The sequence below is a fragment of the Mesorhizobium sp. M0207 genome, assembly GCF_040321995.1.
In the GTDB taxonomy this organism is placed as follows: Bacteria; Pseudomonadota; Alphaproteobacteria; order Rhizobiales; family Rhizobiaceae; genus Mesorhizobium.
Map to the genome: position 1 here is coordinate 1 of NZ_JAMYSQ010000034.1, position 55648 is coordinate 55648.

The 55648-nt window shown below is 62.8% G+C and carries 62 protein-coding genes (1 of these 62 cut by a window edge); 48 read left to right on the forward strand and 14 right to left on the reverse strand.

Going from position 1 to position 55648, the window contains the following annotated elements:
* Positions 1-219: 219 nt before the first annotated feature.
* The 3 genes from NKJ15_RS29415 to NKJ15_RS29425 all read right to left on the reverse strand — a co-directional run bounded on the left by NKJ15_RS29415 (position 220) and on the right by NKJ15_RS29425 (position 1326).
* Positions 220-537 carry a YMGG-like glycine zipper-containing protein gene (locus NKJ15_RS29415; RefSeq protein WP_352453776.1) on the reverse strand — a complete coding sequence of 106 codons (318 nt, stop codon included), beginning with the start codon at positions 535-537 and terminating at the stop codon, positions 220-222.
* A gap of 194 nt (positions 538-731) precedes the next feature.
* Positions 732-1133, reverse strand: coding sequence for a type II toxin-antitoxin system HicB family antitoxin (locus tag NKJ15_RS29420; RefSeq protein WP_352541138.1), 402 nt, complete (start codon positions 1131-1133; stop codon positions 732-734).
* Between the two features lie 4 nt (positions 1134-1137).
* Positions 1138-1326 (reverse strand): type II toxin-antitoxin system HicA family toxin, encoded by a 189-nt coding sequence (locus tag NKJ15_RS29425; RefSeq protein ID WP_352685231.1) that lies wholly within the window; start codon positions 1324-1326, stop codon positions 1138-1140.
* A 120-nt stretch (positions 1327-1446) separates the two neighbouring features.
* On the opposite strand from NKJ15_RS29425, the gene NKJ15_RS29430 reads away from it, so the two are divergent.
* The 14 genes from NKJ15_RS29430 (at position 1447) to NKJ15_RS29495 (ending at position 17400) form a co-directional block, all read left to right on the forward strand.
* Entirely contained in the window at positions 1447-2019 is a 573-nt protein-coding gene (locus NKJ15_RS29430; protein ID WP_352685218.1) for a hypothetical protein, read from the forward strand.
* Positions 2020-2227: 208 nt separating this feature from the next.
* Positions 2228-3136 (forward strand): hypothetical protein, encoded by a 909-nt coding sequence (locus NKJ15_RS29435; RefSeq protein WP_352472070.1) that lies wholly within the window; start codon positions 2228-2230, stop codon positions 3134-3136.
* 23 nt (positions 3137-3159) lie between these two features.
* Positions 3160-4149 carry a Coat protein gene (locus NKJ15_RS29440; protein WP_352755556.1) on the forward strand — a complete coding sequence of 330 codons (990 nt, stop codon included), beginning with the start codon at positions 3160-3162 and terminating at the stop codon, positions 4147-4149.
* Positions 4150-4358: 209 nt separating this feature from the next.
* On the forward strand, positions 4359-4604 hold the full coding sequence (locus tag NKJ15_RS29445; RefSeq protein WP_352472067.1) for a hypothetical protein: 246 nt from the start codon (positions 4359-4361) through the stop codon (positions 4602-4604).
* 284 nt (positions 4605-4888) lie between these two features.
* Complete coding sequence (locus NKJ15_RS29450; RefSeq protein WP_352819302.1) at positions 4889-5491, forward strand: phage connector family protein; 603 nt, start codon at positions 4889-4891, stop codon at positions 5489-5491.
* Complete coding sequence (locus NKJ15_RS29455; RefSeq protein ID WP_352819304.1) at positions 5488-7944, forward strand: phage tail protein; 2457 nt, start codon at positions 5488-5490, stop codon at positions 7942-7944. The genes NKJ15_RS29450 and NKJ15_RS29455 overlap by 4 nt, the downstream gene beginning before the upstream one ends.
* Positions 7945-8021: 77 nt before the next feature.
* Entirely contained in the window at positions 8022-8693 is a 672-nt protein-coding gene (locus NKJ15_RS29460) for a hypothetical protein (protein WP_352819306.1), read from the forward strand.
* 2 nt (positions 8694-8695) lie between these two features.
* On the forward strand, positions 8696-9187 hold the full coding sequence (locus tag NKJ15_RS29465) for a hypothetical protein (RefSeq protein WP_352819307.1): 492 nt from the start codon (positions 8696-8698) through the stop codon (positions 9185-9187).
* Entirely contained in the window at positions 9187-11808 is a 2622-nt protein-coding gene (locus NKJ15_RS29470) for a hypothetical protein (protein ID WP_352819309.1), read from the forward strand. The genes NKJ15_RS29465 and NKJ15_RS29470 overlap by 1 nt, the downstream gene beginning before the upstream one ends.
* 7 nt (positions 11809-11815) lie before the next feature.
* A complete protein-coding gene (locus NKJ15_RS29475) occupies positions 11816-12112 on the forward strand; it encodes a hypothetical protein (protein WP_352472061.1) in 297 nt (98 codons plus the stop codon).
* A 647-nt stretch (positions 12113-12759) separates the two neighbouring features.
* The gene (locus tag NKJ15_RS29480) at positions 12760-13134 is read left to right on the forward strand and encodes a hypothetical protein (protein WP_352770684.1); all 375 of its coding nucleotides are present in this window, start codon (positions 12760-12762) and stop codon (positions 13132-13134) included.
* A 156-nt stretch (positions 13135-13290) separates the two neighbouring features.
* Positions 13291-16173: a hypothetical protein gene (locus tag NKJ15_RS29485; RefSeq protein WP_352819311.1), complete on the forward strand. Its 2883-nt coding sequence runs from the start codon at positions 13291-13293 to the stop codon at positions 16171-16173.
* Positions 16145-16501: an SGNH/GDSL hydrolase family protein gene (locus NKJ15_RS29490; RefSeq protein WP_352819312.1), complete on the forward strand. Its 357-nt coding sequence runs from the start codon at positions 16145-16147 to the stop codon at positions 16499-16501. Before NKJ15_RS29485 ends, NKJ15_RS29490 begins: the two co-directional genes overlap by 29 nt.
* 185 nt (positions 16502-16686) lie before the next feature.
* Entirely contained in the window at positions 16687-17400 is a 714-nt protein-coding gene (locus NKJ15_RS29495; RefSeq protein WP_352819314.1) for a class I SAM-dependent methyltransferase, read from the forward strand.
* Here NKJ15_RS29495 and NKJ15_RS29500 read toward each other — a convergent pair.
* The 5 genes from NKJ15_RS29500 to NKJ15_RS29520 all read right to left on the reverse strand — a co-directional run bounded on the left by NKJ15_RS29500 (position 17389) and on the right by NKJ15_RS29520 (position 19603).
* A complete protein-coding gene (locus NKJ15_RS29500) occupies positions 17389-17940 on the reverse strand; it encodes an acyltransferase (RefSeq protein WP_352819316.1) in 552 nt (183 codons plus the stop codon). The genes NKJ15_RS29495 and NKJ15_RS29500 overlap by 12 nt on opposite strands.
* A gap of 478 nt (positions 17941-18418) precedes the next feature.
* Positions 18419-18592, reverse strand: coding sequence for a hypothetical protein (locus NKJ15_RS29505; protein ID WP_352452704.1), 174 nt, complete (start codon positions 18590-18592; stop codon positions 18419-18421).
* 166 nt (positions 18593-18758) lie between these two features.
* Positions 18759-18926, reverse strand: coding sequence for a hypothetical protein (locus tag NKJ15_RS29510; RefSeq protein ID WP_352458144.1), 168 nt, complete (start codon positions 18924-18926; stop codon positions 18759-18761).
* Between the two features lie 174 nt (positions 18927-19100).
* Positions 19101-19283, reverse strand: coding sequence for a hypothetical protein (locus tag NKJ15_RS29515; RefSeq protein ID WP_352491000.1), 183 nt, complete (start codon positions 19281-19283; stop codon positions 19101-19103).
* Between the two features lie 134 nt (positions 19284-19417).
* Positions 19418-19603, reverse strand: a complete 186-nt coding sequence (locus NKJ15_RS29520; protein WP_352474196.1) for a hypothetical protein — start codon at positions 19601-19603, stop codon at positions 19418-19420.
* Positions 19604-19755: 152 nt separating this feature from the next.
* Between NKJ15_RS29520 and NKJ15_RS29525 the strand changes: the two genes are divergently transcribed.
* From NKJ15_RS29525 to NKJ15_RS29550, 6 genes are all read left to right on the forward strand, one after another.
* On the forward strand, positions 19756-20553 hold the full coding sequence (locus NKJ15_RS29525) for an N-acetylmuramidase family protein (protein WP_352819318.1): 798 nt from the start codon (positions 19756-19758) through the stop codon (positions 20551-20553).
* A 1-nt stretch (position 20554) separates the two neighbouring features.
* Entirely contained in the window at positions 20555-20767 is a 213-nt protein-coding gene (locus NKJ15_RS29530; protein WP_352474200.1) for a hypothetical protein, read from the forward strand.
* Positions 20764-21033: a hypothetical protein gene (locus tag NKJ15_RS29535; protein ID WP_352819320.1), complete on the forward strand. Its 270-nt coding sequence runs from the start codon at positions 20764-20766 to the stop codon at positions 21031-21033. The genes NKJ15_RS29530 and NKJ15_RS29535 overlap by 4 nt, the downstream gene beginning before the upstream one ends.
* Positions 21018-21221: a hypothetical protein gene (locus NKJ15_RS29540; RefSeq protein ID WP_352491004.1), complete on the forward strand. Its 204-nt coding sequence runs from the start codon at positions 21018-21020 to the stop codon at positions 21219-21221. The genes NKJ15_RS29535 and NKJ15_RS29540 overlap by 16 nt, the downstream gene beginning before the upstream one ends.
* Positions 21221-21544, forward strand: a complete 324-nt coding sequence (locus NKJ15_RS29545; RefSeq protein WP_352819342.1) for a hypothetical protein — start codon at positions 21221-21223, stop codon at positions 21542-21544. The genes NKJ15_RS29540 and NKJ15_RS29545 overlap by 1 nt, the downstream gene beginning before the upstream one ends.
* Before the next feature lie 171 nt (positions 21545-21715).
* Positions 21716-22015, forward strand: coding sequence for a hypothetical protein (locus NKJ15_RS29550; protein WP_352474206.1), 300 nt, complete (start codon positions 21716-21718; stop codon positions 22013-22015).
* A gap of 14 nt (positions 22016-22029) precedes the next feature.
* On the opposite strand, the gene NKJ15_RS29555 is transcribed toward NKJ15_RS29550, so the two are convergent.
* On the reverse strand, positions 22030-22305 hold the full coding sequence (locus tag NKJ15_RS29555; protein ID WP_352474207.1) for a hypothetical protein: 276 nt from the start codon (positions 22303-22305) through the stop codon (positions 22030-22032).
* Positions 22306-22474: 169 nt separating this feature from the next.
* Here NKJ15_RS29555 and NKJ15_RS29560 point away from each other — a divergent pair, with 169 nt between their 5' ends.
* The 4 genes from NKJ15_RS29560 (at position 22475) to NKJ15_RS29575 (ending at position 24070) form a co-directional block, all read left to right on the forward strand.
* A complete protein-coding gene (locus NKJ15_RS29560; RefSeq protein WP_352474209.1) occupies positions 22475-22771 on the forward strand; it encodes a hypothetical protein in 297 nt (98 codons plus the stop codon).
* A gap of 343 nt (positions 22772-23114) precedes the next feature.
* A complete protein-coding gene (locus NKJ15_RS29565) occupies positions 23115-23420 on the forward strand; it encodes a DUF1236 domain-containing protein (protein ID WP_352474210.1) in 306 nt (101 codons plus the stop codon).
* A 123-nt stretch (positions 23421-23543) separates the two neighbouring features.
* On the forward strand, positions 23544-23756 hold the full coding sequence (locus NKJ15_RS29570; protein ID WP_352452715.1) for a hypothetical protein: 213 nt from the start codon (positions 23544-23546) through the stop codon (positions 23754-23756).
* Positions 23757-23842: 86 nt separating this feature from the next.
* Positions 23843-24070 (forward strand): DUF2934 domain-containing protein, encoded by a 228-nt coding sequence (locus tag NKJ15_RS29575; protein ID WP_352474214.1) that lies wholly within the window; start codon positions 23843-23845, stop codon positions 24068-24070.
* A 132-nt stretch (positions 24071-24202) separates the two neighbouring features.
* Here NKJ15_RS29575 and NKJ15_RS29580 read toward each other — a convergent pair whose 3' ends face one another.
* Positions 24203-24517, reverse strand: coding sequence for a hypothetical protein (locus tag NKJ15_RS29580; protein ID WP_352474216.1), 315 nt, complete (start codon positions 24515-24517; stop codon positions 24203-24205).
* 380 nt (positions 24518-24897) lie between these two features.
* Between NKJ15_RS29580 and NKJ15_RS29585 the strand changes: the two genes are divergently transcribed.
* On the forward strand, positions 24898-25644 hold the full coding sequence (locus NKJ15_RS29585; RefSeq protein ID WP_502906962.1) for a hypothetical protein: 747 nt from the start codon (positions 24898-24900) through the stop codon (positions 25642-25644).
* 141 nt (positions 25645-25785) lie between these two features.
* Here NKJ15_RS29585 and NKJ15_RS29590 read toward each other — a convergent pair whose 3' ends face one another.
* Entirely contained in the window at positions 25786-26118 is a 333-nt protein-coding gene (locus NKJ15_RS29590; RefSeq protein WP_352474220.1) for a hypothetical protein, read from the reverse strand.
* Positions 26119-26394: 276 nt separating this feature from the next.
* Between NKJ15_RS29590 and NKJ15_RS29595 the strand changes: the two genes are divergently transcribed.
* From NKJ15_RS29595 to NKJ15_RS29605, 3 genes are all read left to right on the forward strand, one after another.
* Positions 26395-26649, forward strand: coding sequence for a hypothetical protein (locus tag NKJ15_RS29595; protein WP_352474222.1), 255 nt, complete (start codon positions 26395-26397; stop codon positions 26647-26649).
* Between the two features lie 200 nt (positions 26650-26849).
* Positions 26850-28100 (forward strand): aconitase X, encoded by a 1251-nt coding sequence (locus NKJ15_RS29600; protein WP_352503643.1) that lies wholly within the window; start codon positions 26850-26852, stop codon positions 28098-28100.
* Positions 28097-28519, forward strand: coding sequence for an aconitase X swivel domain-containing protein (locus NKJ15_RS29605; RefSeq protein ID WP_352474226.1), 423 nt, complete (start codon positions 28097-28099; stop codon positions 28517-28519). The genes NKJ15_RS29600 and NKJ15_RS29605 overlap by 4 nt, the downstream gene beginning before the upstream one ends.
* Here the strand turns inward: NKJ15_RS29605 and NKJ15_RS29610 are convergent.
* From NKJ15_RS29610 to NKJ15_RS29620, 3 genes are all read right to left on the reverse strand, one after another.
* On the reverse strand, positions 28516-29598 hold the full coding sequence (locus tag NKJ15_RS29610) for an SIP domain-containing protein (RefSeq protein WP_352541118.1): 1083 nt from the start codon (positions 29596-29598) through the stop codon (positions 28516-28518). The genes NKJ15_RS29605 and NKJ15_RS29610 overlap by 4 nt on opposite strands.
* Before the next feature lie 2 nt (positions 29599-29600).
* A complete protein-coding gene (locus NKJ15_RS29615; protein ID WP_352819322.1) occupies positions 29601-31733 on the reverse strand; it encodes a TonB-dependent hemoglobin/transferrin/lactoferrin family receptor in 2133 nt (710 codons plus the stop codon).
* Positions 31734-31974: 241 nt separating this feature from the next.
* Entirely contained in the window at positions 31975-33006 is a 1032-nt protein-coding gene (locus NKJ15_RS29620; RefSeq protein WP_352772999.1) for a LacI family DNA-binding transcriptional regulator, read from the reverse strand.
* 373 nt (positions 33007-33379) lie between these two features.
* Between NKJ15_RS29620 and NKJ15_RS29625 the strand changes: the two genes are divergently transcribed.
* From NKJ15_RS29625 to NKJ15_RS29720, 20 genes are all read left to right on the forward strand, one after another.
* The gene (locus tag NKJ15_RS29625; RefSeq protein WP_352819324.1) at positions 33380-34993 is read left to right on the forward strand and encodes an extracellular solute-binding protein; all 1614 of its coding nucleotides are present in this window, start codon (positions 33380-33382) and stop codon (positions 34991-34993) included.
* Between the two features lie 79 nt (positions 34994-35072).
* The gene (locus NKJ15_RS29630) at positions 35073-35933 is read left to right on the forward strand and encodes a carbohydrate ABC transporter permease (protein WP_254820511.1); all 861 of its coding nucleotides are present in this window, start codon (positions 35073-35075) and stop codon (positions 35931-35933) included.
* Positions 35930-36889, forward strand: a complete 960-nt coding sequence (locus NKJ15_RS29635; RefSeq protein ID WP_352819326.1) for a carbohydrate ABC transporter permease — start codon at positions 35930-35932, stop codon at positions 36887-36889. The genes NKJ15_RS29630 and NKJ15_RS29635 overlap by 4 nt, the downstream gene beginning before the upstream one ends.
* The gene (locus NKJ15_RS29640; protein WP_352819328.1) at positions 36889-37980 is read left to right on the forward strand and encodes an ABC transporter ATP-binding protein; all 1092 of its coding nucleotides are present in this window, start codon (positions 36889-36891) and stop codon (positions 37978-37980) included. The genes NKJ15_RS29635 and NKJ15_RS29640 overlap by 1 nt, the downstream gene beginning before the upstream one ends.
* Before the next feature lie 4 nt (positions 37981-37984).
* A complete protein-coding gene (locus NKJ15_RS29645; protein WP_352819330.1) occupies positions 37985-39046 on the forward strand; it encodes an ABC transporter ATP-binding protein in 1062 nt (353 codons plus the stop codon).
* A 50-nt stretch (positions 39047-39096) separates the two neighbouring features.
* Entirely contained in the window at positions 39097-40185 is a 1089-nt protein-coding gene (locus NKJ15_RS29650) for a Gfo/Idh/MocA family protein (protein ID WP_352749199.1), read from the forward strand.
* 26 nt (positions 40186-40211) lie between these two features.
* On the forward strand, positions 40212-41126 hold the full coding sequence (locus NKJ15_RS29655; RefSeq protein ID WP_352772987.1) for a sugar phosphate isomerase/epimerase family protein: 915 nt from the start codon (positions 40212-40214) through the stop codon (positions 41124-41126).
* Between the two features lie 37 nt (positions 41127-41163).
* Complete coding sequence (locus NKJ15_RS29660) at positions 41164-42105, forward strand: sugar ABC transporter substrate-binding protein (RefSeq protein WP_023675781.1); 942 nt, start codon at positions 41164-41166, stop codon at positions 42103-42105.
* 61 nt (positions 42106-42166) lie between these two features.
* Complete coding sequence (locus NKJ15_RS29665; protein ID WP_245274659.1) at positions 42167-43171, forward strand: ABC transporter permease; 1005 nt, start codon at positions 42167-42169, stop codon at positions 43169-43171.
* A complete protein-coding gene (locus tag NKJ15_RS29670; protein WP_352474248.1) occupies positions 43168-43950 on the forward strand; it encodes an ATP-binding cassette domain-containing protein in 783 nt (260 codons plus the stop codon). The genes NKJ15_RS29665 and NKJ15_RS29670 overlap by 4 nt, the downstream gene beginning before the upstream one ends.
* A gap of 34 nt (positions 43951-43984) precedes the next feature.
* The gene (locus NKJ15_RS29675) at positions 43985-45166 is read left to right on the forward strand and encodes an aldose 1-epimerase family protein (RefSeq protein WP_352819332.1); all 1182 of its coding nucleotides are present in this window, start codon (positions 43985-43987) and stop codon (positions 45164-45166) included.
* 91 nt (positions 45167-45257) lie between these two features.
* Positions 45258-46346 (forward strand): fatty acid desaturase family protein, encoded by a 1089-nt coding sequence (locus NKJ15_RS29680; RefSeq protein ID WP_352819333.1) that lies wholly within the window; start codon positions 45258-45260, stop codon positions 46344-46346.
* Between the two features lie 44 nt (positions 46347-46390).
* Positions 46391-46705 (forward strand): MocE family 2Fe-2S type ferredoxin, encoded by a 315-nt coding sequence (locus NKJ15_RS29685; RefSeq protein WP_023675786.1) that lies wholly within the window; start codon positions 46391-46393, stop codon positions 46703-46705.
* Positions 46706-46742: 37 nt separating this feature from the next.
* A complete protein-coding gene (locus NKJ15_RS29690) occupies positions 46743-47543 on the forward strand; it encodes a 3-methyl-2-oxobutanoate hydroxymethyltransferase (protein WP_023675787.1) in 801 nt (266 codons plus the stop codon).
* A gap of 226 nt (positions 47544-47769) precedes the next feature.
* Positions 47770-49212, forward strand: a complete 1443-nt coding sequence (locus tag NKJ15_RS29695) for a DHA2 family efflux MFS transporter permease subunit (RefSeq protein ID WP_352819335.1) — start codon at positions 47770-47772, stop codon at positions 49210-49212.
* A gap of 280 nt (positions 49213-49492) precedes the next feature.
* The gene (locus NKJ15_RS29700; protein ID WP_352819336.1) at positions 49493-50479 is read left to right on the forward strand and encodes an ABC transporter permease; all 987 of its coding nucleotides are present in this window, start codon (positions 49493-49495) and stop codon (positions 50477-50479) included.
* Between the two features lie 57 nt (positions 50480-50536).
* Positions 50537-51562, forward strand: a complete 1026-nt coding sequence (locus NKJ15_RS29705) for a sugar ABC transporter substrate-binding protein (RefSeq protein ID WP_352503657.1) — start codon at positions 50537-50539, stop codon at positions 51560-51562.
* A gap of 217 nt (positions 51563-51779) precedes the next feature.
* Complete coding sequence (locus tag NKJ15_RS29710; protein WP_352819337.1) at positions 51780-53903, forward strand: ABC transporter permease; 2124 nt, start codon at positions 51780-51782, stop codon at positions 53901-53903.
* Positions 53900-54958, forward strand: coding sequence for a hypothetical protein (locus NKJ15_RS29715; protein ID WP_352819338.1), 1059 nt, complete (start codon positions 53900-53902; stop codon positions 54956-54958). The genes NKJ15_RS29710 and NKJ15_RS29715 overlap by 4 nt, the downstream gene beginning before the upstream one ends.
* On the forward strand, positions 54958-55648 hold the start of the coding sequence (locus NKJ15_RS29720) for a sugar ABC transporter ATP-binding protein (protein ID WP_352819340.1). The gene runs 806 nt beyond the window's last position; the window shows 691 of its 1497 coding nt (coding positions 1-691); the start codon lies at positions 54958-54960; the stop codon falls past the right edge of the window. Before NKJ15_RS29715 ends, NKJ15_RS29720 begins: the two co-directional genes overlap by 1 nt.

Here is a 55648-nt window from a genome sequence, read left to right on the forward strand (position 1 = left end):
TATCATCGCGTCTCCCCAAAGAAAGCTTGACCCCAGCACTCCGGTGCTCAGGTTCTCCTGGCTGCCGGATGCGCACGTCTGCGGTCTTCACCGGATGCGTACGGGAAACGGATGCGCGAGACTGACGCTGCGCCCTCTCCCCGTTCTACGGGGAGAGGATACCGGCGGGCAGGTGAGGGGCGGAGCCGGCATTTCAGAGCTTTCTCCCCATAGAACCACTCAATAATCGCCGTTGTAATAGCGGTCGTCGCAGGGGGCGGTGTAGATGCGGCCGCTGGTGCGATCCTGATAGCGGCAAAGCTGTTCGCTGCGCGGCTGCGGCGTGGTGGCGTTGCCGACGACGGCGCCCAGCAAGGCGCCGGCTCCGGCACCGATGACCGTGCTCTTGGTGTTGCCGCCGATCGCCTGGCCGGCAAGCGCGCCGGCGCCGGCGCCGAGCAGCGCGCCAGTGCTGGTTCTCTGCTGTGCTTCGGTCTGCGCACAGCCTGCCAATGCGGCGGTCACCAGCATGGCGGCAATGGCTCTGGACATGGTCATCGTCTGGTACTCCCTTGAAACCTATGAGCTAATACACGGGGCGATTTTGCCAAGTGCGGTCGCATTTGCGGCGGAACATAGGCACCGTGCCTCACGAAATAAGACATGGTTGTTTTTGTCTGACAGCCTGATCCGCAAAGAAAGTAACCGAACAAGACCCAAAGAGCTTCATCTCCAGTCGACCTTCGAGAGCGCTACGCTGCCTCGATCTGCATTACCTTTTTCGCCGCAGCGGCCAGAAATCCGGATCGGCTGTAGCCGTGGCGCTCCGCATATCGGTCAATCTGATCGAGGACATCTTCCGGAATGGTGACATTGACACGCACGACCTTCGCAGCTTCAGCTTTCAAGGGAACCAGGATGGCGACACCGCTCAGATTGTCCTTATCCGACATCACTTCCTCCAGGGATGACGGTTCGGGAATGGCCTCGCCATCCTCGACCAGCCCCTCGACATGAAAGGCCAGTGCTTCCCCGGCCATGGCACGGGCATCATCCAGGTTGACGCCGGCTGTCACCAGGCCCGGAAAATCGGGAAAGGAGACGCCGAAGTCGCTGTCCGCTTGCTTGTGGATCAATCCGATATAGTTCCGCATTTCTCTACCTCAGCTTCACGCCGGATTGTTCTTCAATACTCTTGAGAGTGCCGATCGGGATGTCGCGCTTGGGATGCGGAACTGTCACCCGGCCCGGCTTGGATTTGTGCTTGAACTGGGCGTGACTTCCTTTTCGAGCCACTTCGTACCAGCCATCCGCCAACAGCCTGTGGATGACATCGGCGCCCTTCATGTTGTGTATAAATACACACGGCTGGCCCAAATGTCCATGAGGATTTGCCGCAGTTTGCGTGCGGCGGTCCAATCGCTGCCTTTTTCAATCCCCGAAAAATCCCAAAAATGGAGAAATCAAATGACCCGAGGTCTTGCCCGGACGCTTTCGCGTGCCGCCGCCAGAGAAGCCGGCCTTGCCCCGCCCAAGGCGGGGCTCACCGCCAGGACGACCGGACAGGGCGGCGCCTACCGCACCGTCTTCTCCTTCAATGCCATGCCGGTGCCGGTCACCGATGCACTGGCCTATGCCAGCCAGAAGCTGTTCGATTTCATCGATGGCAAGATCCGCATCAGGGGCGGTACGGCCCGGCTGCAGTTCGCGGTGCTGACTACCCGCGCGTCGACCATCAACGACAATGCCGCGCTGACCTGGTCGCTCGGCTCGACGGCAGCGTCGACCCCAGCGCTCGCCTTGACGATGATCAATGTGCTGGCGGCGACCGGCCGCACGCTGGATGGCGCCGGTGCCGCCCTGTCGAGCGCGTCGGTTGCCGATGTCGCCGCCGCGCAGACGCTCGACGGCACCGTGACGCCGGTCGACCTCTATCTCAACCTGGCGTTTGCCATCGGCACCGACATCGATGCCGACGGCACGATTGCCGTTACGGGCACGATCACGCTGCTCTGGGAGAACTGGGGCGACAATGCCTGAGGCGCTAATCTCCCCCCTTGAGGGGGAGATGTCGCCGAAGGCGACAGAGGGGGTCGGTTCGACCGGGCGCGACGCCCGGCGACAGATGAGGTCGGCGCTCCACGCGCGGCTACCCCCTCTAGCCTGCCGGCCATCTCCCCCTCGAGGGGGGAGATACCAAGCGTCGCCATCGGCTCTCCTCTGAAACGTCAACAAAAGGAATCTTCTCATGACAGATCTGGCAGACGCCGGGTCCGTGGTGGCGGCGCCACCGGCGGGCAACCTTGCACGGCCACCGGCCAACGGGGACAACGGGTCCGCCCCGCCTGCGGCCAAAAGTTGGTTTGACGGTCTTTCCGAAGGCAACCGCAAGCTTGCTGAAACCAAGGGCTGGACCAAGCCTGAAAGCCTCGATCGGGTCTTCGCCTCCTATGCGGAGCTGGAGCGGCAGCAGGGCGAGAGCCTGCGCGTTCCGGCAGCCGATGCAGCCGCGGAAGACTGGGACAGGTTCCATGCCCGGCTGCCCGAGGCGATGCGTCCGCTGACCTCACCCGAGAAGGTCGAGTACCGGCGCCCCGACGGGCTCCCCGAAAACTTCGCCTATTCGGACGAGCTCGCCAATGCGTCCAAGGCCTGGGCGGTCGAGGCAGGTGCTACCCCGAAGGTCGCACAGGCCTATCACGACCGCTTCGTCGGCTACATGGCCGAGCAGGCCAAGGCACAGCAGATCGCCCTTGCCCGCTCGGTCGAGACGACGCATGACGACCTCGTCAGGGATTGGGGACCGACCGGCAGCGATGGCTTTCGCCAGAAGCTCGAGGTCGCCAACCGGGCGATGAAAAAGCTCGGACTGGTCAATGCCTACAAGGCGAAGGGTATCCTTCTGCCGGACGGCGCCTTGACCGACCCGCAGATCGCCAAGGCGTTCCACGCCATCGGCGAGGCGATGTTCCGCGAAGACACGATCGACGGCAATGCTGCCTTGAGCGGAGGCAATCCCTTCAAGCGCAATGCCGCCGGCGAGCGCAACCTGACTGGCATCTCGGCGCTCGTCAAAAGCGACCCCGCCCGCGCCCGGCGGCTGGCACGCGAGGCCGGCGAAAATCCCGACCTGTGGATGCCCAACAATCCTCTTTAACCCAAACCTGAAGGAAGACAAAAATGGCAGACGCCTATACCCGTATCGCGGACGCGATCGTTCCGTCCGTCTATGCGCAATACTCGTTCGAGGAGCACGTCCAGTCGCTGGAGATTTACCAGGCCGGGATCCTGTTTTCCGACCCGTCGATCGCCTCGAAGCTCAGCCTGGGCGGACGTTCCGTCGACATGCCCGGCTGGAAGGACCTCGGCAACGATCCGTCCGAGCCGGTCAATGACGACCCGGCCGACTCGATCGAGATGAAGAAGATCGGTGCGCGCCGCGAAGTCGCGGCCCGCAATGTGCGTGCGCAGGCCTGGGGCATCCCGGATCTGACCTCGATCCTTGCCGGCGACGATCCGCAGAAGCTTATCGTGCGCCGCCAGACCGACTACTGGCAGCGCGCCAACAAGCTGACGCTGCTGGGCATACTGAAAGGCGTGCTGGCCGACAACATCGCCAATGACGGCAGTGACCTGGTGCGCGTCACCGGCGCCTCCATCGTCGACACCGACATCATCGAGGCCGCCTATCTGATGGGCGACCGCGCCGACAAGTTCAAGACGATCTGGATGCATTCGAAGCAGATGAAGGCGCTGAAGCTCGCCGACCTCATCGACTATGTGCCATCGTCCGAGCAGGGCGGGCCGCTGATCCCCTATTACATGGGGCTCAGGGCCGTCGTCGACGACGACATTCCGGTTGCCGGCGGCGTCTACACGGCGTTCATGTTCAAGGACAAGGCGATCCTGTGGAACGAGCTGCCGGTCAACACCGAAGGCGGGCCGCTCGAGTTCGACCGCAAGCCGCGGCAGGGCCATGGCGGTGGTGTCACCGAAATGGTCGGCCGCCGGCATTTCGTGCCGCATGTGCCGGGCACCCGCTTCCTCGATGCGTCCTCGGCCGGCGAATTCGCCACCGATGCCGAGCTGGCACTGGCGGCAAACTGGGACCGCACGGCGTCGAGCGTCAAGCACATGACGTTCATCGCACTGAAGACGACCGAGGCCTGATCGGGCGAAGGGGCGGGCGTCAGACGTCCCGCCCCTTCTGGACGCCAGGTCGGCCACCGTGGCGAACCGCAAGTTCAACCGCTGCGCTGCGTCGGAGTGATCTGAATTTGGCGTTCGCTACAACATTCATGTTGCCTTTCGCTCAATCGACGGCACCAAACAGTTACAAGAAAGGGCGATGCTGCCTTGTCTTGGTAAGGGAGGTCACCATGAACATGAAGTACAAAACAGTTCAGGAAGTGCTCCGAAAAGCGGGCATTGTCATGAGTAAGAAGGGGGAAGTTCATCGCATAAACTTCTTCAGCGGCCTGGAAGACACCGCCTACTACACGCCAAGTCTTCAGGATGCCCTGGACAGGGGCTTGGCTTTGGCGGGAGGTGCCGGAAGGGTGAAAGCAAGCGTCTTTGCCACGTCAGCTGAAACAGGGATCTCGACCGGCGCACGCATCGGCTGACACAATTCATGCAAGACATCGCCGCGTTGCGCGGCAATATCGTGAACCGCAATAGCCGAAGCATTGCTTCCTTGCTTCGAACGGAAAAGACACGGATCACGCAGCGCCTGCCACCCGTGTCCTGACGGGCGGTTGGCGTTGTGACGCTCGATGCACGAGACGTGCAAACGTTCTGCCCAAGCCACAAATCACAAAAAATCCCCAGCCGCTTCGAAGCGGCTTTTTGCCGTGGAGGCACCATGCCCCGTTTTCTCCGACCAACCATACAGACAGAGGCCTGAGCCATGGCCATCACCCCGCTCGACATCGCCAACATGGCGCTCGCCGTGCTCGACGAGGCGCCGATCGACAGCCTCGACCAGGACGCCAAGGCGGCGCGCCTGCTCAATCTGCATTTCGACCTGACCCGCGAGGCCGAATTGACCAAGCATGCCTTTGTCTTCGCCATCCTGGCGGCCTCGGTCGCCGGCTTCGACACCGGCAACGGCGCCGGCACGCTGAACTTCGCCTATGAGCTTCCCGCCGATTGCCTGCGGCCCTTGCCGCTGACCCATAGCGGCGAGCCGGACGGCGTGCCGCTCTCATGGCGGCAGGAGGCCGGGTTGGTCTATTCCGATCAGGCCGGGCCGCGCATCATCCGCTATGTCGCCAATCTGACCGACCCCAACGACTGGGACGCGCTGTTCAGCGAAGTGCTGGTGGCGGCGCTCGCCATCAAGATCGCCCATCCCTTGACCCACAAGGCCAGCATGATCGACGTCGCACGCAGCGCCTATGACAGGGCGCTGGATGCAGCCTACTCGGCCAATGCCATCCAGCGCGGCGGCAGATTTTCGACGACGTCCTGGGCTTTCCAGCGCGGCGACAGCCGGGGCGTCGGCCGATGACCACGCTCTATCCGATCCAGGATGCCTTCATCCGCGGCGAGATTTCTCCTCGCTTGCATGCTCGCGCCTCGCTCGACCTCTACCGGGCGGCGCTGTCGAAATGCACGAACTTCGTCACGCTGCCGCATGGCGGCATCAGGAAGCGCGGCGGCACGTATTTTTGCGCGCAGGTGAAGGCTCCGTCAAAGGCGACACGGCTGATCCCGTTCATCTTCTCGGCCGACCAGGCCTATGCGCTCGAATTCGGCGATCTCTACATCCGCGTCTATGCCTATGGCGCGCGTGTCGGCACGGTCGAAGTCGTTTCGCCTTATCCCGAGGCCGATCTGTTCGACCTGCAATTCGTCCAGTCGGCAGACCAGATGTGGATCACCCACAAGGATCATCCGGTCAAAGTGCTGACGCGCACTGCGCACACGACCTGGACGCTCGCCGATTTCGTCTTTCTCGACGGCCCATACGACAAGATCAACACCACGGCCACGACGCTAACGCCGGCCGCAACCGGCAACGCCATGCCGGTCATGGTCGCGAATACGCTGCCAAGCGGCACGGTCAGCAACAGCAACGGCTCATCCGACGTGTGGCAGGTGTTCGATGGCGACAAGCAGAAGGGGGAGAACATAGCGGGCTTTCCGAGCGGGTATCTGCGCTACCAGTTCGGCGGCGGCGGGGCCAAGACGGTCGACGCCTACTGGATTACCGCCACGAATGATCACTCAGACACTGCATCGCCGACCCAGTGGCAATTCCAGGCCTCGCACAACGGCACCGACTGGACGACGCTCGACAGCCGGGACGGAGAGACCGGCTGGTCCAAGTCGGAAACCCGTTTCTTCGACGGCTTCAACAACACGGTTGCCTACGAATATTATCAGCTACTGTTTTCAGGTGGCGGCAGCGATGGAACCGCTATCGCCGAACTGGCCCTGCACGAATACGCGCCGTCGCAAACGCCGTTCGATCTCTCGGCCTCCTCGATCGTCGGCATCAACGACGGCATCGGCTTCCAGACCAGCGATATCGGCCGCGCCATTCGTCTGCTTGGCGCGGATGGCTTCTGGCGCTGGGCCAAGGTCGTTGCCCGGACCAGCACGACGGTGGTCACGGTCCAGTTGTACGGGCATGCTCTGCCCGATCTCAGCCCGATCATTCGCTGGCGTCTCGGCACGTTCGTGCCCGGCAAGTATGTCCAGAGCGGTTCGCTTTACGAGGAGCGTCTGGCGTTCAGCCGAAAATTCTCGGTCTATGCCTCGCAAACCGGCGATTTCGACAACTTCGCCACCGGTGAGAAAGACACCGACGCGCTGGAATTCGTGCAGGCAGGTGGCGGCCAGGCCAACGACATTACGTGGGTGGCGGAATCGGACGGCGCGCTGATCATCGGGACGCTTGGCGGGGTGAGGGCGCTGTCGGGTTCCGGCATCGACGAGGCGCTGACGCCGTCCTCGTTCAAGAACCGCCGGTCGCGGACTTTCGGCTGTGCCCCGCTGCGTCCCGTCGATGCGGGGCAGTCGTTCCTCTATGTCACCCGCTCCCGCAAATCGATCGCCGAGCTGACGCAAAACGCCACCGGCCGCTTCACCTCCGACGATGTCGGTCAGATATCGGAGCACATTCCCAAGAAAGGCGTCGTCGAACTCGCCTTCCAGACCGACCCCGATCCGCTGCTGTGGTTCCCGCTCGGGGATGGCGAGCTCGGCGGCTACACGCACCAGCCGTCGCAGGACGTTCGCGGCATGCACATCCACCAGATCGCCGGAAGCTTCGCAGGATCGAACTGGGCCGTTGTCGAAAGCGCCGTGGTGACGCCCGGCCGGGACGGCAACGACGATCTCTGGCTGATCGTCAAGCGCACGATCGGCGGCGTGACCAGGCGCTATATCGAAATAAAGACTGCGCCGTTCGAGTATGGCGGGATCGGTGATGCATTCGAAGTCGACTGCGGCCTGACCTATGGCGGCGTCGCTGTGGGCACGGTCTCGGGGCTTGATCATCTCAACGGCGAAACAGCCGACGTCCTGGCCGATGGCAAGGTCTACAAGGGCCTTGCTGTGGCCGCTGGCGCGGTCTCGCTGCCCGGTGGGGCTACGGCAGCCAAATGGCAGGTCGGGCTCGGCTACCAGTCCGAAGCCAACACGCTGGAGCTCGACGTCGGCAGTCGCGACGGATCGATCGTCGGGCGGCGCAAGAAGGTGGCCAAGCTCATTCTTTCGCTGCTGGAAACCGACACAACCGGGCTTCAGGTCCAGTCGTTCATCCGCGGCCGCTGGGAGCAGGTTCGCATTCCGTCTGTGGTTGCACCCGACGGCATGGCGAAATTGTTCATCGGCAATGTCGAGGTGCCGATCGACGATAGCTGGGAAGGGCAGGGGCGGGTGAAGATCCGCCACGTCAATCCAACGCCCTGCACGATCAGGGCGATGACACCGGTGTTCGACGCCGAGCCTTAGAAACTGCTGATCTCCCCCTCGAGGGGGGAGATCACCCGCTCCGTCTTCCATCGCTTCCCCAACCAAGGAACCCACCCGTGACTCAACTCCCCCATGCCGAAGACCTCGGCAGGGCGCGGACGGCTGCCGATTTCGCTGCCATCCGCGCCTTGCTCGACACCGACCTCAACGATGCGATCGCCCGCAAGGGCGAGCTGGAAACGGAAAAGTTTGACGCGATCTTCGGCGCCGGCAATTTGACGGCGGCGCGTGCCGCATTGGACGACTGCAACGCTGAAATCGCGCTGATCGAGAAAACCATCGAGGACGCGGACGAGCGCCGCATTGGCGCCCCCCTGGACGAACCCCCCGCCGAAGCCGTCGCCGCCACGCCCGCGCGGGGTGACGCGGTCAGGACAAACGCCGAGGCGCTCGGCGAGCGCTGGCGCACGATCCACTGGCTGATCGAACAGCTGCGCCAGGAGCTGTTCGCGGCCGATGCCTTGAGCCGCGCCATCATCGCTGCCAACGGCCTGTTCAATGCCGGCGGCGCTGCCGGGGTCAGAGTCAACCTGACCACCATCCGGCGCACTGCCATGGCCGGCCCGCGCGCCGCCGCGCCATCGCGTCTCAGCCGCCCGGCGATCCAGGCCGACCGGCTGCTTTTGTCCTTCCTCAGCCCGGGCGGCGTGCTCGACCGGCGGCCTTCGATCGGTGCGCCGGTCGACGGCATCAAAAGCAAATTCATTCCCGCCGGCGAACGAGGCTGACCATGTGCACACTAGCTCTTATCGGTACGGCGCTTTCGGTCGGCGGCGCGCTGGCGGAAGGCCAGCAGTCGAAGCAAACGGCCGAGTACCAGGCCAAGGCCTATGAACAGCAGGCGCGGGCCGACGCCCAAAGCTCGGCCTTCGAGCAGGGCCAGGAGCGCCATAAGCAGGATCTGCTGCAGGCCCAGGCGCGCGCCCAGGCCGGCGCTTCGGGTGTCGCCATTTCTGGTTCGCCGACCGAGGTGCTGGCCGCCAATGCGAGGCAGGGCCAGCTCGACCTCAAGGCGATCCAGTACGGCTCGCAGCTGCGCCAGAACGGTCTCGCCACGCAAGCGGCGATCGCGCGCTTTTCCGGCAGGCAGGCGGTCGGCGCCTCGATCTTCAAGGCCGGCGGCAGTCTCGTGTCGGGCATCTCCGGCCTCTACGACCCGGCCAAGGCGGTGACGTTCGGCAGAAGCGCCTTCCCGCCGGCGCCGGGTGGAGGCCTCTACTGATGGCCACCATCCCGCTCCAGCTTGCCCAGCGCCGGCTCGATACCGGCACTGTGGCCTCCTATCCCAGCGGCTCGCCGGTGGGCGCCGCCATGCAAGGCTTTGGCGACGAGCTCTCGGCGATTGCCGAGCGCTTCAAGCAACAGAAGCAGCAGCAGGACGCGTTCGATGCCGACATTATCGGCCGCGAGCTGAACGCTCGCATCGCCCACGCCGAGGCCGTGGCGGTGCAGACCGCGCCGGCCGACGGCAGCGGCCTGCACGACTTCATGTATGGCCAGCTCGATCCGCGCAGCGACGGCGTCGTCAGGCCCGGCCTGTTCGACCAGATCTTCGACGACACCGTAGCGAAAGTGCCGGAGGGCGAACGCGCCAATTTCCTCGCCCAAAAGCAGGCATTGCGGCTGGCCGGCTCGGCCCGCATGGCCGCGCAGCAGCACGCGCGGCGCCAGAACTATGAGCAGGCCGAGTGGAGCAAGGTCGAGGACGGCTACACAAGCGCCATCGCGCAGGGCGACCCGGACGATAGCGGCACGTTCGAGGCGATCAGGCAGAGCGGGCTCGAGCTGATCGGCAAGATGGGCAACCCGGTGGCCCGCCAGGCGGCCGAGGCCGACTGGCGCAGCAACACGGCAAAGGCGCTTGTCCGGGCGATGATCGCCAAGGACCCGAAGCGCGCTGCGGAGGTGCTGGGGACTGGGCCGGTCTCAACGGACGGCAGGACTAAGGACGATACCATCGAAGCTGTGGGCGGACCTCGGGCGAGTGGGTCCAGCGTGCTGGCGACGCGCGAAGCGCCCGTAGGTGGCCTTCCGTCCGACGAAACACCTATCCGCACGGGTTCCGTGGGGCCCGTCGGAAATACGGCTTGGGCTGCCGCAGGACCCTGGATTGCCGACTTGTCGCCGGACACGGTTCAGGATCTCGGCCAGAAGGCGCAGGTAGCGACTGTGGCAAGCCTGGTCGATGCGCGCACGAACATCGACATCGCCTTGCAGAACGCGCCGGCTGCCATTGCCAATACCGGCAGCTATTCTGGCAAGACACCGGGTGCCGAAGACTTCACTGCCGTGTACGGCGCCGAAGATGGCGGCAAGCGTCTCCAAGCCTTCGACATAACGGCTGATATCGGCCGCGCGGTTTTCGACATGCGACCCGTCCCGAACCAGGCGATACACGCCCAGATTCGGGATTTTGAACCCGGCCCCTACGGCTCGCCGGAAGAGCGGGAGCAATATGAGATAAGGGCCGGCGCCGCGCAATTGGTGCTGGGTGCCAGGCGCGCCGATCCCGCCGGTTACGTCGGCCAACTGTTCCCGAACCATGCTCCGGACTGGGATAAGATCACAGCTCCTGAGGATTATAAGGCTGCCGTCACCTGGGCCGTCGCTGCTCAGCAGGAGTTGGGCTTCGACCGAATACTGCCAATGCCCTGGGCCGTAGCTGGCCAGCAGGCGGCGAAATACATTGACCAAGGTGTGCCGTTCGAAAAGCGCCTTGCCAAATTGAGTTCGATCGTCCTGGCGGTTCGCGATCCTGATGCCCGCAAGGCGACAACCCAACAGATTTCTGTGGCGGCGGAAGCCCAGTGGCGAGCCGAGGCCGCCCAAGATCCGAACGTCGCGCCAGAGTCGTTGGAAGCCCAGGTTGCGGTGCTCAAGAACGGGCTGGCGTGGATCGGGGAACATCCGGCCCAAGCCCAGTACAGCGCCATGCCGTGGCTACAGCAATTCGGCTTGGCGTTCTCGGATGTCGGCCGCCTCACGGCTAAGGGCGCGGCCGCCGGCGGTGCGGATGCGATCTCCGCCGGGCTGGACTCCGTTTGGTCGGGAGGAAACTACCAGCACCTCCTCGAAGATGAACAGGCCAAGACCGAGGACGCCGAGGACCGGGCCGGCTCGGCCGGTTGGGCGGCGGAAGCCCTCGGCACCGGCTTAAGCGGATATGGCCTGGCGGAGAGTTTGTTCGGTTTGCTGGGCCGGGCAAGCGTTGGCGCGGCGGCAGAGAACGGCTTGATCGGTCTTGCTGCCCGAACTGGCGTCGGGGGTGTGGCGGGTGGCACTTATGGCGGGGCATACGCCTTCAACACAGGACAGAGCGTCCCCTGGGGAATTGCCAACGGCGCGCTTTGGGGGGCGGGCGGCAATGTCCTTGCCGAAGGGCTCAGTGCCGTTGGCAGCCAGGTGTTGGCAAGGCTTGCCGGGCGTTCTGCGAATGCTAAACCTGATATCGTACTGGATAGTGGGGCTCCCCCGGTTTCTGTCAATGCAGAAGAGATTCCGATCTCGACCGGCAAGGCCCGAGAAATAAGGAGGCCCTATACGCATTTGGAAGATCCTCCCAACGTTGCGTCCGGCAAGGATCCAACAAAGAAGCAGAGGATAGCTATTTTCGAGGAAAATAAAAGGGTGAATGATGGAATTTTGAGATCGGATGAGAGTGGTATAGAAATAATTCCAGCAAAGAAAAGCAAAAGAGGCGTAACCCCTCCAAAAAATGAAGCTCATATCGATCACATAGATCCGGTTAATCCCGCTGGCAAGACAAAATCGTCACGATCAAATAGCTATAAAAATCTTCGTCTTACGGCTGGGTTTGAGAATATAGAAAAATCGAACAAATAGGTGGCATATGACCGAATGGAAGTTCGAAAACCCAAAAAACACAGCCGTTATTTCGACTCGGAAGATATTTAGGGGGGGCGGCTGGATTGCGTATGTGTCACATGATGATGACGGCGACGATAATGAGTCGTGGCAATTCTACGGAAATGAAGCTGAAGTTGATCAAGATGACCTAATTTTAGTGGCCTTGGTCGAGGTGGTCGAGCTTGATGGAACTGTTGCACAGTTGGCGGATTTGCCGTTAGGCTGGCGTGCGTGGCGCGATACAAAGTCTTCGCCATGGAAGCGCGACAAAATCACCTAAACACATTCTGAATGGTAGCGGAGTTTACTTCCGCTTTGGTCCGGTTGGAAGTGAACGCATAGACGAGTCACGACGGTTTTGGCGTGCGCAAGGATTATAGGCTAATGTTCGAGATGAGACGACGGTGGGGCAGATCATGTATCAAAACATACTACCCCTACCAGGGCCGATCATATACAGCGTCACAGCGATGCTGGAGATTATGCGCGCTGGGCTAATAGAAGATGGCAAAAGCAGAAGGCGAACAACATGAATGACGCCGCTCCGAATCTAGACAGCGTCCACCCCATGTTGCCCTGGACGGTTAGATAGGCGCCATGGAAGAGTGGGTCGAAGCCGCGCGAGAGGGAAAGTCGGTCGCGGACATTATCCCCGTCAACGTGCCGGCGACCCCTGCCTACGCCGAAATGTTGGGCAGCCGTCTGAAGTTTCTTGACGAGAACGTGCTTCCGTTGCTCCCAAAGTGATGCACGGCTCGACCAAGATCAGTGCTGGCGCGATCACCGGTGAGTACGCCCCGCCGGCGATGGCAACGTGCCGGCGGTCTGATTGTGGTCACGATGCTGGCTTATGGCCTGCTAACCGCCGGGCGGTCAGTTGGCGGTGCCTCCTGGATCGCCTCCTGTTTAAGATGAAGGATTGACCTGTTGCGCACAGACACTTTTCCGACCATGGCAAGGATCGCTTTTCTGCTTACCTTGGCCGGCGTCCTCCTGCTCGCGCTTTCGCCGGTGCGCTTCCTGCAGGAGTTGGACATGGGCTTCACCTTCCACCATGACAAGCTCAACCACGCCGCGGCGTTCGCTGTGCTGGCGGCGCTCGGAAGCCTCGGCTGGCCGGAACACAAGACGAGGCTGGTCGTGCTCCTCGCCATCACCGGCGCGGCGATCGAGCTGCTTCAGGGCGCGCAGCTGATCGCGCGCGATATGGATATCCTCGACTGGGTCGCCGACTGCGCCGGCATGGCCTGCGGGCTGGTGGCCATGAGGGGCACAAGAAGGCTCATTGGCGGGCTGCTGTAGTCTCGACCGCGTTGCCGCTCTCCGTCCGGAAAATGTAAATCGCCGGCTGCGCCGGATAGCGCGGTGTCCGGCCGCGTAGCTTAAGTCTCCCACCGACAGCACCGAACCCCCTCCCAGCCTCGCTTATGCGGGGCTTTTTTTATGGAGCAAGCCCTCATGTCCCGACCTGCAACTGCCGCCGTTCGTCTCCTGACCGGCGAACGCGAACCCGTGCGCCTCGCAACCACGGCCGACATCCTCCTGCACGGCCTGCAGGCCATCGACGGCGTGCCGGCCGAAATCGGCGACCGCGTGCTGGTTAAGGACCAGGCCGACCCGACGCAGAACGGCATCTACACGGCGAGCGAAGGCGACTGGTTCCGCGCCGCCGACGCCCGTTCTACGCGCACCCTGCAGAAGGGCACGACCGTTCACACCCAGGTCGGGTCGGTCAACGCCGACCGCGTGTTCGAGTTCACGGCCGACGAGCCGGCCATCGGCGCCGATGCCATCACCATCGCCGCATCCGTTCCGCCCGACATCGCCGATGTGGTCGAAGAGGTCGAAGCGCTGCGCGATGAAACCCAGGCCTTGAAGGGTGCTGCCGCAGCCAGCGCCGGCCAGGCATCCGACAGTGCCGCCGCTTCCGCCGCGAATGCCGGACAAACCGCTGCCGACCGGGCTGCGACCAATTCCGATGCCGTCGCCGCCGCAGCGGCCGTCATTAGCGCCCAGGCTGCACGCGACGCTTCGCTCTACGGCAAGGGCATTTTCCCGACGACGGCGGCGGCAATCGGCTTCGGCGTCGCCGGCAACGGTGCGATCACCGCCGGCTCCGGCGGCGCCAACGGCACGTTCGACCTGGCGTTTACCGGCGGGACCGGTTCGGGCGCCGCCGGCCGCTTCGTGGTGGCGGGCGGGGCGCTGACGCAGATACTGATCACGGCGCCGGGCTCCTACACAGTGGCGCCGACGTTCAGTTTTGCGGCGTCGGCAGGGCTCGCCGGCGCCGCCGCAGCGGCGGTGCTGGGCAGGAATGTCGATGTCGGCGAGTATTTCTGGACGGAGGTCAGCGCCGGCATTGTGGGGCTTCACAGCGTCGGGACAGGCCCGATTGCCGTCGATACGGGTATTCGTGCGTCACCGGCGGAAATTGCCCTGATCAGCTCGCGGGCGATTGGGCCGGTTCCGATCACTGGTTCTGTCGGCGGCACGCTGATTACCAACGACAGCGTCTATTTCTGGCCTGGATCGGTGTCTGCGGCCGATGAATATCTCTCGACCTTGGAGCTTGGATTCGGCGCCGTGCCAGGGACAGCCCATATTGTCTTCGCCCACCTCGAGGGCGACGGGACGCTTAGCCTTGTTTCCGAGCAAACGATATCCGTTCCAGCCGGCCCGTCGTCAGTTGTTTCGGGACTCGCGATTCTGAAGCCGGCCGGGAGCGTCATGGGCGTCCAGCGCACTGGAGTTGGCAGCTGGTACTATACTGCCGGGGCAATTCCGAACGGTGGAGTCGAGTGGTTCACAGCGGTGGTACCGACCTCGCATACTGCCAAGACCATAGGCGCGGCAAATGGCCCGCAGTGGAAGGCGACCTTCACCGGCGAAGTCGCCGTCAAGGCGCGCGCTGCCTATTCCACGGCAAACGGTCTCGTTTCCGCTGTCGGCATTAGCCAGGAAATCGGCTGGCCGGCGCTGGTCAACACCGGGTCGGACGTTCCGGGCAGCTACAGCGTCATCATGCAGACGCCAGCGCCGGCCGACGGCTATATTACAGCGGTCGAAGTTGGCGCTGGCGCTGGCGCCGGCGCTGCGCTCGTTCATGTAGTGGACTATCTCGGCGGGTTGGTGGTCAACGTCCTAAGCACATATGCGGTGACGCTGATCAACGGGGTCGCCCATATTCCGCTGGGTATCCCAATCCCAGCCGGCAAATTTCCGGCGATCAGCGGCGGCGCCTACAAGTTTCAAAACAGCGTCAACCCGCAAGGCATCCCGGCATGGATCAAGGCAGGCGCACTGTCGCTTGGCGCGACCGTAGCATCGTCCGCCCAGCATCGATATGAGCTTCGCTTTACGATCAAAACCGGTCTGCTCGCCGATGCCGACCGCGCCTTGACCCGGGGCGGCGGTAATGACGGCATGAATCTGCTGGCTGGCGCAGATCCGAATGGCGTCGTTGATGCGACCGCGCTGTTTGCGTCGGCGACCGCCGCTCATCCTAATCCCTATGTGCCGCCTGGGAATTTCGCTTTGACGGCCATTCCTGCATCTGGCGACGGTTTTTGGGGACCTGGCAAGCCGGCCGTCAACGGTAAGCGCTTCTTCATTCCGCGCCAGCCGTCGCTGCAAAATCTTTATGACGGCTTTCGCGCGAAGATGGCCGAACATATTGCCAACAACGATGTGTTCTGCCTGATCGCCGATAGCATCGGCCTTTGGGCACTTGCCAGCGACGGGCCGAAACACTGGTTCAACCTGGTTACCCGCTTTGCCAATATCGGCATTGCCGACGATGAACCGGGCATGACTGCTTTGCGGCCAAGCTCTACCTACGTTCCGACCTTCTATGGCGTCACTGTCGCCGGCAGCGTGTCGACAGGGTCGCGCGGGCCGATCGGCGAGAGCATCATCCTAGCGGCCGGCGCGACCCTGTCGTTCACCGGCGCCTATGAACAGGTCGACGTCCACTACACCCAGGACGCAGCCCAGGGCTCACTTGCCTTTGCCTTCGACGGCGGCGCGGCCTATAAAACCGTCAATTGCGCCGGCGCCCTGGCGCTTGACCGATATTCGGGGCCGTCGCTCACCGCGCAGGCGGCAAGCGGCAAGCGGCAATTACACTCTTACGGCTGTCGGCGGTCCTGTCGAGATTACCGGGCTCATCAGGCTTGGCGTCAAGGCGGCCGGCTCGCGTCCGCGCCTGCGCACCTTGCGCGCGGCACACGGCAGCTATGCCTTCTCGTCATTCAACACTGCGCGTCTTACATCGGCCGCCGCTCAATGCGGCTACGCCGGCGGCAAGATCGTGCCCATCCTGGCGCTCGGCATCAATGACAGCTTTGGCACGCCGCCAGCCACGATATCGGCAAACATCGCAACAATCATCAACGCGCTGGAAGCGGCCGCTGCACCGCGTATCCTTGTCATGCCGCCGACGCGGCCTTCGGCGGCATGGGATGCAAGCTACACCGGCGGCCGAACTTATGACGCCGCTCTCGGCGCAATCCGACAGACCTACAGGTCCCGGAACGTGCTGACCATCCCGATCGACGGCTTCGATTACATCAACTCTGGGAACTACCAAGAGGGGTTGCATTTCAACGATGCCGGCCATGACGGCAATGCGCTGCGCTTCATCGAACAAGTTGCGGAGCGGGGATAGCCCAATGCCATCTGCTATTCAGCACAAGGGCGAAATCGGCACGCAGCCGCGAAATCCCGGTTCCTGACGGCGACATTGAGGGTCTCATTGAGGTCTGGGCAGGCGGCGCCGTAGTCGACGCTGGACGCCGTTCGCAGGCAATGGCAGGATGAGGTCGGCGGGGGCTATCCTTGGAGGATTGTCCCATGGCGCATGCCGGCAGCATCATCGACATCTATGATGACTATTACGCCGATGGAAAAGTAGCCGCAAAACGGGACATAGCTTCGAACCAGTCGGTCGGGCACATCGAAGCGATCATTCAAGGCCAGTTCTTCGACAGGATTCTTGACATCGGGGCGGGCGAAGGTGCGGTGCTGGATAAGCTGAACAGGAAGGGGCTCGGTAAGAAGCTTGGCGCCGTCGAGATTTCGAAGAGCGGCGTCGAGGCTATCAAGGCAAGAAAAATCGCCAAACTGGCCAGCATCGACGTATTCGACGGCTATCACATCCCTCATCCCGACAAGTCGTTCGATCTCGGGCTTGCCATTCACGTCGTCGAACACGTCGAACACGAACGGATGTTTCTCAGGGAGGCGGCTCGGGTCTGCAAGAAGCTGTATATCGAAGTGCCTTTGGAGCATACGCGAGATCTCAGCAAGGCCATTCGGATGTCAGGGCCGTATGGGCATATCAACTTCTACACAACCCAAACGTTTGAAAACCTTCTCAAAACGTCCGGGCTGAAGGTCGAACGGCTAAAGGTTTTTGCGCACGACCTCGCCTATGAACAGCACCTGGCTGGCGAAAAAAAAGGATGGGTAAAACACAGACTGCGGACCGAATTTCTCAGGTTTGCACCCAAGATGGCGATGCGCAGCATGGCCTACATGGCCGGAGCTCTGTGCTTAAGTCGCTGATCTAGCGGCAGCGCCGCCGATTTGCTTTGCAGGATTACCGCCAACCATACTAAAGGGCGGCACGTCTTTTGTGACGACAGACCCCGCACCAACGACCGATCCCTTGCCGATCGTTACGCCCTTGAGAATGATGACGTTGAAGCCGATAAAGACGCTGTCTTCAATCTTCACTGGCGCAATGGTGATCTTTGACCAGTCCTTTTTTCTCTGATGCCAGTCGGCGATATCTTCCTTGCGGCTTTGCCAACCCGTCGCGTGTGAGTTGTGATCGACGACTGTGGTACCCCAACTAATGATCACGTCATCCCCGATTTCGATCCTCTCAGCTGCGACGAGGTGGCTCTTGCCGATATAGGATCTTTTTCCCACGGTGATCTTTGCATCAGCGCGATCGAAGGAAAAGACGCCGTTGATGATGCATTCTTCGCCGATCGCATGCTTGCCTCGCCGCAAACTGCGGACGCTCCGCAAACTTAGCTTCGTCGCGGGACCGGAGTTGATGCCGGCTAGGCGGTAGAGGAATGATGGAACGAATGGCATATCAGTTACGGTCGAAGTGCGGCTTGGACAACCTCTCAGCGAAAGGCTGCGATTGCTCAAAGAATCTGAAATGCTTCCAATGTTGGTGTACCCCTTCGAAGAATGCCGGCGCCGCGTCTTCGAGGTCAGTATCAAGGATTATGGGTGGGATTAGTTGCCCTTCGGCTAACTGAACCGACAGCCGAAGTTGGCTGTTCGCAATAAGCAGGTCAGTCTCCATCATCCATGCGACTCCTCACGGCCTAGCTATTGCGACAAGCGGCGGCGGTTTGCAAGCTTGCAAACGCGCGTGTCCGCCAGTCTGGAGGCCATTTGAAAATCGCCGAAAAGTTCGTCAGAAGAATTGCTCTGCGAGGGCCGCTCGGGATGCTGTGCGCACCAACAATGGCACAGCAGGCCGACCAGAAATCCTACAACTTGGCGGTATTTCGGAATTGTCAGGGTCATCGCCGACGCGGACCTGCCGCGGGCGGAGCAGCTACCGTCTGCTGTCCTGCGGCTTCTGGTGCGGGTCCTGGCTTTTCGACCACCAGACAAAATACAGCGAGCCCATCTTCATCACAGGCACGCGGCGGTCGCGTTCCCTGGCCCGCAACTCACGATAGGTCTTCATCTTCAGAGTGCCGCCAGGCAACCTGATACGCACTGCCATCGGTTCAACTCCCGTTGTGCAACGCAGCAATTTTCGTGCAATGCGGTAAGTAGAGACCTTCCGTTACGGGAGAGTCAACAGCAGCCTCATCAACTTATTTTGCAAACTGGCCGGCGGAGGTTGGGGCGGGCTTTCCCAGGCGCATGGCAGCCGAAAAATTCATGCGTCACCCTGGCGACTGATCGTCAACCAGGCGCTGGCGGTTCGACCACCAGGTGAAATAGATCCGGCCGATCTTGACGACGGGTATGCGGCGGGCGCGTTCGCGGTCGCGCAATTCGCGGTACACCTTCACCTTCAGTGTGCCGCCAGGCATCCTGATACGCACCGCCATCGATTCCGCCACCCCATTGTGCAATGCAGCATCAGAGACCTTCCGCTGCGGAAGAGTCAATGCCTGCCCGCTGACTATTTCTGGGACTAGTCGAGCGGCTTTGAGGTTTTGGCGCGCACGGCGGTTCCTGATCACCGAGGCGGCATGCCCAGTCGGGATCGTCGGGTGCGCGGGCTATTTCCTGGGCGAGGATTTTCTGGGCGAGGATGGGCGATCGGACACGCCGCTCGGCCACCAGATGACGAAGTAATTGCCGACCTGCCAAACCGGCACCTCGCGGTTCTGCTCGCGGCGCCGCAGCTCGCTCCTTTTCTTGATCTTCAAGGTGCCGCCCGGAAGCCTGATTCTTATCGTCACGTGTCCTCCCGCTAAAGCTACGAACGATAGACGGGAACAGTTTCATCCCGGCTAGGCAATTTCATCCAGGCCAAGCAATTTCGGGGCCGGTAGACCCAGCGCGCCGGACCGCAGCGATATCGCCGGAACCGGCTTCATTTGAAGAAATCCGCAATGCCGTTGATGGCCAGCACCGCATAGACGATCGGTCCGGCGATAAACGCACAATAGAGACAGAGGATCGCCGCCAGCACCGCGAGCAACGGCTTGTCGCGAGCGACGGCGCGGAGCTCGGACTTCACCGACCAGCGTGCCGCAGCGGTTTGTTCATCATCAGACATGTGCACCATCCCGCGGCCATTTCACACGGCGGGTCGAAAACATCAACCTTCCTTGCCACATCGGCGCGGGCTGCCGCCAAATTCTGCTTTGCCGCCGCGCATCTGCTTTTTCAACCTCAAAACCTTGCCCGCGAGGGCGGAAAGGACTGCCCATGGACATGACGTTCAGGGGCGCCGCCAGGCGCCTCGATGATATAGACTTGCCGAAACTCGGTGCCCGGATCGGCGTCGGCGAGGACGAGATGCACGCGTTCCTCGATGTCGAGACCAGCGGGCACGGCTTCGACGCCGTTGGCCGGCCGGTCATCCTGTTCGAACCGCACGTCTTCTACCGCAACCTGTCGGGTGCCAAGCGGGCACAAGCGGTAGCCGCCGGCCTCGCTTATCCGAAGTGGGGCGCAAAGCCCTATCCCAGGGATAGCTACCCACGGCTCAGGGCAGCTTGTGCGATCGACGAAACCGCGGCGCTCAAATCCGCTTCGTGGGGCTTGGGCCAGGTTCTCGGCGAGAACTTCAAGGCCGCCGGCTTTCTTACCGTGCAGGCGATGGCCGAGGCGATGATGGCGGACGAGGCGCTGCAGCTCGGCGCGGCGATCGATTTCATCGTCGAGAAGCGGCTCGACGACAATCTGCGCAATCATGACTGGTCGGGATTCGCCAAGGGCTACAACGGCGCCGGCTATCGCAAGAACGCCTACAATACCAGGCTTGCCGAGGCCTATCGCAAATGGTCGCGCATCAAGGACACGCCCTGGCCGTCTGCCGGTCCGGTGTCGTCCGCGGTCGTCCCCGCAGCCCCGCCAGAGCCCGCCAAGCCAATCGCCGTTCCACAAGCGACCGCTACGCCCTCTGTACCTCCCGTGGCTGTCGCCAAGCCCGGCTTCTGGGCAGCGCTGATCGCCGCCATCCTCAAACTATCAGCCATCCTCAAGCTATTCGGAAGGAAATGACATGTGGACCCGGATCAAGAGCTTTTTCCGCGACAGCGAGACAATATTCTGGGCGCGGCTTCAGGCGGCCATCGGCGTCATCGCGACTATCGTCACCTATGTCGACCCGCAGGTTCTTTCGCCGGTCGTTCCGGGGGAATGGTTCCCCTGGTTTCTTGTGATCAACGGCGTTTTGACCGAGTTCCTGCGCCGCCGCCGCGCGGAGGACTTGTGACGGCAGCGCTTCTCAGCATTCTCAGCGCCATCATCGGCAACAAGCTCGTCATGACGGCATTCGCTGCCGTGGCGGGCGGCATCGGCCTTTACGTTGCCGGCGGCATCAACCGGGCGAGGAAGGAGGCGGTCAAACAGGCAGAGGCAAAAGTCGCGGCCGCCGAGGATCGCCTGGAAATGAGGCGCGAGGCCGCCGAAGAGCGCAAGGCCGCCGGCATGGCCGATGCGGCAGCAAGAGCGGAGGCTCAGAAATGGGCAAGGCGCTGATCCTCTGCGTGGTGCTCGCCGGCTGCACGACAACCGCGCCGGCCGGCAATCCGCGCCAGGTCTGGTGCGACCACAACCAGCCGCGCCGGCCATCCTCCCCGGTCGTTGCCGCCATGAGCCGGCCCGAGCTCGACGAGATGAACGCCTTCAACGGGCAGGGCGCCAGATGGTGCGGGTGGACGCCATGATGCACGAATTGCTCGACGTCCTGGGCATCAAGGCGCCGGTGTTGGTCGCCGGCCTGTCCGGCGGCATTTTGCGGGCCTTGTCGCGCCACCGCTACAAGGTCCGCGAAATGGTGGCCTCGCCGATCTGCGGCGCGCTGGCGGCGGCCTATCTGACGCTGCCGGTCGTGCATTATTTCCGCGCCGCCGGCCTGCCCATTCCTTCTCCGGACGACGACACCACGACGCTCGCCGCGGCTTTTCTGATTGGCGTCTCGGCGATGTGGATCTCGGACATCGTCTTCGAGGTTATCGTGCGCCGGTTCGGGCCGGTGAAGGGGGAATAAGCCGCCCAAGCCCGCCGAAATAGTGACGTTCAGTTGGAGCCCGCCGCGCCGAAAGGTGCGGCGGGCTTTTTGCATTTTTGCTCGCATTCTGTACGATCTTTCTTTCGCGACAGGGCGGCTCGATCCGGCGCTGCCCGACCAAGATGCGCGTTAGGCATGGGAGATGGTGTCATGCTTGCCAAGGTCCAGACACAAGCGGCAGTCCTGACAGCCGGGGCGCTTCTGTTTGCCGCAACGGCCGACGCGCGGCCGGACAGCCGCGCGATGACATGCGAACAGACGCAGCTTCTGATCCAGAGGCATCGCTCTGTCGTGCTCACCACCGGCCAGAACACCTACGACCGTTACGTCCGCCAATTCGGCAATGAATGCGACTGGCCGCAGGTGCCGCGCGCCGCGTATATCAAGACGCGTGACGGTCAATGTCTGGTCTATCGCTGCCAGGAGCCGCTCTTCGACCTCCCGAATTGAAAGCAGGCGGCGGCTCATTCCTCGTCGAAAGGGCCACCTTCGCGTGCGAGATCGCGCGAAATGACACGTTCATCCGTATCGTCCGGCAAGGCCTCGTCGCTGTCCTGGTAAGCGTTATCGTCGTCCTCCTCCGGCAGTTCGCCGCTCTTCTCGACGTCATAGCGAATATCGCCGTTTTGCGGCACGCCGTCAGGGAGGATTCTCCCGCTCCGGATGGCATCCCAGTCCTGCTGCTGGATCGTCGGGCTCTCCGTCTCGTCGTCGGTTCGTTCTTTGCTGCGCGGTTCCATCGCCGGTTCTCCATAATGTCAGCGGCCCTGAATTGGCTCAGTGGTTGAACTCATAAGTCTGGCAGCCGGTTCCGGGCCGCTGCGGTCCGCGCGCCATTGCCGCACGACGGAACCAATCGCGCCGGCCCGCCTTCACATTCAGAAGATACTGGCGCGAAAGGAGCTCGACATGAGACCGCTCATTTTCTTGCCGTACATGTTGGGTGCGCTGCTGCTGGCGGTGCCGGCGGCCGCGCAGCCGGGCGAACAGGCGCAATCCGACCGCTGCAAAGTCGAGCCGCCGGACCAGAACAGCCAACAGCAGAAGCCGGCCGGCAACAATTTGTCCGATACGCTCGAGCCATGCGGTGGGGTCCTGAAGCCCCCGCCAACGGGCGATCAGGGCATGGCGGCGCCACCGCCGGATGAGGGCAAGACCCCGGTGATCAAGCCCGGCGAGGTGCCGCCACAGCCGCCAAAGCAGTAGCAGCGACGAGCGGCAACTTCGCGCCGCTCGCGCCGGCAGGTTTGTTGCACTCGCTGAGGAACATTAGCTTGTCCTAAATGTTATTTCAGACGCAGTAGATATCACCCCCCTCCGGTATCGCTGCTGATCGGGAAACCGATCGGCCCGCGTCTTGCGACGCGGGCCACCGCAAGCTCATTCGCAGTCCATTCGCCGCATCGCGCGGGCACTTCACCGCTGTTCGATTAGCCGCGACTTACGGAACAACAAGGTGGCGTGGGCGTTTGCCTAGAGGGTTCGCCGCTTCGACCGGAATGCCGCGTCGCAATTGTAAGGGCGAGGCCCGTAACAACAGGAGTAGACGATGAAAATCCACCTTGTTCCTGCTGCGGCGGGATTGGCGTTGCTTGCCGGCGTCGGCGTGGCCACCGCGGACCAGGTGATTGTCACGCCCAAACAGCAGACGGTCATCCGCGAATACGTCCACAAGCACCCGCTGGCGTCGATCAGTCTTCTGGGGGTGGAGCTCAATATCGGTTCCACGTTGCCCGATACGGTCGAGCTGCAACCGATCGATGTTCCAGACGTGCGGTACAGATACGTCGTCGTCGGCAATCGCACCGTGCTCGTCGACCCAGACACCCGCAAGATCGTGCAGGTCATCGAGTGATCGGCGTTGCCAAACCGCGAACCGGATTTGGAAGGTCATGGCCTAAATTATCAAATGAGAGCTCCATCCCGAGGGATCGGGATGGAGCCGCTGTCGTCTCGAAACAGGAAAGGAGCCATTCCCATGCTGCCGCATGTCGAGCCGGTCAACGTGGCCGCAGCCGTCGACAAACTGCTTGCTGAACGAGGCGATGGCCTGCTGTCGATGAAGGCGGCGATAGCACTGTTGCGCGAACGCACCGGAACCGAGCGCTCGGACGCGGACCTTGAAGGGCTGATCATCAAGAAGGCGGCGCTCCTCGGGGTCGCCGTCCTGTGTGACAGAGAGGTTCAATGACGGTGTCGCCTGCCGCTCAAGACGCCGGTCGAAATTTCAGCTAGAACAAGGTTGCTTACGCATCAACCGAGCCGACGGAGGTATCAGTGACGGACAGGCAGGAACGGATTCGCCAGCGAGCACACGCGATCTGGGAACAGGCAGGCAGGCCCGACGGGGCGCATCAGCAGCATTGGGATCAGGCTACCGCCGAAATCGACGCAGAAACCGCCGCGCCGGAGACCGCCAGCCGACCGAAGCCGAAAGCACGCCAGCCTAAGCCGGCCGCCAGCAAGGACGGAAGCAAATCCAAGGCGCGACCACGTAAAGCGTGAACGCAAGCGGATTTGATTCCAACGCTGGATCTCGCGGGTGGTCGGCCCATACATCGTTCCATGATCGGCAGCAAAACCAGTCCGGTCCTGCTGCCGCAAGCCCGCGATGGCAAGCCCGATTGGCGCGGCTAACTACTTACCGCAATTGTTGTCGTTGACAGTCGGTGAAACCGTCCCGGCAGGCTTGTTGGATGCATCGGGTTGAGCTCCTTGCGGGGTTGCAGGGCAGTTTTCATCCGCATTGGAGTTCATGGTACCCGTCGTGCCCATCGTGCTGCGGGTCGTGCCAGGGTCAATACCGTTCGGCTTGGGCTGGACGACGATGCTCTTCTCGCTGCCAGGCGCATTGTTGTCCGACCCGGCGTTCTGGGCCATCGCCGCGGTCGCCAGACCGGCTGCAAGTATGGAAGCTGTCACGATTTTCGTAAGCATGTTGATCTCCATCATTGGGTTATCATCATGTGGCGACTACAGAAAAAACAACCCGGGTGATGGAAAGGTTCCGGCAAAAATGACGCAGCACAGTGAAGCAAACCCGCGCAGCGCGGATCTTCTCGGCCCCCCTTGTTCTATTACCGTAGGTAGGTTTGATGTTGTGGTTTGCTGATTAGGAATTCGCCTTCTTTGGCCGCCGACCGTCGCAACGTTCGTCTGTTGCGGCGCCATCAGCTGAGTCTCGCATCGCTTCAATCGGTAGAGGCCATCCCAAAGTAAAACTTTCGGAAAATTTCACTACAAATTTCACGCGGCTGTTATTTGAAAATATACTATGGGGCCAGCGAGCTGACCGGCAACGAAACCGATCATCTTCTTGCAAATTAGTAGGTATGCAACCGGCGACGTCGCGGGCTGTTCAGCGCAACTACAGCAAGGAGAGTGTTATGACCACCTTAATCAAAACAATCACCGATGCGGTGGCAGGCAGCGCAGTTATTTTCATGCTCTCGATGCCCGTGAATGCCGCGGACGGAATTGCCGTTGGTGTTGGAACATCCATCGGCGGCAACGGCGGCATCAAAGCCGGCCTCGGCGCGACGGTTGGCGGTCGCGGCGGCATCAACGCCGGTGCCGGCGCGACGGTTGGCGGCAGCGGCGGCATCAAGGCAGGCCTCGGTGCGTCGTTGGGCGGCAGTAGCGGCATCAACGCCGGTGCCGGCGCGACGGTTGGCGGTTCCAGCGGAATCGCGGCGGGCGCCGGCGCATCGGTCGGGGGCAGAAGCGGCATCAACGCCGGTGCCGGCGCGACGATCGGCGGTTCCGGTGGCATTGCTGCCGGCGCGGGGGTAGGTATCGGCAGCGGCGTTAGGGCTGGCGCGGGGGTCGGGATCGGCAGCGGCATCAATGTCGGCGCCGGTGTCGGGATCGGCGGTGGTACCAATCCGAGCAATCCGTCCAACCCGGGCAGCCCTTCCAATCCCAGCAACCCCAGCAATCCCAGCTTGCCTCAGGTCGTTGCCGACATGTCGGGCGACAAGTTGGCCAGGATGAAGAAGCGCTGCGTTGACGTGCTCAGCAGCGGAGGCACTTACGACAGCGATCTGCGCCAATTGTGCCTGCTGATCGCCCGCCGCTAAGGCGAATACATCGGATGAATGTCGGACCAGGCCGAGAGGCCTTCGTCCACCAAAGCTCCAGCAGTCCAAAGCCCGCCATTGCGGCGGGCTTTTTTCCGAGCACGTGGCGTCAGCATGGCGGGGGCTCACACGAGCACGCGCTCAGTGTGTTTGACGGCCAGGATCCGGCGAAGCGGACGCTTCGTCTTCCAGGGAGTCCCAACCCGCGGCGGGGCTGCTTTGCATCAGCTGAGGGCACGCAAACTCCGCCAGATCGGTTTCCGCGAAGCCGTCGAACTCGATAGCCGCCCCGTAGAGCTGGGCTGCTTGCATGACGAGCCATTCGATGTCCTCGCGCGCAACATTCTCGGCGAGGTTCTGCAGTCGCGCGGCTTCGGCGACAGCAGTCAGATTGATGGCAATCCCGGACCGCAATACAGCCCGAACTCGGGAACTGACGTCTTCGTGCAGGCGAACCGAAAATCCGTAGCGCATGGAAAACCCTTCCCTTCAGGAGCGGTTTGTCCCTCATGTTCCACGATGCGCCCAGGATTCGCGATTGGCAAGCGAAATTCCTTAAAAACTCGTTTTATGTCAAATAGTTAGCGTATTTTGTTGATTGCCTATCTGACGCTTGATCCGCTTCATCTGACTTCTGCATGACTCGCTGATCCGAAGGCCTTGACGCATTCTGCTCACGTACCTAACTCTACAGAAAATTAGGAACACACTAACTCAGCTGCATTTAGGCTGGTGTGACAGGAGGCCGAGATGTCCGAACTGGAACGCCCGGAACGATTGCAGATCATGCTGACCGTCGATGAACTGGCGGCGTTGGAGAACTGGCGCTTCGACAAGCACATGCCGAGCCGGTCGGCCGCGGTACGTGAGCTTTTGAGGCGAGGTCTCACAGCCGATGGTTTCCTGACGGCGGCGCATGGGACCAAGTCGCGCGATTTCGGCATTCTGCCGCATTCTGCAGATGGTGACCGCAGTGCGGCCGACGGACCGTCCCAGAAGGAATAGCGCCGAAGGAATAGCGCCGTTTCCGCCGCGGATCGCCCGCTCTGCGACCGTGCTTCGCGTCTCTCTTGCTTCGCGATGAGCTGTGAACGTCTGGTCTGCTGACGGCTGCGAAGTAGAAGAGATCCAAAGCTCTGTCTTGCCAGACGCTCCGTAATCAGGGAGTGCTTGATCGGCATAGTGCGGGCTCGGGAATATTGCCGATGACGCTGGAATTGACGGCCGGCGACCAGTCGATGCTGCATGGCGAGCAAGGCTCGGCAGCGGCTGCCGCCATGACGATCCTGGTTGCCTTTTCGAAGGCGGTCGGCGCGCGCAAGTTGCTGGACATTGCCGGTGCCCATATCGACGGCTGCCTCTATCACGGCCAGGCCAGCCTCGATTTCGTCGAAAGGCTGATCGAGGGCGGCGGCCGCGTTCGGGTGCCGACGACGCTGAATGTCGGTTCGTTCGACCTCATCCATCCCGGATTGGTGAAGATGCCGGTGTCGCAAGAAACGCCGGCGCGACGCCTGATGAAGGCGCATCTGGAACTCGGCTGCCAGGCGACCTTCACCTGCGCACCCTATCAGACCCGGTTCCGGCCAAGGTTCGGCGAGCAGATCGCCTGGGGTGAATCCAACGCCATCGTCTTTGCCAATTCGGTGATCGGCGCGCGGACCAACCGCTATGGCGATTTTATCGATTTGTGCTGCGCAATGACCGGGCGCGCGCCGGCATGGGGGCTGCATCTGAGTGAAAATCGACGAGGCCAGGTCCTGTTCGAGCTGACTGACGCTGCTTTCGAGCCAAGCGACGCTCTGTTTGTCGGCGTCGGGCTGATCATCGGGCAAAGGGCTGGCGACCGCATCCCTGTCATATCGGGCCTGCCGCAGCCGCGCGACGAGGACCAATTGAAGGCGCTGGGGGCGGCGGCAGCAACGACGGGTGCCGTGGCGCTGTTTCATGCCGTCGGCATCACGCCGGAGGCGGAGACGCCGGATGAGGCGTTGCACGGCCTGGCGCCGGAGGAAAAAATCCGGATCTCTCGCGCTGACATCCACCATGCGCTGGCCAGGCTGTCGAGCGTTCCCGACGGCGTGCAGCTCGCAGCCGTGTCGTTAGGCACGCCGCATTTCTCCCATGAAGAGTGGATGCGCCTGTTGCCGCTGCTGCGCGAAGTCGGTCCAGGCAAAGGTGTCCCGATCTATGTCAACACAGGGCGCGCGACGCTGACGCGGCTGCAGGACGAAGGCGCACTGGCCGGCATGGAAGCCTTCGGCCTTGTCCCGGTCACCGACACCTGCACCTATGTCACGTCGATCCTCGAGCGTCTCGATGGCGTGGTGATGACCAATTCGGGCAAATGGGCGCATTACGCACCTGGCAATATCGGTGTCTCGGTGGCCTTCGGTGACATGGAAGACTGCGTCCGCTCGGCTGCGGCCGGCCGCGTCGTGCGAGGCGCGCCATGAAGACGCCGGCCAGAACCGGTACATTCCACCTTTCCGGCTCGGCACAAGGCCCAGCGCTGGTGCTTTCGCAGGCGCTCAGCTTCTGGGGCGGGATCGACGTCGAAACGGGCGACATCATCGACCATTCGCATCCGGACCTGGGCGGCAATATCGCCCGCAAGATCCTGGTGATGCCGAGCGGGCGAGGGTCGTCGTCCTCGTCTTCGGTTCTGGCCGAAGCGATCCGCAGAGGCACGGCGCCGGCCGGCATTATCCTGGAGCGGCCGGACCCGATCCTTGCCGTCGGCGCCATCGTTGCCGAATTCCTCTACGAAATCAGCATGCCGCTGGTTGTCTGCGACGTGTCAGGCATTGTCTCCGGCGACCGGATCGCAATCGGTCTGGGCGAAGATGCGCAAGCGATGGTGAGCAAGCTCTAGCCGGCCATCAGTCCCGCCGCGCCCCGCCGCCAGTAGGCTGCCGCCAGTGTTTCGTTGCGACCGAGCGCCAGCGTGCCGCGCCAGTGTTCGCGCACCGTCGTGGCGGCTGCCGCTTCGGCCGCAAACCAGCCGAATGCCGAACCGGTCGGCCATGCGACTGACCGGATGGCGCGCGCCAGCCTGTCGTCGAGCCCGGCTGGCACCCCATTTCTCGGCAGCCAGTGCACCTCTATTCCGGTTGCGTTGTCGACGACCTGCCGTTCGCCATCGTCGGCGATCTCTATGAAGGCCACGCCTTTGGTCTCGGCGGGCAGAGTCTCCAGCATGCGAGCCAGCGCCGGCAGGCCGGTTTCGTCGGCGCCCATGAGATACCAGGACGCCGGTCGCACCCGACGGCCGACCGGCCCCATCATGCCGATCTTCATGCCGGGCGCCGCCTGCATGGCCCAGCGGGCGCCGACGCTGTCGCCGGGGTGGATGAGGAAGTCGACCTCGATGATGCCCATTTCGACGTCGAGGGCCCGGATGGTGTAGACGCGCGCTGCCGGGCGCCTGTCGTCCGAGGGCCATGCCGGGAGGCCATTGCTGCCGAGCACGGGCCAGAGCGGATCGGGGACGTCCCTGGTCGGAAACAGCATGCGGATATGCATGCCGCCGAATTTCGCAAAACGAGAGAGATCCTCGCCGGCGAAGCGGATGCGGCGCATATGCCGCGTCAGGTCGCCGACCTGGGTGACGACCATCTCACGGAACTGCGCGAGGCGGGTTTCTTCGGCGAGATCGCCGGTCCAGACGATCTCGGGACTTTCTTCCTTGGCATATACCTCTACGGCGGTGGCCAGCAGGTCCTTGATGCGGGCCAGCCCATCGCGGTCGGCGGCGTTGGCCCGCATCACCAGCCGCTCCATGTCAAGGGACGCGTCGCCGAAGGCGAAGCGGAAGTCGAGCCGCTGCCCCTCCCGCGAGGCATCGGCATCGAAGCTCTGCAGCCTGTCGCTGATGCGGTCGATGTAATGCGGCAGGTTGCGCAGGTTCAAGCGCGCTTCGCAGGCCAGTCCGCTCACTGAAGCTTCCCTCATTCTCAACCTCCGATCCTGCCTGTGAGCGCCACCTTGAAGGTGCGGCCCTTGCCCTGTTCCGTCGCCGCCGTCGTCGACCAGGCGCTTTGCGGGTCGGTGTAGGCGGTGTTGAAGACGTTATCGACGCTGAAATCGAGCTTGGCGTAGTCGTTGATGCGCCAGTTGGCAAAGACGTTGACCAGGTCGAAGCCGTCATCGACCACGACCGGCGCGTCGGGATTGGTGCGGCTTGTCCGGGTGATCTTGCCGACGCTGAGATATTGCGCACCGACGGTGAGCTGGTCTTCCAGCATGCGGAAGCCGACGGTCGCCGAGAAGCGGTCGAGCGGCGTGTTGTTCAGCGTCTGGCCGGAATAGACGCCGCTGACGACCTTGGCGTCGATCAGGGCGCCGGCGAGGTTCGCGAACCCCCAGCCATAGTCGTAGACGGCTTCGGCCTCGACGCCCTTCAGCCGCGCGTCGCCGATGTTGATCGCCATACGCGGCAAAACGGTGAGGTCGACGTCGATATAGTCTTCGACGGCGGTGTGGAAGACGTTGACCTTGGCACGAAAAAGGTCGCCTGCGGCCAGCACATCGTCATATCTCAGATTGATCCCGGCTTCCCAGTTCTTCGCCGTTTCGGGCTGCAGAAGCAGGTTAGGCTGGTAACTGTCGCCGCCGCCATGCGCGCCGCCACCGCGATAGACGTCCTGCAGGCCTGGTGCCCGGTAGCCTTCCGAATAGGTGCCGTAGAGCTGGAAGCCATCCAACGGCGTCACGCCGACGGTGAGGCGAGGCGACCAGCGATCGCCCGAAATCGAGGCTTCCGCCGGCGGCACGGTCTTCGTTTTGCCGTCGAGCTGGTAGCCGTCATAGCGCATGGCGGCGATGAGCTGCAGCCAGTCGCTGTAGTCGCCCTGCCATTGCAGGAAGCCGCCATAACCCTGCTGCTCGCCCGAACCGAAATGCGCGGCCTCCGACGTGGCCTCCAGATAGTAGTAGTCGAGGCCGTAGGTGAGGGTATGTGCCAACTCCCAGGCGTCGAAACGCGAGGAGTTCTTCAGGTTGAAGCCGGTCGTGGCGACGTCGTAATAGCGGAAGTTGCCGATCGCCGTTGCCGGCCAGACCTGCGTCTGCTCGGCGCGCGTGCGGTTGTGGTATGCGTTGACACTGAGGTCGATCAGTTCGTTGTCGTCCGGCCTCCACATATAAGCAGCCGTGTAGGTCTGGTTGGTCGTGTCGGTGTCGTAGCGGCTCAGCGTTGGCGAGGTCGAGCCGCTCGATCCGGTGATCTGGTCATTGTAGCGCTGCAGGATCGCGCCGAGCTTGAGCTCGTGGCCGTCGGCCGGCCGCAGGGTCGCCTTCATATAGCCGCTGGTGATGCTCTCGCCGGTCCATGGCACGGCGTCGCCATTGCCATCGGTGTAGCTGTCGCGGTCGCGATGAATGAGGTTGCCGATGATGTCGGCGTCGTCGCTGAAACGGTAGGCGCCGGTGGTGCTGGTGGTGAAGCCGTCGCCATTATCCTCATTGCCCAGCTTCTCGCTCAGCGCCCAGCGCTCCTCCTGGTTGAGGAAATCGCCGGCGTCCCTGGTTTCGAAGGAGACAACGCCGCCGATGCCGCCCGAGCCATAGGCGTTCGAGACCGGGCCGCGAATGACGGTCGCTTCCTTGATTAGTTCCGGCTCGACATAGAACGAGCCCGAGCCGTGGCCGACGCGCCAGTAATCCTGGCGGGCGCCGTCGAGCGTCACCACCACACGGCCATATTGTTCGAGGCCGCGAATGTTGATGGCGGTTGCCGGATCGTCGCCGTTCATCGAAGCGGCAACGCCGGGCGTGGTGCGGAACATGTCGGCGGCGGTGTCAGGCTGGATGCGTTCGAGCTCTTCCTGATCGACGGCGCTGATGGCGGCCATCGATTCGATGATCGCCGTCTTGATCATCGTCGCCGAGATGGTGATCAGGTCGAGCACGGTCGGCTCGTTCTGCCCAGTTCTAGCCTGCTGGGCGACCTTGACCGGCCGATCGGCCTTGGCGGCGGCGCCGTTCTTCTCCGGCTCCTGCGCGGCGGCCAGCGGCGCGGCACGCAGGCCGAGCGCGAAGGCGAGCGCGGTGCTCGCCATCAAGGTCTTGTTGCTTGTCTGTTTCATGCGTGCAGCCCCGGGAAAAGCAAAGATTGCTGGCGGCGGCCGTTGGCCCTGGCTGGCATGATGGAGAAGCCTCGACACACGGGCCGGGCAGGGATACTTATTAAAACATGATGATAATAGTCAATTTAATTTTGCAGGTCTGAGCCTGATCGAAGATTCTCGGTCGGACCCTTAATCTGGCCGCCAAAATCTCGCCCGAGCGATTATGAATTTGTGACGCACCCGTGCTTCTTCACCTGGTTCAGATCTCCGGGATGCTTTCCCTGAAGATCACTTGCAGCCGTGGCTGGTGCAGTTCGTAAGGCAAGCCCCTGACCGCATGGGTCAAGGTGTTGAGCGCCTCGCGGGCCTCTACGCGCGGGTTCTGGTCGATGACCGCGTCCAGCGTGCCGTCGAGCAGAAGCTCCTTGGTGCCTTCCGTCACCTCATGGCCGAGAAAGACCGTCGACAGCGCACGCCCGCGCTCCTTGAGGGCGCGGGCGATGCCGGTGTTGCCGGCGCCGACATTGTAGATGGCGGCCAGGTCCGGGTGCCGGTCGAGCAGGGCGGAGGCCTCCGAATAGGCTTTTTCCCGGTCGTCGAGCATTTCGCGCATCTCGACGATCTGCAGATTGGGCGATTCTTCCGTCAGTATGTGGCGGAAGCCCATCTCGCGCTCCTCGTGGCCGCGATAGGAGAGCGAACCGGCGAACAGCGCGACCTTGCCCGGACGCCCGGCACCCATGAAGCGGTTGAGCAGATAGCCGGCGAGCCGGCCGGCGGCGCGGTTGTCGATGCCGATATAGGCAACCCTCGGCACATGCAGGATGTCGGAAGCGATGGTGACGACCTTGACGCCGCTGGCTGAAAGCGAGCGGATCGCCTCGCGGACCGTCGGATGGTCGAGCGCGATCACACCGACGCCCTGTGTCTGCCCGTGCAGTTCCTGCAGCAGACGCGCAAGCCGGTCCGGATTGAAGCCTTCGATAGTAGCGACACGGACGTCGAGGTCGGGCCGCGCCTGCGCCTGCGCCTCGATCTGGCGGTGCAGCATCTTGATGAAGGAATTGGTGCCGGCGGGCAGGGCGAAATCCAGCCGTATGACCTCGCCAGTAACCGCGTTGAGCGAGCTCGGATTATTCGAATTTTCAGCGATATAGCCAAGCCGCTGTGCCGTTTCGAGCACGACCTCTCGGGTGCGCGCCCTGACCCCGGCGCGGTTGTTGAGCACACGGTCGACCGTGGCGGCCGAAACGCCGGCCTCCCGGGCTATGTCTGTCAGGGTGGACCGCACTGTCGATCACCTCATTCCAAAACGCGCCAGGGGCGCATCGAGATCACGCATTTCATGGGTCCACCGTCGGAGAGCGGCTTCATCGCCGTCCGCGATTCTGATGGGAAATGATGTAACCGGCCTTGGCCGATGCGCAAGCCGTTGCGCTACACCAGAGTGCCCAAGCAGACCAAAGCGGGGAGGTGGGCAGCCGGGCTCCCTCAAAGTCAAGCACCGGCTTCAGTATGAGAGCCCTTACAAACGCCATTCTTCCCCTCCCGTGAGATGTTATGATGTATTTTGATTATTTATGATGTTGACAGGCTTCGTATAGTGCCGTCAATATCCATCATAAGGGCCGTGGAGGAAACAAGGCCCTGAGGGAGGAGTTCCAATGTCGAATTTGGTCCGCGTGTCGCGGCGCCGTTTGCTGGCGTCCGGTGGAAAGGCGGGAGTCCTTGTTGCCGCCGCAGGTATTGCACCGAAATTCATTCGTCCGAGCCGTGCCTATGCGGCCGATGCCCTGGCGCCCGGCATGATCGGTGGCCCGACGGGTTTCGACGGTTCGGAGCGCTATCAATATGGTGCCGATACGCCGGAGGGCCGCGCCATCGAGGCGGCCAAGGCGATGAAGGGCGCCGGCAAGGCGCCGGCCAAGATCGTACTTGGCCTGTCCGACGGCTCGATCGGCCAGTTGACCCAGCCGTTTCCGGCCGGCGCGCCGTCGATCAAGGATCTCTGGGAGAAGGAAACCGGCATTCCGTTGGAAATCGTCGGTGTGCCAAACGGCCAGGAATTCACCAAGACGATGCAGGACATCTCCACCAAGGGTGGGGCGTATGACATCTACGCGGTCGAATGGAACCGTCTTGGCGACCTCGCCGAAACCGGCGGCATCCTCAAGCTCGACGACTTCGTCGCGCAATACAAGCCGGAATGGGACGATCCCGAGCGCGGCTATGTCGGCGGCGCCAAGGGCGTCTCGCTGCTCAACCAGTATCGCGGCTCGACCTACGGCGTGTCGCTGGATGGCGATTTCCAGACCTGGGTCTACCGCACCGATCTGTTCGGCGACGCAGCCGAGAAGAAGGCTTTCTCCGACAAATACGGCTATGAACTGGCGGCGCCGAAGACCTGGAAGCAGCATGACGAGATCGCGGCTTTCTTCCAGCGCCCGGACAAGGGCCTGTTCGGCTCGACCGATCTGCGCAACCAGGGCTGGGGCTACACCAACTGGTATCAGCGTTATGTCTCAATGGCTTCGCCCAATCAGTTCTTGTTCGACGATACCGGTAAGCCGCTGATCAATTCGGAGCAAGGTATCGCGGCGACCAGCGAGTACATCGCGTCGCTTTCGCACCATTCGCCGGATGCGATCTCCTGGGGCTGGCCGGAGCAGTACGGCAATTTCGCCAAGGGCGGCGCGGCCATGACCCGTGCCTTCTCCAATCTGCCGAAATTCCTCGACAATGCCGGCAACAAGGATTCAGCTGTCACCGGCAAGATCGGCTCGATGCTGCCGCCCGGCCGCGAAATCGACGGCAAGCTGGTCAGCCGGTCGGTGCTGTGGCTCAATCTGTCGGCGTCGGTGTCCTCGCAAGCCAAGAATCCGGAGGCCTGCTACCTGTTCCTGCAGTGGCTGGGCTCAAGCCGCATCTACGCCTGGATGACTGCCAATCCGGGCGGCTACTTCGATCCGTTCCGGCTATCGGATTTCTCGGATCCGCTGGTTCGCCAGACCTATCACGCCTACCACATGGACGTGGTGCGAGAGACGGTCGCCCGCACCGTGCCCACCATCAACTATCCCGGCGCTACCGCCTTCCACAACGCGCTGGACGAGAACCTCGTCGCCGCGCTGACCAAGGCCAAGACAGCCGAGCAGGCGATGGCCGACACCGAGGCCGAGTGGAAGAAGATTGCCCGCCGCACCGGCGAGGAGAAGCTTCTCGAAGCGATCAAGACCAACAAGGAGGCCTGGCCGACCGTCCTCGATCCGATCGCCTGATCCTTCCAAGGATCCTACCAAGAAGGGGAGGAGCGGTCGCTCTTCCCCTCGGCAACGAAGGACCCAGCAAAGCCGCAAGATGAAGCGTTCAGTTCCTTTCGAGATATTCCGCTATGCCGCGATCCTTGCGGCGATGGCGGTGACGCTGGTGCCGATCCTGTGGATGGTGTCGATGGCGTTCAAGCCGATCGCCGAATGGTCGGCGACCGGCGCCGACCTGACATGGTGGCCGAAGAACCCGACACTCAGCAATTTCCGCTTCGTCTTCGGTGAGTCGACCAACAATCTGATCGTCGCCCTCGACCGCACAGCTTTGAAGCCGATCCTGTCGTCGCTGCTGTCGGCCACATTCGGTACGGCAATCGCCATGTCGGCGGGCACCGCGGCGGCCTACGGTCTGTCGCGCTTCGGCTCGGGCCAGAACCTGCCGCTGGCGCTGATCCAGCTTCGCCTGTTTCCGCCGATGGCGGTCATGACCCCGGTGATGATCATGTGGGCCTTCCTCAACTTCACCGACAGCTGGTGGGGGCTGTCGTTGATCTACGGCATCGTCACGCTGCCTTTCGCCTTCTGGCTGATGAAGACCTTCTTCGACGACATGCCGCGCGAGATCGAGGAGGCGGCGCTGGTCGAGGGCTGCTCGCGGTGGCGCGTCTTCACGCGCATCACGCTGCCGATGATGCGCGCGCCGCTGGCCAGTGCCGCGCTGTTCGTCTTCATTCTCAACTGGTCGGACTATCTGATTGCGCTGCTTCTGACGACGCGCGAATGGGTGACGGTCCCTGTCTACATGGCCTCGCTGTCCTCCTCGATGACCGGCCAACTCTACGGCGCCAAGGCGGCGCTCGGCCTGATAGCCGCAGTGCCGCCTGTCATCATGGGCATCGCCATCCAGCGCCATCTGGTGCGCGGGCTGACCTTCGGGGCGCTCAAGCAATGAGCACGGTGACTGCGACGATTTCGGAGGGCGACATGCAAGCCTCCAAAGCGGCGTCGGTGCTGCCGGACGAGGGCGCAAAGCTCGGATTCCGGCTGACGCTGCCGGCGCAGATCCTGGTGCTGTTCATCGCCGTCTTCCCGCTCCTGATGCAGCTCTACATCAGCCTGACCGACTGGTCGCCGCTGTCGGGCGCCGGCTGGTGGAACGCCTGGTCGATGTGGAACAGTTTCGCCAACTACACCGACCTTGCCGCCGATGCGCGCTTCTGGAGCGCGCTGAAGCGCACGGCCATCGTCATGATCGTCTGCGTGCCGGCGGAGTTCCTGCTCGGCTTGGCGCTCGCGACGCTGTTTGCCGACGAGTTCCCCGGCAAACGGATCTTCTACTCGATCCTCTTGATGCCGATGATGGTGGTGCCGGCGGTGGCCGGCTACATGTTCTTCATGCTGTTTCAGTCAGGCGGCCCGGTCAACGACATCCTGTCGGCGATCTCAGGCGTTCCCGTCACCATTGCCTGGCTGTCGGACCCGACGCTGGCACTCATCGCCGTCATGGTCGCCGACATCTGGCAGTGGACGCCGCTGATGTTCCTGATCCTCCTTGCCGGCCTGGTCGGCGTGCCTGAGGACCAGATCAAGGCGGCGACGCTGCTCGGTGCCAACCCTTGGCAGCGATTCATCACCATCGTGCTGCCGAAGATGAAGACGATCATCATCATCGCGCTGGCGATCAGGGTGATCGAGAACTTCAAGATCTTCGACACGCTCTACATCATGACCGGCGGCGGTCCTGGCGTCGCTACCGAAACCATCTCCGTTTACATCTACAAGCTCACCACCCAGGACCTGATCTGGGGCTATGTGGCGGCAATCGCGCTGGCCATATTGATCGTGCTGTCCATCGCCGCGGTGTTTGCCATGAAACGCATGGCTCGGGTACGCGAGGTGGCGGCCTGATGAGCACCATCCATCTGCAGAACCTGGTCAAGAAATTTGGCGATTTCACCGCGCTGAAGACGATGGACCTGGCCATTGCCGACGGCGAGTTCATGGCGCTGCTGGGGCCGTCCGGCTGCGGCAAGTCGACGACGATGAACATGATCGCCGGCATGGAAGAGCCGACCAGCGGCAAGATCCTGTTCGGCGAGCGCGACATGGCCGGCGTGCCGATGGGGCGGCGCGGCGTCGGCTTCGTCTTCCAGAACTATGCGATCTTCACTCATATGAGCGTGCGGCAGAACCTCGCCTACGGGCCGAAAATACGCGGCGCACCAAAGGCCGAGATCGACCGCCGTGTCGGCGCCATTGCCGAGATGCTGCAACTGACGCCGCTGCTCGACCGCAAGGCCGACAGGCTGTCGGTAAACATATTGCAGCGGGTGGCGATCGGCCGTTCGGCGATCATGGAGCCGGCGATCTTCCTGCTCGACGAGCCGCTTTCCAATGTCGATGCCGCCTTCCGGGCGGTGATGCGGACCGAACTGAAGCAGCTGCAGCGGCAGTTCCGGCAGACCATGGTCTACGTCACCCACGACCAGCTCGAAGCGATGACCATGGCCGACCGCATCGCGGTGATGGACCATGGCGTGCTGCAGCAAGTCGGCACGCCGCTGGAAGTCTACAACGATCCGGCCAATGTCTTCGTCGCCCGCTTCATCGGCGCGCCGGGCATGAACCTGCTCAAGGGCTGGCCGGCGGAAAGCGACCGTGGCCTGGTCGTCGATCTCGGGCCACTCGGCGTGACACCGCCGCTGCCGGTCGAGATCGCCGATGCGGCACGCCTGATGCGCGGCGAGGTGTTTTATGGCTTTCGACCGGAGCAGGTGACGCTGGCTGAAGACGGCCGTGGCCTGTCGATGCCGGTGAGTTTCGTCGAGCGGATCGGCGCGCGCACCATCATCCACCTTGGCGACGGCGAGACCGCGGTTAAGGCGGTGTTCGACAATGATGTCGGGCTGGCGATCGGGCAGACAGCCGTCGTCGCACCTGCGGTGGAGGCGGTGCGCGTCTTCGACGCCGTCACCGGCCTTGCCTTGAGAGCGGGCTGAGACCATGGCCGATATCGCCTTCCGCAATGTGACCAAACGCTACGGCAACACGCTCGCCGTCGACGACGCCTCGTTCATTGTCAACGACAATGAGTTCTTCTGCTTCTTCGGGCCGCCGCTGTCGGGCAAGTCGACGATACTCCGTCTGGTGCTCGGGCTGGAAACCCCGGACGCGGGCGAGATCCTGATCGGCGGAAAGCCGGTGAACACAGTGTCGCCGGCCGACCGCAACGTCGCCATGGTGTTCCAGAATTTGGCGCTGTTTCCGCATATGAGCGCGCGCGACAACATCCGCTTTCCGCTGGTCGAACGCCGGGTCGCCGAAGCCGAGATCGAAAAGCGCGTCGCCGACGTCGCGGCCAAGCTGCATATCGGCCATATCCTGCACAAGCCGCCGGCACAGCTTTCAGGCGGTGAGCGGCAGCGCGTGGCGATCGCCCGTGCGCTGGTACGGGATCCCGCCGCCTATCTGATGGACGACCCGATTTCGGCGCTCGACGCCCGGCTGCGCGAGGAAACGCGGGTCGAGCTGAAGCGCATCCAGCGCGAGCTCGGCAAGACGCTGATCTATGTCACGCACGACCAGGAAGAAGCGATGTCGGTCGCCGACCGAATGGCCATTCTGGAGAACGGCAAGATCAGGCAGATCGGCGCGCCGGCCGAGATCTATGACCGGCCGGCCAGCACCTATGTGGCGCGGCTGCTCGGGTCGCCGATGATGAACATATTGAAGTCGGTGCACGGCGCGGAAGGCGTGGAGGCGGCGGAAGGCACGATCCGCATCGCGGACAAGGCTGCGCCGGCCGATGCCGTCGAGATCGGGCTCAGGCCGGAAGACATCAAGGTTAAGGCCTGGTCGGAGGAGGGCGCGGGCCGCCCGGCGCGAGTGTTCGCGGTCGAGCCGCTCGGCGGCTACACCGTTGTGACGCTCGCCGCCGGGCAGGCGCGTCTGCGGGCGCTGTTGCGCGGCCAGCCAGACATCAGGCCGGACGCGATGGTGGCGATATCCTGCGAGCCGGGCAGGGTGCATTATTTCGGACAGAGCGGGGGAGCGCTGGCACGATGACGGCGGCTGCAAGGAACGAGCTTCGGGAGGAACATATGGCAAGCCAAGAAATGGTGGGCAACGGCTTCGAGCCGGACGTTAAAGTCCGCACCAGGGAATACAGGATCGGCTGCGTCGGCGCCGGCATGATCATGGCCGAATGTCACCTTGCCGCCTACAAGGAAGCCGGTTTCCCCGTGGTGGCGATTGCCTCGCGGACCAAGGCCAGCGCCGAGAAGGTCGCCAAACGCTGGGATATCCCAACCGTCCACGACACGCCGGAACAGCTCATCGAGGACAAGAACGTCGAGATCATCGACCTTGCCTTTCCGCCCGACCAGCAGCCGGCGCTGATCCGCCATGCTCTGAAGCAGGCACATATCAAGGCGATCCTGGCGCAGAAGCCATTGGCGCTGTCCCTTGAAGAGGCCGTCAAACTTCGCGACGAGGCGGCCAAGGCAGGCAAGATCCTCTCGGTCAACCAGAACATGCGTTACGACCAGTCGATGCGCGTCTTGAAGCAGATCATCGACAGCGGCGCGCTCGGCGACATCGTTTTCGCCCAGATCGACATGCATGCGATCCCGCACTGGCAGAGCTTCCTCGAGGACTATGACCGGCTGACGCTCGCCAATATGAGCGTCCACCATCTCGACGTATTGCGCTTCCTGTTCGGCGATCCCCTGGAGATCACCACCCTGACCCGCAAGGACCCGCGCACCCGCTTCGACCATTCGGACGGCATCACCGTGTCGACGATCAAGTTCCCGTCCGGCGTGCTCGCCGTATCGCTGGAGGATGTCTGGTCCGGGCCGCGCCAGGAGGGCTACAAGGACGACCAGCACATCAATTGGCGCGTCGACGGCACCAAGGGCGTCGCCAAGGGTACCATCGGCTGGCCGACTGGCGCTGCCTCGACGCTGACCTATGCCTCGACCGAGACCACCGGTGGTGAATGGGTGACACCCAGCTGGGACACGATGTGGTTCCCGCATGCTTTTATCGGCGTCATGGAGCAGCTCCAGCACGCGGTCAAGACGGGCGAGCCGCCGGCGCTGTCGGTCGCCGACAACGTCAAGACTATGGCGCTGGTCGAAGCCGGCTATCGTTCGATCGACAAGGGCCGGACAGTCAAACTTTCCGAAATATCAACTGACTGAATCACTTACAGGGAGGACTTCACACCATGATGCAGGCAGGTATTTTCACGGGTTATTTCCCGTATGGCCTCAAGGAGACCGCGCAGAAGATCCGTGCGCTCGATTTCAACACCGTGCAGCTCGACCTGCATTTCAGGGATATCGACCTTTCCGCCGGACAGATCACCAAGGACAAGGCCAAGACTGTCCGCGATACGTTCCGCGACCACAATCTGCCGATCTGCTGCGTATCGGGCTACACCAACATCATCCATCCGGATATGGGCGAGCGCGAGAGGCGCGTCGGCTATTTGAAGGAGATCATCCGCAACGCACGCCATTTCGGCACCCCTTACGTGATCTCGGAAACCGGTACCTACAACACCGAGTCCGACTGGGTGCATCACCCGAAGAACAAGACCGAGGAAGGTTTTGAGGAATGCCGCAAGGTCATCGCCGACCTTGCCCAGACCGCCTATGACCACGGCGCGGTCTTCCTGCTCGAGACCTATGTCAACAATGTCGTCGGCTCGGTCGAGGAGACGGTGAGGATGTTCGCGCAGGTCGACCACCCAGGCCTCGGCCTGCTGATGGACCCGACCAACTATTTCGAAACGCACAACATCGACAGGATGGACCAGATCCTGAACCAGGTGTTCGACACGCTGACCGACAAGATCAAGATAGCCCACGCCAAGGACGTCAAACGCTCCGGCGGCGACAAGTCGGAGAAGCACGCCGACATCGGCGACGAGGACGCGCTGGAGAGCCACACTTTCCGCGGCGTCGGCGAGATCGAGCTGCCGGCGCCCGGTCTCGGTTCGCTGAACTACGACCTCTATCTCAAGCGGCTGGCCGAAAAGCACCCGAACATCCCGGTCATCATCGAGCATCTTTCGGAAGACGACGTGCCGCGCGCCAAGAAATTCCTCGACGGGAAATTCCGCGCCAACGGACTGTGATGGCGCGGTTCGGCTACGAAACAAGGGAGGAAGAGAAATGTTGAAATTCGCGTTGAAAATCGCTGCCGCGGCGACCGTTCTCGCCGGTGTGGCGCTGGGTACGCCGGCGCTGGCGCAGGACGCTCAGAAGACGTTCTACCTGCTGTCGCATGGCGGCCCGTCGGATGCCTTCTGGATCGACTGGAATGCCGGCGCCACCAAGGCCTGCGACCAGCTCAAGGTGACCTGCAAGATCTCGTTCAGCGGTGGCGACATGGCGGCGCAGAAGGAGGCCTTCAACTCGGCACTCGCCGCCAAGCCGGACGGCATCGCCACGACCTCGGCGCAGCCCGGCCTGTGGACCGAGGAGGTCAAGGCAGCCAAGGCGGCCGGTATCCCGATCGTGTTCTTCAACACCGACGATCCGGCAACCGGCCGGCAGGCATATGTCGGCGCCGATCTCAAGGAGGCCGGTGTCATCTGGGCGAAATATCTGGTCGACCACAAGATGGTGAAGCAGGGCGACAAGGTGTTCCTGCCGGTCGAAGTGCCGGGCGCCAGCTACCAGCAGCTCGAGACCGAAGGCATCGCCAGCGTCTTCGATCCGCTCGGCATCAAATATGATGTGGTCGATTGCGGCACCGATCCGGCCGGCATCATCGCCAAGATGACCGACTACATGGTCGCCAACAACCCGCCGGCGATCATCGCGCTCGGCGATTCCGTCGCGGCCAGCGTCAAGCGGGTGTTCGACGGCGCCGGCGTGCCGGCCGGCAAAATCCCGGTCGTCGGCTGGGGCAATTCGAAGGAAACGGCCGAGTCAGTGAAGTCCGGCTTCATCAACGCGGCTGCCTGGCAGTTCCCGTCAGCGCAGGGCTTCATGCCGGTGGCGCTGCTCGGGTTGGCCGCCGCTGGCGAACCGATCGGCTACGACATCCACACGTTCAGCCTCTACGACGCGTCGAGCGTCGAACCGATCCTGAAACTCTACAACAAGTGATTGGAACTGACGCTCGCCGCGCAGGCGGCGGGCGTCACCCTGAGATATGGTCGAAACAGTCATGACAATTGCCGCAGAAGAGGAAATGCCGCGTGCCAAACGCAGGTCGAGCCTGATGCGCTCGCCACAGTTCTCTTCGCTCGTCATCCTGATTGTCCTGCTGGCGGTGTTCGCGATCGCCGACGCCAATTTCCTGTCGCCGCTCAACATCTCCAACATGATGGCGTTCCTGCCCGAGCTCGGCATCATCGCCCTCGGCATGACGCTGCTTCTGACGGCGGGCGAGTTCGACCTTTCGGTCGGTGCCGTGTTCGGGCTAGCGCCGGTCGTGGTCATGCTGCTGGTGCAGAACGGCGGCTTTGATATTGGCGTCGCGCTGTTGGCCGGCCTGCTGCTCTGCATAGCGATCGGTGCGATCAACGGCCTGATCGTCACCAAGATCGGCATCTCGTCCTTCCTGGTGACACTGTCGATGTTGCTCGTCGTGCGTGGGGCAGCGCTTTACATCACCCAAGGCTTTCCGCTGAAATCCTGGAACCAGCCAGGCTTCTTCGTGACGCTGCTGGCCGGCAGCTTCAATATCGGAACGTTCCGTTTCTATACCTCGCTGTGGTGGTTCATCGGCCTGTCGCTACTGGCGATCTATGTGCTGCACTACGCCAAGCTCGGCAACTGGATCAGCGCTATCGGCTCGAACCGTAACGCCGCCGTAGCGCGCGGCGTGCCGGCCGATGCGGTCAAGATCTGGCTGTTCATCCTCACCTCGGTGCTGGCCGGTCTCGCCGGCATGATCAGCGCCTTCCGCATCTCTGCCGCCTCGCCGGTGGCCGGCACCGGCTACGAGCTCGAAGTGATCGCCATGGTGGTGGTTGGCGGCACCGCGCTGACCGGTGGACGCGGCACCATTTTAGGCACCATCGTCGGCGCGCTGATGCTGCGCAGCATCCGCAACGGCATCGTGCTGATCGGCGTGCCTGGGCTCGCCTACAACATCTTCGTCGGCGTCATCATCCTTGCCATGCTCATCCTGCACGCTTTGCTGCAGAAGAACGCCGCCAGGAGCTGATCATGGAAGTGCTTCGGCTGCAGAATTTGCAAAAATCCTTCGGCAGCGTCCGCGCCCTGAAGAACGCGTCCTTCGCGCTCAACGAGGGCGAAGTGGTGGCCTTGCTCGGTGACAACGGCGCCGGCAAATCGACGCTGATCAAGGCGATCTCGGGCGTGTTTCCGGTCGATCGCGGCGAGATCTATGTGCGCGGCCAGAAGGTCTCCATCCGCTCGACGCGCGACGCGATGGATCTCGGCATCGAGACCATCCACCAGGACACCTCGCTGGCGCCCGACCTCAGCATCGCGCGCAATCTTTTCCTCGGCCGCGAGCCGGTCAATCTCAAATGGCTGGGCGTGTTCGCGCCGCTCGACCTTGCCAAATTGCGCGATGCCGCCTCGGCGCTTTTGAAGCGCGTCGGCATCTCGAAGAAACTCGACGCCGATGCACTGGTCAGCACATTGTCGGGCGGCGAGCGCCAATCGATCGCCATTTCGCGTGCCATGCAATTTGCCGCCAAGGTCATCATCCTCGACGAGCCGACCAACAATCTCGGCGTCGAGGAAACGCACGGCGTGCTGCGCTTCGTCAAGGAAGTGCGTGACGCCGGTCATTCGGTGCTTTTGATCACCCACAACATCCATCACGTCTTCCAGGTCGCCGATCGCATCATCGTCATGCGCCGCGGCGAGATCGTCGCCGAGCAGACGGTCGCCGATACCGATCTGCTGACCGTGGAAAGCATCATCACCGGTGCCGACATGTCGGCCCTGCTCAAGGAGACGAGAGCGAAGTGAAGGACGGGAGCAAAGTGAAAGAACTGGCCGTCACATGGTAGAGCTTTACGGCAAGACGCTGTCGCGCCGGCAGGTCTCGGAACGCTCGGGCATGCTGTCGCAGTTCGCCGGCGTGCGGCTGATGACGCTTGGCGACGGCGTCGAGCGCGGCATCCGCATGCTCGAATTCCGCACCGGCTCCGGCCTGCGCTTCACCGCGCTGGTCGACCGGGCGCTCGATATCGCCGATTGCGACTTCAGGGGCCAGGCGATCGGCTGGCACTCGCCGAGCGGTTTTCGCCATCCCGGCCTGCACGAATATGAAGGCGAGGAGGGATTGGCGTGGGCGCGGTCGTTTTCCGGCCTTCTGCTGACCTGCGGCCTCGACCATATATTGTTCATGAACGAAGTACCGGCCGATACCTACAACTACCCGCCGAAGAAGACGGTGCGCCATTCGCTGCACGGCCGCGTCAGCACCATTCCGGCGCGGCTGACCGGCTATGGCGAGACCTGGGACGGCGACCGCTGCGTGTTGTGGGCCGAAGGCATCGTCCAGCAATCGACTGTATTCGGCGAGGATCTGCACCTGCTGCGGCGGATCGAGGCCGATGTCGGCGGCAACGAGATCCGGCTTTCGGACCGTGTCGTCAATCACGGTTTCAACCTTACGCCGCATATGTATTTCTACCACATCAATGTCAGCCATCCGGTGCTCGACGAGGGCGCGCGCTACCTGGCGCCGATCCGCGACGTCATCTGGGCAGGCCATGCCGGCGAGCGCTATGAAGCGCAGAAGGTCGGCTACCGCACGGTGCCGGCGCCGCAACCGGGGTTCAAGGAACAGGTCTGGCAGCATGAACTCGGCGCCGACAGCACCGGCGAAGTCCCGGTGGCGGTGGTCAACGACAGGCTCGGCCTCGGCTTCGAGGTCGTCACGCGCAAGGACCAGTTGCCTTGCGCCTATCAATGGCAGAATTTCCAGGCCGGGCAGTACGCGCTGGGCATCGAGCCGTCGACGCATCATGTGCTGGGCAATCTGGCGGCGCGCGAACGCGGCGAGATGATCTGGCTGGAGCATGGCGAGAGCCGCTCCTACGATGCGGCGTTCCGGGTCCTCGACGGCGCCGGCGAGATCGCCGCCGCCGAAAGCCGGATCGCTGCAATCGCCAGGCAGCCGCAGCAGGATTATCCCCAGCCGTCGGGCCGTTTTCCTGTTCTTGGAGGCAGGTCGTGATAATGGCGACGACGATACGGGACACCAGTTGGGAGGCTGGTTCCGGCTGGAGCGGGGAGGGCTCGCGGCCGATCGGGAATTGGAGGTCACAATGGCTGGCACGGTAAAGCGCGATTACAGCCTGGTCGGCGAAAGCACGCGCAGGGCGATCGAAACCGGGCTTGCCTCGGCGGAGTGGTACCACACGGATGTTCCCCGCAAGGCGATCAAGGAGTTGATGCAGCGCTCAGACGGCCCGGCGATCCGCGACACGATCATCTGGATCGTCGCCATCCTCGGCTCGGCCGCCGGCGCCATCTATTTCTGGGGTACCTGGTGGTGCGTGCCGTTCTTCTTCGTCTACGGCGTGCTCTACGGCTCGTCCAGCGACTCGCGCTGGCACGAATGCGGCCATGGCACTGCCTTCCGCACGCGCTGGATGAACGATGTCGTCTACCAGATCGCCAGCTTCATGCTGATGCGCAACCCGGTGACCTGGCGCTGGAGCCATGCCCGCCACCACACCGACACCATCATCGTCGGCCGCGACGCCGAGATCGCCGTGATGCGCCCGCCGGACCTTTTGCGTGCGGCGCTGGCTTTCACCGGCATCCTCGATTTTCGCTATTCGCTTCCGGCACTGGTACGCCAGGCGTTCGGCAAGCTGACGCCCGACGAGAAAAGCTACGTTCCCGAGATGGAACAGCACAAGGCCGTCATCGCGGCGCGCTGGCACATCGCCGTCTACATCGCCACGATAGCACTCGCCCTCACCATGCAGTCGTGGGTGCCGGTGGTGCTCATCGGCGTGCCGCGCCTCTACGGCACCTGGCACATGGTGATGACCGGCCTGCTGCAACACATCGGTCTGGCCGACAACGTCGTCGATCACCGGCTCAACACCCGTACCGTGTACATGAACCCGATCAGCCGGTTCATCTACTGGAACATGAACTACCACGTCGAGCACCACATGTTTCCGATGGTGCCCTATCACGCGCTGCCCAGTCTGCATGAACTGATCAAGCACGATCTGCCGGAGCCGAACCCGTCGATATGGCATGCCTATCGCGAGGTCTGGCCTGTCCTGCTCAGGCAGCTCAAATACGAGGATTATTTCCTCAAGCGCGAACTGCCGCCAACCGCACGGCCCTATCGTGGCGAATTCCACGAAGTGAACATGTCGGCAGCGGCTGAGTAGGTACTGCGCACAAGCGCAACGCAGAAATTTCAGGAGAGATAGAGATGGCCGATTGGGTCGAAGCGTGCGCCGTGGACGATGTCGAAGAGGAAGATGTCATCCGCTTCGACCATGGCGGCCGCACCTTCGCGATCTACCGTTCGCCGGACGATGAATTCTTCGCCACCGATGGGTTTTGTACGCATGAGAAGGCGCATCTGGCCGATGGGCTTGTGATGGACGACATCATCGAATGCCCCAAGCACAATGGCCGCTTCAATTATAAGACCGGCCAGGCGAAGGGCGCTCCCGTTTGCGTCAATCTCGCGACCTATCCAGTCAAGGTCGAAGCTGGCAAGGTGATGATCCAGATCGCCTGACCGGCCTTCTGTCACGTAGCAAAGGGGACCAAAATCCATGAGCCGGAAAAGACCGACCGTCGCAGATCTGCGTGCCATGAAGGGCAAGCGGCAGCTGACGATGCTGCGCGTGCTGACGATGGACGAGGCCGAGGCCGCCGAACGCGCCGGCGTCGATATCGTCTCGGTGCCGCCGGAGCTGGTACTCAATCCGCAATACCGCGATGCGGCACCCAGCCTGTTCACCATGCCGGGCGAGAATTTCTTCGAAATCGGCACCGCCGATGATTTCGTCCGCTGGGCGTTCCGGCTCTACAAGGCCAGCGCCGATGCGGTCTATTGCAGCGCCGGGTACGCCACCATCAAGCGGATGGCCGACGATGCCATTCCGGTGATCGGCCATGTCGGCCTCATCCCGTCACGCGCCACCTGGACGGGCGGCTTCAAGGCTGTCGGCAAGACCGCCGATACCGCCATGCAGGTGTTCGAGGCGGTGAAGCAACTGGAGGCCGCCGGCGCGATCGGCGCCGAGATCGAGGTGGTACCGGTCGAGGTGGCCAAGGCGATTTCGGAACGCACGTCGCTGATCATGCTGTCGATGGGAGCGGGCACCGGCTGTGACGCGCAGTATCTGTTCGCCGACGACATCCTCGGCCAGAACCGTGGCCACATGCCGCGCCATTCCAAGGTCTATCGCAATTTCGCCGCCGAATACGATCGCCTGCAGGCCGAACGAATCGCTGCCTTCTCCGAATATGTCGCCGATGTGAACAGCCTGGCCTATCCCGAAGACAGGCACGTCGTGCACATGGACCCGGACCAGCTCAGCCTGTTCCTGGAGAAGATCGAAGCCGCATAAGACGCCCCGGCAGCGGCACAAAGCATCATCGCGGATCGTGAAAGGCCGGTTCGGCGCCAGGGCCGGGTCATCGCATGGCCGGCTGCGATGCCACACGAAAGTTTGTTGGACCAGGTCTGGACGGCACCGGCCAGATGCTGTTGAAGCCGGTGCGTCATCGGTTTGCCGGACAATTGTGCGGTTGCCGATGGAGCGGGTGAAAATTCCCCTTCGGACAGTTCTGTGCATGACCGCCATTCCCGAAAACAAAGCCTTGCCCGAAACCGCGCCGGCGGCGCGGCAAGCCCGGCGGGTGGCGCTGATCGTCGCCGTCGCCTTCTTCATGCAGCTTCTGGATTCGACCATCATCTCGACGTCGCTGCCGCAGATGGGAGAATCCTTCGGCGTGCCGGCGGTGGCGATGAGCATCGGCATCACCGTCTATATGCTGACCATGGCGGTGTTCGTGCCGCTGTCCGGCTGGGTTGCCGACCGTTTTGGCGCGTGCAACATCTTCCTCGTGGCGATCGCCCTGTTCACATTGGCCTCGCTCGTTTGCGGCATCTCACAGAACCTGGCCGAGTTCGTCGCCGCACGCGCGGTTCAGGGCCTGGGCAGCGCGCTGATGACGCCGGTCGGCCGCATCCTGGTATTGCGCAACGCGCCGAAATCCGAGCTTCTCAACGCCACGGCGCTGATCACCTGGCCGGCGCTGTTTGCGCCGGTGGTCGGGCCGGTGCTTGGCGGCTTCATCACCACTTATCTCTCCTGGCACTGGAATTTCTTCATCAACATTCCGCTTGGGGTTGCCGGTTTGGCGCTGGTCGCCCGCTTTATCCCTGGGGACCGCGAAGCCGGAGCCAAGCCGCTCGACTGGCCGGGCTTCCTGCTGACCTCGGTGGGGCTCGCCGCGATGCTCTATGGCCTCGAGCGCATCGCGCATCCGCAAAAGGGTGTGTTGCCGACCGTGGCACTGCTCGGCACGGGCATTTTGGTCGGCTGGCTGGCGGTGCGGCATCTGCAACGCGCCAACCATCCGCTGCTCGATCTCACAGCTTTCAAGGTGCAGACCTTTGCCATCTCGACGCTGTCGGCCGGCACGATCTTCCGCATCGCCATCAACGCCACGCCGTTCCTGCTGCCGCTTTTGTTCCAGGTCGGCTTCGGCCTGAGCCCGGTCGATGCGGGCATGATGATCCTGGCCTATTTCCTCGGCAATCTCGGTATGAAGGCGGTGACGACGCCGACGCTGAGGCGCTTCGGCTTCCGTTCGGTGCTGATCGTCAACGGGGTGATCGCTTCCTTGTCGATCATGGCCTGCGCGGCGCTTTCGCCGCAGACGCCGCAAGCGTTGGTGGTGGTGCTGATGCTGATCGCCGGCCTTTCGCGCTCGATGCAGTTCACCGCGCTGAACACGCTGGCCTTCGCCGATGTGGCCTCACAGCAGCGTAGTTCGGCGGCGACGCTGTCCAGCATGCTGCAGCAGATAGCGATGCTGTTCGGCGTAGCGGTCGCCGCGGCACTGCTCAACCTGTCGCAGATCGCCAGGGGCGCTGCGGCGCTCGATCTCGTCGACTTCCGACTTGCCTTCGTGGCGATCGGCGCAATCGGGCTCGTCGCCTCGTGTCGCTTCCTGGCGTTGCCGAAGGCTGCCGGCGCCGAGGTCTCGGGCCATGTTTTGCGGATTTGACACAGGAATCCAGCGGCAATCGCGGACATAAATTATGCCTGCTTCGCTCGTTCCGGAGCAAACCTTTGCCGGCGCTTCGATCGGCGCGATCAATTGCAAAACAGCTTGAGTTCCCGGCATTGCGCCAGCCTCGCCAATCGGTGCATCCAAGCGCGGAATTTCCTCGCAAGCCGGCCTGCAATGCGCGGATTCATTTGACGAATTGGTCTTGAGCCGATTAGCTTTCGTTCCGATGGCCGCAGAGGGAGCAGGGCGTAGCCATCGCGGGTGAAAGCGGGCAATGAACGCGACCGGCTGGCGAAACTGGAGAAGCCTTAACCAGGAGGGCATTGTCTTTGCCATCGCGGTTGTGCTGTTCATTGCCGCCGCCATCGGACTGCCCGGGTTTATCAATTCGAACAATCTCGTTGCCATCGTGCGCTCGGTCTCGGTGCTGGGCATCTTGGCGCTCGGCATGGCGGTCGTCATCATCGGCAGGGGCATCGACCTGTCGGCGGTGGCGATCATGGCGATGTCGGTCGCGTGGTATCTGCAACTGCTGAATTCGGGGATGCCCGACGGGCTGGCCTTCGCCTATGTGCTCGCCGGTGTTCTCGCCATCGGGCTGTTGAACGGAATCCTGGTCGCCTACGCCGAGGTCCCGGCGATCTTCGTGACGCTGGCGACCGCGTCCTTCGTCTTCGGCTATGTGCGTTCACAATTGATCACGCAGGACGCCGTGCCGGTGCCGCCCGGCCATTGGGTCGAGCTTCTGGGCGGGCTGCGTTTCCTCGACGTCCCGGTCGAGGTGTTTGTCTTCGCCGGGCTGGCTTTCGCCTTCTTTCTGTTCCTGCGCTACACCAAATGGGGCCGCTACGTCTATTTCGCCGGCGACAACCCGGTCGCGGCGCGCAATATCGGCATTCCAGTGCGCCCGATGCTGGTGCTGCGCTACGTGCTGTCGGCCCTGGTCTCGCTGGTTGCCGGCCTGCTCACTGCGGCCAGCCTGCATTCAATCAACACCCGCATCGTCAATTCCACGCTGCTCTACGACATCGTGCTGGTGGCGGTGATCGGCGGCATCGGTCTGTCTGGCGGGCGGGGCGGGGTGCGCAACGTGCTGGTGGGTGCCGCGCTGATCGGCATCCTGCTCAACGCCATGACCATCATCGACATTCCGCTGCTCTATCAGAACCTGATCAAGGCCGCGATCCTGCTGGCGGCGATCATCGTCGATGGGTTCATCAATCCGCGCGACGAGCAGACCGCGCAGCAGGGCGACATTTAGACTGACGCGAACGGTTGGGGCCGGCCGCGAACGACATACCAAACCAGAGGATGTGACATGAAAATCATCAGGACATTTATGGCTGCCGCGGCAGCGCTTGCCATCTCCGCCTTCGTGGCGCCGGGCTTCGCTGCAGAAGATCCGGGTCCGGCCGCCTATTCGCAAGCGCTCAAGGGCAAGCGTGTGATGCTGGTGCCGATGGCGATGGGCTTCGACCTGGCACAGGGCTGGGCGCATTACCTGAAGACGGAGGTCGAGGCCTGGGGCGGCGTGTTCGAGACGCGTGACCCGAACTGGGTGGTCGATGCCGGCGCGCAGGCGATAACCGACGCAATCTCGTCGGACGCCAGGCCGGACGTGCTGATCATCCACTCGCCGGACCTCAACTCCTATGCCAAGCTGATGAAGAAGGCGCAGGCGGCCGGCACCTATGTGCTTTTGGTCGACAATCCGGCGAACTTCCCGGCCGATGCCTTTGTCGGCAGCGACTGGGATCGGCTCGGCCAGCTGGAAGCCGAAGCGGCGATCAAGGGTTGTGGGCCGAACTCCTCCAAGAAGATCGGGCTGGTGCAGGGCGACCAGGCCAACTCGTCGAGCCTCTACCAGTATGCCGGCATCATGAAGGTGCTGGACAAGAACCCCGACTTCAAGGTCGTGGCCAAGCCGGACTCCAACTGGGATGCGACGACCTCGCGCAACGTGACGACGACGATGCTGCAGCAGAACCCCGACATCTGCGCCATCATCGATTTCTGGGATGGTGACGCGACCGGCGCATCGGCTGCGATCCGCGATGCCAAGCTCGAGGGCAAAGTCTTTCTGGTCACCACCGGCGGTGGCGAAAAGACCGCCGACTGCGACAAGCTGCAGGACGGCACCTATGGCGCGGTGGTGATGACCGACCTTGCCCGCCAGTCGGGTGACATGAACGCCGTCATCAAGTTCCTGTTGCAGAGTGGCCAGCCGGCCGGCACCTCGCACACCTACATCTACACGCTGGAGAAGGCGACAACCAAGGCCGACCTCAAGCCGGACAGCTGCTGGGACTTGAAAGCACTGCAAGCCCAAGCTGCGGCCAAGTAGGCCGGCTTTCCTGAGCTTCGCGCTGCCCCTCATCCGCCTGCCGGCACCTTCTCCCCGTATAGTGACGGTGAGAAGGGATACGCTCCAACGCTGGCGACCCCCTCTCCCCGTCTCTATACGGGGAGAGGGTAAGGGTGAGGGGCAGCGCAAACCTGAGGCGATTGTTCTGCGGATAGCCCGGCCCCTTTTTCCCTTTTCTCTCGAATAGCAGCAACCGATGTCCTTTCGCGAACGCCTCCAGTCCTGGCGCTACAATCTCGTGCCCGACCATCTCGTCGGCGAGATATTGAGCAAACGCTGGACCGACAACGCCATTCCCTTCCTGGCGCTGGTGGCGACGCTCGGCGTGTTCGGTTCGATCATTCCCGGCTTCTTCAAGCCGATGTCGCTACAGGAATCGACCCGCCAGCTCGGCGAGTTCTCGCTGGTAGTCACCGGCATGACGGTGGTCATGCTTGGCGGCGGCATCGACCTTTCGGTCGGCTCGATCTTCGCGCTGTCCTGCTTTTCCGCCGTCTTCGTCTTCTTCATCCTCGAACAATCGGTGTGGCTGGCGCTGGCCGCCTCGATCGCCACCGGCCTGCTGTTCGGCGCGATCAACGGTTACCTGATCGGCTATTTCAGGCTGCGCGCTTTCCTGACGACACTGGTCACCTTCATCTTCGGGCGGGCGCTGTTCGACATACTGGTCACCACCTATGCCGCCGACGTCCAGCTTTCCGATGCCACATCGGATGTGCTGGACTTCATCGGCGACGACACCTTCTGGGGCCTGTCGGTTGCGGTGTGGGCGGCGATTATCCTGGCGATTATTACGCATGTCGCGCTGACGCGCTCGCGGCCCGGCTGGCATGTGCAGGCGGTGGGCGGGTCGCGGCGATCGGCTCACAATGCCGGCATCCGCGTACGCCGCACCGTGTTCATGACTTATGTGTTCTCCGGCTTCTGCGCCTCGCTAGGCGGCTTCCTCATTGCCTGCCGGCTGAGCGGGGCAGGGCCGGGCACAGGCCTCAACCTCGAGGTCATGGCACTGACAGCGGCGGTCGTCGGCGGCGTCAGCCTGGGCGGCGGCCGCGGTTCGGTGATCAAGGGGCTGATGGGCGCAATCATCGTGCTGACGATGACCAACGGGCTGATCCGGCTGGGCTATGGCACCGGCACCAACCAGATGGTGCTGGGCATCATGCTGGCCGTCGCCGTCACCATCGACATTCGCTGGCTGAAGAACCGACACAAGGTGCTGGACGAGGTCTACGTCGCACCGGTCTATCTGAAAATGGGCGCAACGCAGTCGGCCGCACCGGGCTCGGGCACCCCCTACGAGCTCGACAACCGGCTGTCTGGGGCTGACCATATCGGGCTCGGCGAGCTGGAAGGGCCGGAAGACGTCATCCTCGACCGCGACGACCATCTCTATTGCGGCACCAGGCATGGCGAGATCGTCCGCTTCTTCGCGCCGGACTACAAACGCTCGGAGGTCTTTGCGCATATTGGCGGCTTTCCACTCGGCCTGGCCTTCGACAAGACAGGCAATCTGATCAGCTGCGTCGGCGCGATGGGGCTTTATTCGGTTTCGCCGCAGCGCGAGGTGAAGCGGCTTTCGGCGGAAACGTCGCGCTCCTGGACCTCGATCGTCGACGATGCGCGGCTGCGCGACCCAAATGATTGCGACATCGCGCCGGACGGCCGCATCTACTTCACCGATTCCACCAAGCGCTATGACGCGCACGACTGGGCGCTGGACTCGATCGAGAACCGCGCCACCGGGCGGCTGCTTGTCTATGACCCGAGGGACGGCTCGACGAGAACGCTGCTCGACGGCTACCGTTACACCAATGGCGTGTGCATGGCGCATGACGGGAAGTCGCTGTTCTTCGCCGAAAGCTGGGCCTGCCGCGTGCACCGCTACTGGCTGGAAGGGCCGAAGGCGGGCGTTGCCGAATGCGTCATCCGCGACATGCCGGGCTACCCCGACAACATCAACCGTGCCTCCGACGGCAATTACTGGATGGCCTGGCTCGGCATGCGCACGCCGAGCTTCGACCTGTCGCTGCGCCATCCCGACATGCGCAAGCGCATGACGCGCCGGCTGCCGCAGGACGAATGGCTTTTTCCCAACATCAACACCGGCGGTGTGGTAAAATTCAACGAGAACGGCGGCATCGTCGAGGCGATGGGCGACCTGTCGGGCGCCGCGCATCCGATGGTGACTTCGATGCGCGAGCATAAGGGTTTTCTGTTCGTCGGCGGCATCCTCAACAACCGGATCGGCCGCTACAGGATTGCCGGCGCCGACCCGAACTGGACCAGCCCCGCTTCCTACTGGGGTGCCAAGCCATGATGCTGGACCCGATCCTCGACATCTTCCGCGGCAAGGCGGTTACCATCCCGCCGCTCGACGGTGCCTTCAGGCCGAACACGCTGCTGGACGATGTTGCGGCCTTCGCCGAACTGCCCGAGCCCGACAATCTGCTGGTCGCCGACGGCCGGCTGCTGGCGTCCAGCGGCAATGCCCTCTACGCGCTCGCCGCCGGTGGCGCGCCTGTTCTGGTCGAGACATTTCCGGCCGTGGCCACAGCGCTCGCGCGCTCGCCCGCCAGCGAACTGACGGTCGGGCTCGAAAGCGGCAGGCTGCTGATTGCAGGCAAGGAGGCCGCCCTGCCGGCCGAGATCCGCTGCATAACAGCACTCGCCTACGCGGAAGATGGCACGCTTTGGCTGGCCAATGGCTCGGCCGAACACGTGCCGTCGGAATGGGCCGCCGATCTGATGAAGAAGGGTGCGTCGGGTTCGCTGTGGAAGCGCGATCCGGCAGGCAGCGAATTCCGCAAGCTCGCCGGTGACATCGCCTTTCCCTATGGGCTGCATCCAACCGGCAAGGACGTGCTGGTCGGCGAGAGCTGGCGGCACCAACTCGTCCGCTTCGACGGCGCGACAGGCAGCCGCTCGACGGTGCTGGCGCATCTGCCCGGCTATCCCGCGCGGCTATCGCCCGCCGCCGATGGCGGTGCCTGGCTGGCGCTGTTTGCGCCCCGCAACCGTCTGATCGAATTCGTGCTGCAGGAAACGCGCTATCGGAACGACATGCTGGCGCAAGTGTCTCCGCAACACTGGATCGCGCCGGCACTCGCCTCCAACCGCAGCTTCCTCGAGCCGCTGCAATGCGGCGGCATCCGCACTATGGGCATCCACAAGCCGTGGTCGCCGAGCCGCTCCTACGGGCTGGTGGTCAGGCTCGATCGGGAGATGCGGCCGCAATTCAGCCTGCACAGCCGCGCCAACGGCACGCGCCACGGCATCTGCAGCGTGGCGGAGACAGACGGTCGCCTGTTCATTGCCTCGAAAGGCGGCGATTGCCTGCTGGCCATCGACCTGACTTCAGGAGGGCATCGCTGATGGAACCGATCGTCCGCCTGGAGAACGTGACCAAGACCTATCGCGGCGTGCCCGCGGTGAAGAATGTCAGCTTCGAACTGCGCAAGGGCGAGATCCACGCGCTGCTCGGCGAGAACGGTGCCGGAAAATCGACGCTGACCAAGATCATCGCCGGCGTTGTCGACGCGACATCGGGAAAGATGTTCCACAAGGGTCAGGAGATCGCCTACGCCTCGCCGCATGCGGCACTTGAAGCCGGCATCGCCATGGTGTTCCAGGAAACCAGCCTGGTGCCGTCGATGACGGTGGCGCAGAACCTCTATCTCGGCACGGAGAGCTTTCTCAACCGGCTGCGCGGCACCTACATCTCGGCGCAGCAGTTCCTGCAGTCGCTGAATTTTCCCGTCGACCCCAATGCCATGGTGGCGACGCTGGGCGCGGCCAAGCGGCAGATGGTCGAGATCGCGCGCGCCGTCCACCACAATGCCGAGATCATCATCTTCGACGAGCCGACGGCGACGCTGACGCCAGAGGAAAAGCGGCACTTCTTCGCGCTGATCCGCCGGCTCAAGGTAAGGGGCGTGTCGATCGTCTTCATCAGCCATGCGCTCGAGGAGGCGCTTGATATCGCCGACCGCATCACCATCCTGCGCGACGGCGAGCTGGTGATCACCGACGATACCGCCGCCTTCGATCGCGACAGGATCGTCG

Coding starts and splice junctions, on each gene's coding strand:
- NKJ15_RS29415 (WP_352453776.1), bottom strand. CDS start 537: ATGACCATGTCCAGAGCCATTGCCGCCATGCTGGTGACCGCCGCATTG.
- NKJ15_RS29420 (WP_352541138.1), bottom strand. CDS start 1,133: ATGCGGAACTATATCGGATTGATCCACAAGCAAGCGGACAGCGACTTC.
- NKJ15_RS29425 (WP_352685231.1), bottom strand. CDS start 1,326: ATGAAGGGCGCCGATGTCATCCACAGGCTGTTGGCGGATGGCTGGTAC.
- NKJ15_RS29430 (WP_352685218.1), top strand. CDS start 1,447: ATGACCCGAGGTCTTGCCCGGACGCTTTCGCGTGCCGCCGCCAGAGAA.
- NKJ15_RS29435 (WP_352472070.1), top strand. CDS start 2,228: ATGACAGATCTGGCAGACGCCGGGTCCGTGGTGGCGGCGCCACCGGCG.
- NKJ15_RS29440 (WP_352755556.1), top strand. CDS start 3,160: ATGGCAGACGCCTATACCCGTATCGCGGACGCGATCGTTCCGTCCGTC.
- NKJ15_RS29445 (WP_352472067.1), top strand. CDS start 4,359: ATGAACATGAAGTACAAAACAGTTCAGGAAGTGCTCCGAAAAGCGGGC.
- NKJ15_RS29450 (WP_352819302.1), top strand. CDS start 4,889: ATGGCCATCACCCCGCTCGACATCGCCAACATGGCGCTCGCCGTGCTC.
- NKJ15_RS29455 (WP_352819304.1), top strand. CDS start 5,488: ATGACCACGCTCTATCCGATCCAGGATGCCTTCATCCGCGGCGAGATT.
- NKJ15_RS29465 (WP_352819307.1), top strand. CDS start 8,696: ATGTGCACACTAGCTCTTATCGGTACGGCGCTTTCGGTCGGCGGCGCG.
- NKJ15_RS29470 (WP_352819309.1), top strand. CDS start 9,187: ATGGCCACCATCCCGCTCCAGCTTGCCCAGCGCCGGCTCGATACCGGC.
- NKJ15_RS29475 (WP_352472061.1), top strand. CDS start 11,816: ATGACCGAATGGAAGTTCGAAAACCCAAAAAACACAGCCGTTATTTCG.
- NKJ15_RS29485 (WP_352819311.1), top strand. CDS start 13,291: ATGTCCCGACCTGCAACTGCCGCCGTTCGTCTCCTGACCGGCGAACGC.
- NKJ15_RS29495 (WP_352819314.1), top strand. CDS start 16,687: ATGGCGCATGCCGGCAGCATCATCGACATCTATGATGACTATTACGCC.
- NKJ15_RS29500 (WP_352819316.1), bottom strand. CDS start 17,940: ATGCCATTCGTTCCATCATTCCTCTACCGCCTAGCCGGCATCAACTCC.
- NKJ15_RS29505 (WP_352452704.1), bottom strand. CDS start 18,592: ATGGCAGTGCGTATCAGGTTGCCTGGCGGCACTCTGAAGATGAAGACC.
- NKJ15_RS29510 (WP_352458144.1), bottom strand. CDS start 18,926: ATGGCGGTGCGTATCAGGATGCCTGGCGGCACACTGAAGGTGAAGGTG.
- NKJ15_RS29520 (WP_352474196.1), bottom strand. CDS start 19,603: ATGTCTGATGATGAACAAACCGCTGCGGCACGCTGGTCGGTGAAGTCC.
- NKJ15_RS29525 (WP_352819318.1), top strand. CDS start 19,756: ATGGACATGACGTTCAGGGGCGCCGCCAGGCGCCTCGATGATATAGAC.
- NKJ15_RS29530 (WP_352474200.1), top strand. CDS start 20,555: ATGTGGACCCGGATCAAGAGCTTTTTCCGCGACAGCGAGACAATATTC.
- NKJ15_RS29540 (WP_352491004.1), top strand. CDS start 21,018: ATGGGCAAGGCGCTGATCCTCTGCGTGGTGCTCGCCGGCTGCACGACA.
- NKJ15_RS29545 (WP_352819342.1), top strand. CDS start 21,221: ATGCACGAATTGCTCGACGTCCTGGGCATCAAGGCGCCGGTGTTGGTC.
- NKJ15_RS29550 (WP_352474206.1), top strand. CDS start 21,716: ATGCTTGCCAAGGTCCAGACACAAGCGGCAGTCCTGACAGCCGGGGCG.
- NKJ15_RS29555 (WP_352474207.1), bottom strand. CDS start 22,305: ATGGAACCGCGCAGCAAAGAACGAACCGACGACGAGACGGAGAGCCCG.
- NKJ15_RS29560 (WP_352474209.1), top strand. CDS start 22,475: ATGAGACCGCTCATTTTCTTGCCGTACATGTTGGGTGCGCTGCTGCTG.
- NKJ15_RS29565 (WP_352474210.1), top strand. CDS start 23,115: ATGAAAATCCACCTTGTTCCTGCTGCGGCGGGATTGGCGTTGCTTGCC.
- NKJ15_RS29570 (WP_352452715.1), top strand. CDS start 23,544: ATGCTGCCGCATGTCGAGCCGGTCAACGTGGCCGCAGCCGTCGACAAA.
- NKJ15_RS29580 (WP_352474216.1), bottom strand. CDS start 24,517: ATGATGGAGATCAACATGCTTACGAAAATCGTGACAGCTTCCATACTT.
- NKJ15_RS29585 (WP_502906962.1), top strand. CDS start 24,898: ATGCAACCGGCGACGTCGCGGGCTGTTCAGCGCAACTACAGCAAGGAG.
- NKJ15_RS29590 (WP_352474220.1), bottom strand. CDS start 26,118: ATGCGCTACGGATTTTCGGTTCGCCTGCACGAAGACGTCAGTTCCCGA.
- NKJ15_RS29595 (WP_352474222.1), top strand. CDS start 26,395: ATGTCCGAACTGGAACGCCCGGAACGATTGCAGATCATGCTGACCGTC.
- NKJ15_RS29600 (WP_352503643.1), top strand. CDS start 26,850: ATGACGCTGGAATTGACGGCCGGCGACCAGTCGATGCTGCATGGCGAG.
- NKJ15_RS29605 (WP_352474226.1), top strand. CDS start 28,097: ATGAAGACGCCGGCCAGAACCGGTACATTCCACCTTTCCGGCTCGGCA.
- NKJ15_RS29610 (WP_352541118.1), bottom strand. CDS start 29,598: ATGAGGGAAGCTTCAGTGAGCGGACTGGCCTGCGAAGCGCGCTTGAAC.
- NKJ15_RS29615 (WP_352819322.1), bottom strand. CDS start 31,733: ATGAAACAGACAAGCAACAAGACCTTGATGGCGAGCACCGCGCTCGCC.
- NKJ15_RS29625 (WP_352819324.1), top strand. CDS start 33,380: ATGTCGAATTTGGTCCGCGTGTCGCGGCGCCGTTTGCTGGCGTCCGGT.
- NKJ15_RS29630 (WP_254820511.1), top strand. CDS start 35,073: ATGAAGCGTTCAGTTCCTTTCGAGATATTCCGCTATGCCGCGATCCTT.
- NKJ15_RS29635 (WP_352819326.1), top strand. CDS start 35,930: ATGAGCACGGTGACTGCGACGATTTCGGAGGGCGACATGCAAGCCTCC.
- NKJ15_RS29640 (WP_352819328.1), top strand. CDS start 36,889: ATGAGCACCATCCATCTGCAGAACCTGGTCAAGAAATTTGGCGATTTC.
- NKJ15_RS29645 (WP_352819330.1), top strand. CDS start 37,985: ATGGCCGATATCGCCTTCCGCAATGTGACCAAACGCTACGGCAACACG.
- NKJ15_RS29650 (WP_352749199.1), top strand. CDS start 39,097: ATGGTGGGCAACGGCTTCGAGCCGGACGTTAAAGTCCGCACCAGGGAA.
- NKJ15_RS29655 (WP_352772987.1), top strand. CDS start 40,212: ATGATGCAGGCAGGTATTTTCACGGGTTATTTCCCGTATGGCCTCAAG.
- NKJ15_RS29660 (WP_023675781.1), top strand. CDS start 41,164: ATGTTGAAATTCGCGTTGAAAATCGCTGCCGCGGCGACCGTTCTCGCC.
- NKJ15_RS29665 (WP_245274659.1), top strand. CDS start 42,167: ATGACAATTGCCGCAGAAGAGGAAATGCCGCGTGCCAAACGCAGGTCG.
- NKJ15_RS29675 (WP_352819332.1), top strand. CDS start 43,985: ATGGTAGAGCTTTACGGCAAGACGCTGTCGCGCCGGCAGGTCTCGGAA.
- NKJ15_RS29680 (WP_352819333.1), top strand. CDS start 45,258: ATGGCTGGCACGGTAAAGCGCGATTACAGCCTGGTCGGCGAAAGCACG.
- NKJ15_RS29685 (WP_023675786.1), top strand. CDS start 46,391: ATGGCCGATTGGGTCGAAGCGTGCGCCGTGGACGATGTCGAAGAGGAA.
- NKJ15_RS29690 (WP_023675787.1), top strand. CDS start 46,743: ATGAGCCGGAAAAGACCGACCGTCGCAGATCTGCGTGCCATGAAGGGC.
- NKJ15_RS29695 (WP_352819335.1), top strand. CDS start 47,770: ATGACCGCCATTCCCGAAAACAAAGCCTTGCCCGAAACCGCGCCGGCG.
- NKJ15_RS29700 (WP_352819336.1), top strand. CDS start 49,493: ATGAACGCGACCGGCTGGCGAAACTGGAGAAGCCTTAACCAGGAGGGC.
- NKJ15_RS29705 (WP_352503657.1), top strand. CDS start 50,537: ATGAAAATCATCAGGACATTTATGGCTGCCGCGGCAGCGCTTGCCATC.
- NKJ15_RS29710 (WP_352819337.1), top strand. CDS start 51,780: ATGTCCTTTCGCGAACGCCTCCAGTCCTGGCGCTACAATCTCGTGCCC.
- NKJ15_RS29715 (WP_352819338.1), top strand. CDS start 53,900: ATGATGCTGGACCCGATCCTCGACATCTTCCGCGGCAAGGCGGTTACC.